40 protein-coding genes, 1 tRNA gene and 7 pseudogenes (1 of these 48 running past the window's edge) are annotated in these 57,671 nt (G+C 70.1%); 19 read left to right on the top strand and 29 right to left on the bottom strand.

What is annotated here, in order from left to right; all coding sequences use genetic code 11:
* The 7 genes from IG99_RS33925 to sucC all read right to left on the bottom strand — a co-directional run.
* On the bottom strand, nt 1–45 hold the 5' end (the start) of the coding sequence (locus tag IG99_RS33925; protein WP_037680889.1) for a DUF742 domain-containing protein. Its footprint begins 333 nt before the window's first position; 45 of the gene's 378 nt are visible here — the first part of the coding sequence; it begins with the start codon at nt 43–45; the stop codon falls past the left edge of the window.
* Nucleotides 42–443, bottom strand: a complete 402-nt coding sequence (locus IG99_RS33920) for a roadblock/LC7 domain-containing protein (RefSeq protein ID WP_037680888.1) — start codon at nt 441–443, stop codon at nt 42–44. Before IG99_RS33920 ends, IG99_RS33925 begins: the two co-directional genes overlap by 4 nt.
* The gene (locus IG99_RS33915; protein WP_037680887.1) at nt 440–1,648 is read right to left on the bottom strand and encodes an ATP-binding protein; all 1,209 of its coding nucleotides are present in this window, start codon (nt 1,646–1,648) and stop codon (nt 440–442) included. Before IG99_RS33915 ends, IG99_RS33920 begins: the two co-directional genes overlap by 4 nt.
* Nucleotides 1,649–2,622: 974 nt before the next feature.
* A tRNA-Leu gene (locus tag IG99_RS33910) sits at nt 2,623–2,710 on the bottom strand.
* Nucleotides 2,711–2,895: 185 nt separating this feature from the next.
* On the bottom strand, nt 2,896–4,437 hold the full coding sequence (locus tag IG99_RS33905) for an aldehyde dehydrogenase family protein (RefSeq protein ID WP_037680934.1): 1,542 nt from the start codon (nt 4,435–4,437) through the stop codon (nt 2,896–2,898).
* Nucleotides 4,438–4,708: 271 nt separating this feature from the next.
* Nucleotides 4,709–5,581 carry a succinate--CoA ligase subunit alpha gene (gene sucD / locus IG99_RS33900; RefSeq protein ID WP_037680886.1) on the bottom strand — a complete coding sequence of 291 codons (873 nt, stop codon included), beginning with the start codon at nt 5,579–5,581 and terminating at the stop codon, nt 4,709–4,711.
* A gap of 10 nt (nt 5,582–5,591) precedes the next feature.
* The gene (gene sucC / locus IG99_RS33895; RefSeq protein WP_037680885.1) at nt 5,592–6,725 is read right to left on the bottom strand and encodes an ADP-forming succinate--CoA ligase subunit beta; all 1,134 of its coding nucleotides are present in this window, start codon (nt 6,723–6,725) and stop codon (nt 5,592–5,594) included.
* A 144-nt stretch (nt 6,726–6,869) separates the two neighbouring features.
* Here sucC and IG99_RS33890 point away from each other — a divergent pair, with 144 nt between their 5' ends.
* From IG99_RS33890 to IG99_RS33870, 5 genes are all read left to right on the top strand, one after another.
* Nucleotides 6,870–8,552, top strand: a complete 1,683-nt coding sequence (locus IG99_RS33890; protein WP_037680884.1) for a thiamine pyrophosphate-binding protein — start codon at nt 6,870–6,872, stop codon at nt 8,550–8,552.
* A gap of 9 nt (nt 8,553–8,561) precedes the next feature.
* Nucleotides 8,562–9,803 carry a formyl-CoA transferase gene (gene frc / locus IG99_RS33885; protein WP_037680881.1) on the top strand — a complete coding sequence of 414 codons (1,242 nt, stop codon included), beginning with the start codon at nt 8,562–8,564 and terminating at the stop codon, nt 9,801–9,803.
* Nucleotides 9,804–9,807: 4 nt separating this feature from the next.
* Nucleotides 9,808–11,952, top strand: a complete 2,145-nt coding sequence (locus tag IG99_RS33880) for an acetate--CoA ligase family protein (protein WP_037680931.1) — start codon at nt 9,808–9,810, stop codon at nt 11,950–11,952.
* 122 nt (nt 11,953–12,074) lie between these two features.
* Entirely contained in the window at nt 12,075–13,463 is a 1,389-nt protein-coding gene (locus IG99_RS33875) for an OFA family MFS transporter (RefSeq protein WP_037680879.1), read from the top strand.
* Nucleotide 13,464: 1 nt separating this feature from the next.
* Nucleotides 13,465–14,883, top strand: coding sequence for an OFA family MFS transporter (locus IG99_RS33870; RefSeq protein ID WP_199815671.1), 1,419 nt, complete (start codon nt 13,465–13,467; stop codon nt 14,881–14,883).
* A gap of 76 nt (nt 14,884–14,959) precedes the next feature.
* Here the strand turns inward: IG99_RS33870 and IG99_RS33865 are convergent, their stop codons facing one another.
* From IG99_RS33865 to IG99_RS33815, 13 genes and pseudogenes are all read right to left on the bottom strand, one after another.
* The gene (locus IG99_RS33865) at nt 14,960–15,979 is read right to left on the bottom strand and encodes a sugar phosphate isomerase/epimerase family protein (RefSeq protein WP_037680878.1); all 1,020 of its coding nucleotides are present in this window, start codon (nt 15,977–15,979) and stop codon (nt 14,960–14,962) included.
* Nucleotides 15,978–16,493 (bottom strand): annotated as a pseudogene (locus IG99_RS52110) (ThuA domain-containing protein); the annotation flags it as partial. The pseudogene IG99_RS52110 and the gene IG99_RS33865, both read right to left, overlap by 2 nt.
* A gap of 12 nt (nt 16,494–16,505) precedes the next feature.
* A pseudogene (locus IG99_RS33860) lies at nt 16,506–19,068 on the bottom strand (carbohydrate-binding protein).
* Between the two features lie 21 nt (nt 19,069–19,089).
* On the bottom strand, nt 19,090–20,088 hold the full coding sequence (locus tag IG99_RS33855; protein ID WP_037680876.1) for a sugar phosphate isomerase/epimerase family protein: 999 nt from the start codon (nt 20,086–20,088) through the stop codon (nt 19,090–19,092).
* Nucleotides 20,089–20,099: 11 nt separating this feature from the next.
* Nucleotides 20,100–21,311: a Gfo/Idh/MocA family protein gene (locus tag IG99_RS33850; RefSeq protein ID WP_037680874.1), complete on the bottom strand. Its 1,212-nt coding sequence runs from the start codon at nt 21,309–21,311 to the stop codon at nt 20,100–20,102.
* A gap of 106 nt (nt 21,312–21,417) precedes the next feature.
* The gene (locus IG99_RS33845; protein ID WP_037680871.1) at nt 21,418–22,455 is read right to left on the bottom strand and encodes a substrate-binding domain-containing protein; all 1,038 of its coding nucleotides are present in this window, start codon (nt 22,453–22,455) and stop codon (nt 21,418–21,420) included.
* A 17-nt stretch (nt 22,456–22,472) separates the two neighbouring features.
* A complete protein-coding gene (locus IG99_RS33840) occupies nt 22,473–23,492 on the bottom strand; it encodes an ABC transporter permease (protein ID WP_037680868.1) in 1,020 nt (339 codons plus the stop codon).
* Nucleotides 23,489–25,012: a sugar ABC transporter ATP-binding protein gene (locus IG99_RS33835; protein WP_037680864.1), complete on the bottom strand. Its 1,524-nt coding sequence runs from the start codon at nt 25,010–25,012 to the stop codon at nt 23,489–23,491. The genes IG99_RS33840 and IG99_RS33835 overlap by 4 nt, the downstream gene beginning before the upstream one ends.
* 133 nt (nt 25,013–25,145) lie before the next feature.
* A complete protein-coding gene (locus IG99_RS33830) occupies nt 25,146–26,327 on the bottom strand; it encodes an ROK family transcriptional regulator (RefSeq protein ID WP_037680861.1) in 1,182 nt (393 codons plus the stop codon).
* A gap of 215 nt (nt 26,328–26,542) precedes the next feature.
* Nucleotides 26,543–27,220: a GntR family transcriptional regulator gene (locus IG99_RS33825; RefSeq protein WP_037680859.1), complete on the bottom strand. Its 678-nt coding sequence runs from the start codon at nt 27,218–27,220 to the stop codon at nt 26,543–26,545.
* Nucleotides 27,221–27,363: 143 nt separating this feature from the next.
* Nucleotides 27,364–28,311 carry a beta-ketoacyl-ACP synthase III gene (locus tag IG99_RS33820; RefSeq protein ID WP_037680856.1) on the bottom strand — a complete coding sequence of 316 codons (948 nt, stop codon included), beginning with the start codon at nt 28,309–28,311 and terminating at the stop codon, nt 27,364–27,366.
* 148 nt (nt 28,312–28,459) lie between these two features.
* On the bottom strand, nt 28,460–28,594 hold the full coding sequence (locus tag IG99_RS51485) for an MFS transporter small subunit (protein ID WP_267882582.1): 135 nt from the start codon (nt 28,592–28,594) through the stop codon (nt 28,460–28,462).
* Nucleotides 28,563–29,894 carry an OFA family MFS transporter gene (locus IG99_RS33815; RefSeq protein ID WP_037680853.1) on the bottom strand — a complete coding sequence of 444 codons (1,332 nt, stop codon included), beginning with the start codon at nt 29,892–29,894 and terminating at the stop codon, nt 28,563–28,565. Before IG99_RS33815 ends, IG99_RS51485 begins: the two co-directional genes overlap by 32 nt.
* 134 nt (nt 29,895–30,028) lie before the next feature.
* Here IG99_RS33815 and IG99_RS50740 point away from each other — a divergent pair.
* Nucleotides 30,029–30,174 (top strand): annotated as a pseudogene (locus IG99_RS50740) (IS630 family transposase); the annotation flags it as partial.
* Nucleotides 30,175–30,203: 29 nt separating this feature from the next.
* Nucleotides 30,204–30,980 (top strand): annotated as a pseudogene (locus IG99_RS46385) (aminoglycoside adenylyltransferase family protein); the annotation flags it as partial.
* 224 nt (nt 30,981–31,204) lie between these two features.
* Here IG99_RS46385 and IG99_RS33805 read toward each other — a convergent pair.
* Together IG99_RS33805 and IG99_RS33800 are read right to left on the bottom strand one after the other, a co-directional pair.
* Nucleotides 31,205–31,951, bottom strand: coding sequence for a phosphotransferase family protein (locus tag IG99_RS33805; protein WP_037680848.1), 747 nt, complete (start codon nt 31,949–31,951; stop codon nt 31,205–31,207).
* A gap of 146 nt (nt 31,952–32,097) precedes the next feature.
* A pseudogene (locus IG99_RS33800) lies at nt 32,098–32,478 on the bottom strand (methyltransferase domain-containing protein); the annotation flags it as partial.
* Between the two features lie 212 nt (nt 32,479–32,690).
* Here IG99_RS33800 and IG99_RS33795 point away from each other — a divergent pair.
* Genes IG99_RS33795 through fdhD form a run of 5 tightly spaced genes read left to right on the top strand, consistent with a single transcriptional unit; the run spans nt 32,691 to nt 39,134 of the window.
* Nucleotides 32,691–33,662: a 2-dehydropantoate 2-reductase gene (locus IG99_RS33795; protein ID WP_037680843.1), complete on the top strand. Its 972-nt coding sequence runs from the start codon at nt 32,691–32,693 to the stop codon at nt 33,660–33,662.
* Nucleotides 33,659–35,584, top strand: a complete 1,926-nt coding sequence (locus IG99_RS33790; protein WP_037680841.1) for a molybdopterin oxidoreductase family protein — start codon at nt 33,659–33,661, stop codon at nt 35,582–35,584. Before IG99_RS33795 ends, IG99_RS33790 begins: the two co-directional genes overlap by 4 nt.
* A 4-nt stretch (nt 35,585–35,588) precedes the next feature.
* Nucleotides 35,589–37,421 (top strand): NADH-ubiquinone oxidoreductase-F iron-sulfur binding region domain-containing protein, encoded by a 1,833-nt coding sequence (locus tag IG99_RS33785; RefSeq protein WP_037680838.1) that lies wholly within the window; start codon nt 35,589–35,591, stop codon nt 37,419–37,421.
* Complete coding sequence (locus IG99_RS33780; RefSeq protein WP_037680835.1) at nt 37,418–38,278, top strand: 2Fe-2S iron-sulfur cluster-binding protein; 861 nt, start codon at nt 37,418–37,420, stop codon at nt 38,276–38,278. Before IG99_RS33785 ends, IG99_RS33780 begins: the two co-directional genes overlap by 4 nt.
* Nucleotides 38,279–38,285: 7 nt before the next feature.
* The gene (gene fdhD, locus IG99_RS33775; RefSeq protein ID WP_037680832.1) at nt 38,286–39,134 is read left to right on the top strand and encodes a formate dehydrogenase accessory sulfurtransferase FdhD; all 849 of its coding nucleotides are present in this window, start codon (nt 38,286–38,288) and stop codon (nt 39,132–39,134) included.
* 78 nt (nt 39,135–39,212) lie between these two features.
* Here the strand turns inward: fdhD and IG99_RS33770 are convergent, their stop codons facing one another.
* On the bottom strand, nt 39,213–39,650 hold the full coding sequence (locus IG99_RS33770; protein WP_037680829.1) for a MarR family winged helix-turn-helix transcriptional regulator: 438 nt from the start codon (nt 39,648–39,650) through the stop codon (nt 39,213–39,215).
* Between the two features lie 113 nt (nt 39,651–39,763).
* Here IG99_RS33770 and IG99_RS33765 point away from each other — a divergent pair, with 113 nt between their 5' ends.
* The gene (locus IG99_RS33765) at nt 39,764–40,681 is read left to right on the top strand and encodes a quinone oxidoreductase family protein (protein ID WP_037680927.1); all 918 of its coding nucleotides are present in this window, start codon (nt 39,764–39,766) and stop codon (nt 40,679–40,681) included.
* A gap of 75 nt (nt 40,682–40,756) precedes the next feature.
* Here IG99_RS33765 and IG99_RS33760 read toward each other — a convergent pair whose 3' ends face one another.
* Nucleotides 40,757–41,815 (bottom strand): bile acid:sodium symporter family protein, encoded by a 1,059-nt coding sequence (locus IG99_RS33760; protein ID WP_037680925.1) that lies wholly within the window; start codon nt 41,813–41,815, stop codon nt 40,757–40,759.
* Nucleotides 41,816–41,985: 170 nt separating this feature from the next.
* Between IG99_RS33760 and IG99_RS33755 the strand changes: the two genes are divergently transcribed.
* From IG99_RS33755 to IG99_RS50735, 4 genes and pseudogenes are all read left to right on the top strand, one after another.
* Nucleotides 41,986–42,873, top strand: coding sequence for a LysR substrate-binding domain-containing protein (locus tag IG99_RS33755; RefSeq protein ID WP_037680923.1), 888 nt, complete (start codon nt 41,986–41,988; stop codon nt 42,871–42,873).
* A 357-nt stretch (nt 42,874–43,230) separates the two neighbouring features.
* Nucleotides 43,231–45,057, top strand: coding sequence for an AMP-dependent synthetase/ligase (locus IG99_RS33750; RefSeq protein ID WP_037680826.1), 1,827 nt, complete (start codon nt 43,231–43,233; stop codon nt 45,055–45,057).
* A gap of 99 nt (nt 45,058–45,156) precedes the next feature.
* Complete coding sequence (locus IG99_RS33745) at nt 45,157–45,993, top strand: aldo/keto reductase (protein ID WP_037680822.1); 837 nt, start codon at nt 45,157–45,159, stop codon at nt 45,991–45,993.
* 85 nt (nt 45,994–46,078) lie between these two features.
* A pseudogene (locus IG99_RS50735) lies at nt 46,079–46,243 on the top strand (short-chain dehydrogenase); the annotation flags it as partial.
* Here IG99_RS50735 and IG99_RS50730 read toward each other — a convergent pair.
* The 4 genes and pseudogenes from IG99_RS50730 to IG99_RS33730 all read right to left on the bottom strand — a co-directional run.
* Nucleotides 46,244–46,452, bottom strand: a pseudogene (locus tag IG99_RS50730) (short-chain dehydrogenase); the annotation flags it as partial. It lies immediately after the preceding pseudogene.
* 60 nt (nt 46,453–46,512) lie between these two features.
* The gene (locus IG99_RS33740; RefSeq protein ID WP_037680820.1) at nt 46,513–47,385 is read right to left on the bottom strand and encodes a class I SAM-dependent methyltransferase; all 873 of its coding nucleotides are present in this window, start codon (nt 47,383–47,385) and stop codon (nt 46,513–46,515) included.
* A 171-nt stretch (nt 47,386–47,556) separates the two neighbouring features.
* Nucleotides 47,557–49,290, bottom strand: coding sequence for a glycoside hydrolase family 6 protein (locus tag IG99_RS33735; protein WP_037680817.1), 1,734 nt, complete (start codon nt 49,288–49,290; stop codon nt 47,557–47,559).
* A 52-nt stretch (nt 49,291–49,342) separates the two neighbouring features.
* Nucleotides 49,343–50,821 carry a cellulase family glycosylhydrolase gene (locus tag IG99_RS33730; protein WP_199815670.1) on the bottom strand — a complete coding sequence of 493 codons (1,479 nt, stop codon included), beginning with the start codon at nt 50,819–50,821 and terminating at the stop codon, nt 49,343–49,345.
* Nucleotides 50,822–51,072: 251 nt separating this feature from the next.
* Between IG99_RS33730 and IG99_RS33725 the strand changes: the two genes are divergently transcribed.
* Nucleotides 51,073–53,988: a glycoside hydrolase family 48 protein gene (locus IG99_RS33725; RefSeq protein WP_037680815.1), complete on the top strand. Its 2,916-nt coding sequence runs from the start codon at nt 51,073–51,075 to the stop codon at nt 53,986–53,988.
* 102 nt (nt 53,989–54,090) lie between these two features.
* The gene (locus IG99_RS33720; RefSeq protein ID WP_037680813.1) at nt 54,091–56,760 is read left to right on the top strand and encodes a cellulose binding domain-containing protein; all 2,670 of its coding nucleotides are present in this window, start codon (nt 54,091–54,093) and stop codon (nt 56,758–56,760) included.
* A gap of 57 nt (nt 56,761–56,817) precedes the next feature.
* Here the strand turns inward: IG99_RS33720 and IG99_RS33715 are convergent.
* Nucleotides 56,818–57,671: rhamnogalacturonan lyase family protein (locus IG99_RS33715; RefSeq protein WP_037680811.1), on the bottom strand; the 854-nt coding region annotated here is incomplete at its 5' end.

The raw sequence follows: 57,671 nt of genomic DNA, 5'->3' as shown, positions 1-57,671 counted from the left end.
CACTAATTCGGCGGCCTCGGGCTCCAGCGCGTCGGGACCGGTCATGAGCGCGCGCCGAGGTTCTCGCGCGGCGGGGTCGTCAGGGCCTTGCCCAGCTGCCCGACGAGCTGCTGCATCCGGAAGGTGATGTCCGCCATGTCGACGTCCGGGGAGGCGGAGACACCGAGGTAGGCGCCCTCTCCGGCGGAGATCAGGAAAACCCAGCCCTCGTCGAACTCGACGAGCGTCTGGCGCCAGTGGTGCCGTGTTCCGCCGATGAAGAACCCGAGCGAGCGGCTGAGCGACTGCACGCCGCTCATACCGGCGGCGACCCGGTCCGCGTCGTCCTTGCCGAAGTCCTGCGTCCGGGCCATCAGCAGACCGTCCGCGGAGATCAGAACCGCGTGCAGGGCGCCGGGGATCTCCAGGGCACTGTCAAGCATCCATGACAGATCGTCGTTCACGAGACCTCATGTCCTTCACTGCTCGCATCACGTGTACTGCTGGTCTGCTCAGCGGTGTCCGCCTGCGTGGCGCGGCCGGACCGCGTGCCCCGCTGGAAGGCCCCCATGATCGCGGCCGTCTCCGCGCCGGAGCGGGCCGACGTGCGCGTGCCCGCGGTGCTGCCCGGCACGATGGCCATCGGCCGCTTGCGACGGCGCTTGGGCAGGCCGTCGACGGTCGAGGAGTCCGTCAACGCGGTTTCGGGCCCGCCGGGGTCCGGCGTGGGAGCGGGGAGGGGGACGGAAGCGGCCGGCGCGGTGGTGGACACGGCGGGGACGGCCGGTGCCGGCGCCTTGTACTCCGGCATACCGGTGAGCAACTCGTGCGGCAGAAGGACGACCGCGCGGACACCGCCGTACGGGGAGCTGGAATCCACGGACACCTCGAATCCGAAGCGTTCGCACAGGACACCGATGACGGCGAAGCCGAACTGCGGCGGATTGCCGAGCCCGGAGACGCCAGAGACGCGCTCGCTGGAAAGGAGTTTCTCGGCCTTGGCCCGCTCCTCGTCGTTCATGCCGACGCCGGCGTCGTCGACGACGATGCAAATGCCCTTGGGCACGGTGCGAATGTTGATTTCAACAACCGTGTCGGGGCTGGAATAGCTGGTGGCGTTGTCCAGGAGTTCCGCGAGGGCCAGCGCCACCGGTTCGACGGCGCGGCTGGTGATACCGAAGTCGACCTGGGAGAGAATTTCGACGCGCCGGTAGTGGCGCACCCTTCCCTGCGCACTGCGGACCACGTCGTAGACCGAGGCGATGTCGCGCTGCCGGCCCAGCCAGCCGTCGCACAGTACGGCGATGGACTGGGCACGTCGGCCGAACTGCGAGTTCGTGTGGTCGATCTCCAAGAGGTCCTGGAGGATCACCGACTCACCGTACTTGTTCTGCAGCCTGGAAACGATCAACTGCTGTTCCGCGGCGAGACCTTGAAGGGTCCGCATGGCGGACTTGAGGACTGTTTTCGTCGCCTCTTCGGCCCGTTCCTGTGCCGCCTCGACGGATTCCGAGTATTGGTTCTCGAGCTCGGAATAATGATTTCTGAGCCCCGCGATCTCCTGCCTCAAAGCCTTTGCCGCGCTGCGTTGGCGAACAATGACCGCGATGGTGGCAAGGATGACGACGAGGAGAGCCCAGAATACCGGGTTCTGTATGTATTGCGTCATAAGACTCTCTTCAGGCGACTGACGGCCAGCTACTGAATTCCCGTCAATAACGGGGGGACCGGCGGACCGCCCATCCGCCCGCTCTACAAACGCGGTGATCGTATCATCGTAGGAACTGGTCTCTGACCGCCAATATGCTGCGTTTGCTGGACCATTGACGGTCAGTCAGCCCAAGTTGGTTGACATCGGCGCAAGCTTCACCGCACCACGGGTCCCGCGTCTTCGAAACTTTCGGGATCCGTTCCGAATCTTCGTCGTACGGGTACCCCTGCAGCCGTCCACGCGTCGCACGATGCACTCCATTAGCCCCCTTGACATCAGCCCAACCGCCTGACCCAGTCATCCGGAAGCAGCATCGAATCTTTCGGGATCGCTGTATCTTTCAAGCATCTACTCCCGACCGGCTCTCCGGTCGGCACCGTCCAGCACCTCGGGAGATCAACCAGCAAAAGGAAACGACATGGTTATGAACGCACCTCGCAACGGCGTTGTCAGACACCCCGGTTGGCGCCAACGCAGCCAAGTGCTGGTGGCCGCGGGGCCGCTGCTTCGGCGCGACCGTCGCGGCGAGCCACCTCGGTGAATCCCCGTATGTCAGCACGCTGGACACCGAGTTGATCAGATCGTCACCCACGCCCAGAGCGAGGGCATGAGGATCCGCGAGCACGCGCTGGTGCGGCACTGCCAACTGCCGGGCCGGGTCGGTGGCTTGGGAACAGCGCCCACTCCCCTGCTGTTCGACGGCAACTACGCCTGCGCTCGGCGGCACCTCGGGCGGCGGGGGCGGCGGAGCGACCTGTACGGCGACGTACAGCAAGGCCGAGGAATGGAGCGACCGCTTCAACGGCGGGTGACGATCACCGCGGGCGCCGCCGCGATCAGAGCGCCGCAACGCCGGTCGTCGGCGGCTGCACCGCTTTTTGATCAAAAAACCTCGGGCGGATCGAGCCTTCGCTCGACCCGCCCGAGGTCGGTGGTGTCCGAGGGGGGACTTGAACCCCCACGCCCGATAAAGGGCACTAGCACCTCAAGCTAGCGCGTCTGCCATTCCGCCACCCGGACAAGGTGTCTGCCGCCTGGCCGGGGGTGTTCCCCGCGGCGACATGGACAACAATACCAAGCTTTCGGAGTGCCCTTCACCTGCGTTTCCGTCCCCACGGACACACGTGGGCGACCTCGGGCGAGCGCCTCACCCGGGGTGACGATTCGGTCACCCCGGAGTGGGCCGCAGGATGTGTTCCGCCTGCTCAGGGCATGAGCTGGTACTCCGGGAAGTTCCCGGGCAGCCGCTCCCCGGCCGGGCCTCGCGTCACCGCGCGCACCAGCAGCTCGCCGCCGACGAAGGCCCCGCGCCAGGACGCGCCGAGGCCGCCGAACAGCTCGTCGCGGTCTCCCCGGGAGCGCGGAGTGCCATGCCCCACCTTGAAGGCGCGGATCTGCGGTGCCAGCCGGTCATAGGTCGCCCGGTCGTCCGTGCACAGCGTGGCGACCAGCGCGCCGTTGGAGGCGTTCATCGCCGCGAGCAGCTCCGCCTCCGTATCCACCAGGACGATCGTGTCGACCGGGCCGAACGGCTCCGCGTGGTGCAGCGGCGAGGACGGCGGCGGGCCGAGGAGGGTGACCGGCTGGACGTACGCCGAGGTGTCCTGACCAGGCAGGAAGTGGGCGTTCGCCGGGTTGCCGCGGTACAGCGGGACGGCACCCCGGTCGATGGCCTCGGCGACCTGGTCGTGCAGTTCCTTGGCCTTGGCCGCGTTGATCACCGGCCCGAAGTCGAGCTGCGGGCAGGGGTCGCCTGCCTCCTCGACCGCCAGCGGGTGTCCGACCCTGAGCGTGCGGACCGCCGGGAGGTACGCCGCCAGGAACGCGTCGAACAACTCACGCTGGACTACGAATCGCGGATAGGCCGTACAGCGCTGCTTGCCGTAGTCGAAGAGCTTGGGGACGACCGCCGTGAGCGCGTCCCAGTCCGAGTGGTTCCAGATGCCCCAGGTGTTGAGTCCCTCCTGTTCGAGGATGTGCCGTTTGCCGAGGTCGGCGACTGCCGTGGCCACCGCGGCGCCGGTGTCGCGGCCGCCGACGAAGGAGACACAGCCGATCTCGGGCGCCCGCACGAGCGCCTCCGACAGCTCGCTTCCGCTGCCGCTGACGAGGGTGATGGGAAGGCCTTCGCGTGCGGCGAGGGCACAGGCCAGGGTCAGACAGGCGACACCGCCGTCCGTCGGGGTCTTGGCGATGACCGCGTTGCCTGCCAGTGCTTGTACCAACACTGCGTGAACGAGCACGCTCATCGGGTAGTTCCAGCTGGCGATGTTGGACACCGGGCCGTCCAGCGGGGCCCGGCCGGCGAGCATCGGCTCGATGCCGTCGACGTACCAGCGCACTCCGTCGACGGCTCGGTCGACATCGGCCTGCGCCGACCTCCAGGGCTTGCCGATCTCCCACACGAGCAGGAGCGCGAGGAGTTCGCGGTGCGCGGTGAGGGCGTCGAGGGCGGCCGCCAGGCGGGCCCGGCGCTCGTCGAGGGGAACGTGCCGCCAGGCGCGGTGCTGGTCGAGGCAGGCGCGTACGGCGTGGTGGGCGGTGGCCCGGTCCAGGCGGGGCGGGCCCGCGACGGGGCGGCCGTCGACAGGGCTGGTGGCGGGCAGCGCACGGCCGTCCGCCCGCCAGCCGGAGTCCCAGAGGTTGAGGACACGGTCGTCCTGGAACGCCTCGGGGGCCGCGGCGAGGCAGCGACGCCAGGCGTCGTCCCAGGAGGCGCCGGATTTCAGGGTGAGGGTAGTAGGCATGGGTGTGGGCGTGGACGTGGTCAGGGGCTTGGTCACGGGGTTGCTCATCGGGGTCGCTCCGCTCTCGGTGCACGGTCGAGAGGACAGGGGCCCCCACGCCGGGCGGGGGTGCGGGAGGGTGTGGGCGCGGACGGTCGGGCCGGGCTGCGCGCGGGCGGGGGTACGGGAGAGTGTGGGCGCGGACGGTCGGGCCGGGCTGCGCGCGGGCGGGGGTGCGGGAGGGTGTGGGCGCGGACGGTCGGGCCGGGCTGTGCGCGGGTGGGGGTGACCTTCAGAGCAGGGCCGACACCAGTCGGGCCGTCTCCGTCGGGGTGTCGCCCACGCGGACGCCGGCCGCTTCCAGGGCCTCCTTCTTCGCGTGGGCCGTTCCCGAGGAACCGGACACGATGGCGCCGGCGTGGCCCATCGTCCTTCCCTCGGGGGCCGTGAAACCGGCGATGTAACCGACGACCGGCTTGGTGACGTGCTCGCGGACGTACGCGGCGGCGCGTTCCTCGGCGTCGCCACCGATCTCCCCGATGAGGACGATCAGCTCGGTGTCGGGATCGTCCTCGAAGGCGGCCAGGCAGTCGATGTGGCTGGTGCCGACGACGGGGTCGCCGCCGATGCCGACACACGTGGAGAACCCGGTGTCCCGCAGCTCGTACATCAGCTGGTACGTGAGCGTGCCGGACTTGGAGACGAGGCCGATGCGGCCCGGCTTGGTGATGTCGGCGGGGATGATGCCGGCGTTGGCCTGGCCGGGGCTGATCAGGCCGGGGCAGTTGGGCCCGACGACACGTGTGCCGCGCCGCTTCGCGTACGCGGTGAACGCGACGGAGTCGTGGACGGGGATGCCCTCGGTGATGACGACCGCGAGTCCGATCCCGGCGTCGGCGGCCTCCATGACCGCCGCCCTGGCGAAGGCGGGCGGCACGAAGACCACGGTGACGTCGGCTCCGGTCGCCCGTATGCCGTCGGTGACCGATCCGAAGACGGGGACGGCCCGCTCGTCGAAGTGCACGGTGCGGCCGGCCTTGCGGGGGTTGACCCCGCCGACGACCTCGGTGCCGGCGGCGAGCATCCGCCGGGTGTGCTTCATGCCCTCGCCACCGGTCATGCCCTGGACGAGGACCTTGCTCTCCTTGGTCAGATAGATGGCCATGTCCCGCTCCTCAAGCTGTCGTGGCGAGTTGGGCGGCACGGCGGGCGGCGCCGTCCATGGTGGTGGCCTGCTGGACCAGTGGGTGCGCGCGGGCGTCCAGGAGGGCGCGGCCGCGCGCGGCGTTGTTGCCGTCGAGGCGGACCACCAGCGGCTTGGTCAGCCGGACGGTGTCCAGGGCCTGGACGATGCCATCCGCGACCGCGTCGCACGCGGTGATACCGCCGAAGACGTTGACGAGGACCGACTTCACGGCCGGGTCGGAGAGGACGACGGACAGACCGTCGGCCATGATCCGCGCCGATGCCCCGCCGCCTATGTCGAGGAAGTTGGCGGGGCGCGCCCCGCGGCCCGCGACCACGTCGAGCGTCGACATCACGAGGCCCGCTCCGTTGCCGATGACGCCGACCTCGCCGTCGAGCCTGACGTAGTTGAGGCCCTTGGCTGCGGCCGCCGCCTCCAACGGGTCGTCGTCCCCCGCCTCGCCGTACGCGCCCCAACGGGACTGCCGCAAGCAGGCGTTGTCGTCGAGGGTGACCTTGCCGTCGAGGGCGACGATCCGGCCCTGGGTCGTGCGGACGAGGGGGTTGACCTCGACGAGGAGGGCGTCCTCGCGGACCAGCACCTCCCACAGCCGTACCAGCACGTCGACGGTCTGCGGGGGCAGTCCGGCCGCCTCGGCGATCTCGGCCGCCTTCGCCGAGGTGACGCCCTCGGCGGGGTCGACGTGTACGCGGGCGACAGCTTCCGGTCGGCTCGCGGCGACCTCCTCGATCTCCATGCCGCCCTCCGCGGACGCGATCGCGAGGAAACGGCCCGCCGCGCGGTCGAGGACGTAGGAGACGTAGAACTCGGCCTGGATGTCGACGGGTTGGGCCAGCATGACCGTGCGCACGGGGTGGCCCTCGATGTCCATGCCCAGGATCTGGCGTGCCGTCAGTTCGGCGGCGGCCGGGTCCGCGGCGAGCCTCACCCCGCCTGCCTTGCCGCGTCCACCGGCCTTGACCTGGGCTTTCACCACGGTCCGGCCACCGAGCCCGCGGGCGATCTCACGGGCCTTCTTCGGTGAGTCCGTCACCTCGGCCCGTGGCACCAAGATGCCGTGTTCCTCGAAGAGTTCCCTTGCCTGGTGTTCGTACAGGTCCATCTCGGCTCCTGTCTGAAAAGTGCCGCACGCCCCCTGGACACCACCCACCGGATGCGGGATAACAAGCTTCATACAGTATTCGTCGACTGTATGCAATGTACCGCGAGAGCCTCACAACCCCCTACGAAGGGACAGGACTTCGCCATGCCCGACGACACCCAGGACGTCATCTCCGGTGGTCATCTCGTTGCCAAGGCGCTGAAGGCCGAGGGGGTCGACCGCATCTACACGCTGTGCGGCGGCCACATCATCGACATCTACGACGGCTGCGTCGACGAGGGCATAGAAGTAGTCGACGTACGCCACGAACAGGTCGCCGCCCACGCCGCCGACGGCTACGCACGCATCACCGGCAAACCCGGTTGCGCGGTCGTCACCGCGGGGCCGGGGACGACCGACGCGGTCACCGGCGTCGCCAACGCCTTCCGCGCGGAGTCCCCGATGCTGCTGATCGGTGGTCAGGGAGCCCTCACCCAGCACAAAATGGGGTCCCTTCAGGACCTTCCGCACGTCGACATGATGACGCCGATCACCAAGTTCGCTGCGGCCGTGCCGGACACGGCCCGCGCCGCGGACATGGTGTCGATGGCGTTCCGCGAGTGCTACCACGGCGCTCCCGGGCCCTCCTTCCTGGAGATCCCGCGTGACGTCCTCGACGCCAAGGTGCCGGTGGCCAAGGCACGCGTGCCGAAGACCGGTGCCTACCGCGCCTCGACGCGCTCCCCCGGCGACCCCGAGGCGATCGAGAAGCTCGCCGACCTCCTCGTCCACGCCGAGAAACCGGCCATCCTGCTGGGCAGTCAGGTCTGGACCACCCGCGGCACCGAGGCGGCCGTCGAGCTGGTGCGCACGCTGAACATCCCGGCGTACATGAACGGCGCCGGCCGTGGCACGCTGCCGCCCGGCGACCCGCACCACTACCAGCTGTCGCGTCGCTACGCGTTCTCCAACGCCGACGTGATCGTCATCGTGGGCACCCCCTTCGACTTCCGGATGGGCTACGGCAAACGGCTCTCCCCGAACGCGACCGTCGTGCAGATCGACCTCGACTACCGGACGGTGGGCAAGAACCGCGACATCGACCTCGGCATCGTCGGTGACGCGGGACTGGTGCTGAAGTCGGTGACCGAGGCCGCCTCCGGACGCCTCAACGGCGGTGCGTCGAAGCGCAAGGAGTGGCTCGACGAGCTGCGCGCCGCCGAGCAGACCGCGATCGAGAAGCGGCTGCCGAGCCTGCGGTCGGACGCCTCGCCGATCCACCCCTACCGTCTGGTCAGCGAGATCAACGACTTCCTCACCGAGGACTCGATCTACATCGGCGACGGAGGCGACATCGTCACCTTCTCCGGTCAGGTCGTGCAGCCCAAGTCGCCCGGGCACTGGATGGACCCCGGGCCGCTCGGCACCCTCGGCGTCGGCGTCCCGTTCGTGCTCGCGGCCAAGCAGGCGCGGCCCGACAAGGAGGTCGTCGCCCTCTTCGGCGACGGGGCGTTCTCCCTCACCGGCTGGGACTTCGAAACCCTCGTCCGCTACGACCTCCCCTTCGTCGGCATCGTCGGCAACAACTCCTCCATGAACCAGATCCGCTACGGCCAGGCCCAGAAGTACGGCCAGGAGCGCCAGCGGGTCGGCAACACCCTCGGTGACGTCCACTACGACAAGTTCGCCCAGATGCTGGGCGGTCATGGCGAGGAGGTCCGCGACCCCGCCGACATCGGCCCCGCGCTGCGACGCGCCCGCGAGTCCGGGAAGCCCTCGCTGATCAACGTCTGGGTCGACCCCGACGCGTACGCCCCCGGAACCATGAACCAGACGATGTACAAGTGAGGTGGCCCCATGACCGGAACGCCCACGAAGGCACTCGACGGGATCCGCGTCCTGGACATGACCCACGTCCAGTCCGGACCGTCCGCGACCCAGCTGCTCGCCTGGCTCGGCGCGGACGTCATCAAGCTGGAGGCGCCGACCGGTGACATCACGCGCCAGCAGCTGCGCGACCTCCCGGACGTCGACTCCCTCTACTTCACGATGCTCAACTGCAACAAGCGGAGCATCACCCTCAACACCAAGACGAGGCGCGGCAAGGAGATCCTCACCGAGCTGATCCGGCGCTCGGACGTCATGGTCGAGAACTTCGGACCGGGCGCGGTCGACCGTATGGGCTTCACCTGGGACCGCATCCAGGAGATCAATCCGCGGATCGTCTATGCCTCCATCAAGGGGTTCGGGGACGGTCCGTACACCGACTTCAAGGCGTACGAGGTCGTCGCTCAGGCCATGGGCGGGTCGATGTCGACCACCGGTTTCGAGGAAGGGCCGCCGCTGGCGACGGGGGCCCAGATCGGGGACTCGGGCACGGGCGTCCACGCCGTGGCGGGCATCCTCGCGGCGCTTTACCAGCGGGAGCACACCGGGCGCGGGCAGCGGGTCAACGTGGCCATGCAGCACGCTGTGCTCAACCTCTGCCGGGTGAAGCTGCGCGACCAGCAGCGCCTGGCACACGGCCCGCTCGCTGAATATCCCAACGACGACTTCGGCGACGAGGTTCCCCGTTCGGGAAACGCGTCCGGTGGCGGTCAGCCCGGCTGGGCGGTCAAGTGCTCGCCGGGCGGCCCCAACGACTACGTGTACGTCATCGTGCAGCCGGTGGGCTGGCGGCCCATCAGCGAGCTCATCGGCCGGCCCGAGCTGGCCGACGACCCCGAGTGGGCCACGCCTCAGGCCCGTCTGCCCAAACTCACCAAGATGTTCCAGCTGATCGAGGAGTGGTCCTCGACGCTGCCCAAGTGGGAGGTGCTGGAGCGGCTCAACGCCCACAACATCCCGTGCGGGCCGATCCTGTCCACCAGGGAGATCATCGAGGACCGGTCGCTGGTCGCCAACGAGATGGTCGTGACCGTGCCCCACCCGCAGCGCGGCGAGTTCGTGACCGTGGGCAGCCCGCTCAAGCTCTCCGACTCCCCCGTCGACGTGACCACGTCACCGCTGCTCGGCGAGCACAACGAGGAGATCTACGTCGGTGAGCTCGGGCTCGGCGACGAGGAGCTGCGCCTGCTGAAGTCGAACGGAGTGATCTGACGTGATGGCCGAAGACCGGGTGCTGAGGGTGCGGTCGCTCCTGGACGCCGTACGAGCCGAGGGGCGGACCGCGCTGACCGCTCCCGAGGGCAAGGTGGTCGCCGACGCGTACGGGATCGCCGTACCGGGCGAGGAGCTGGCGCGGGACGTCGAGGAGGCGGTGGCGTACGCGGCGCGCTTCGGCGGGCCCGTCGTGATGAAGATCGTCTCTCCGGACATCCTGCACAAGACCGACGCCGGCGGTGTGGTCGTCGGTGTCGAGGGGGCGGCGGACGTACGGGCCGCGTTCCACGCGATCATCGAGAACGCGCGCGGGTACGCGCCGCAGGCGCGTATCGAGGGCGTGCAGGTGCAGGAGTTGCTGCCCAAGGGGCAGGAGGTCATCGTCGGCGCGGTCACCGACCCGACGTTCGGGAAGGTCGTGGCCTTCGGGCTCGGCGGGGTGCTCGTCGAGGTGCTCAAGGACGTCACCTTCCGGCTCGCGCCCGTCTCCGCCGACGAGGCCCTGTCGATGCTGGACTCGATCCGGGCTGCCGAGGTCCTGCGGGGGGTGCGCGGGCAGGCCGGCGTGGACCGGTGGGCGGTCGCCGAACAGATCCGGCGCGTGTCCCAACTGGTCGCCGACTTCCCGGAGATCGCCGAGGTGGACCTCAACCCGGTGATCGCCACGGCGGAGGCCGCGGTCGCCGCCGACATCCGCGTGATCCTCTCCGAGACGTCCGTGAAGCCGCGCCGCCGCTACACGCGCGAGGAGATCCTCACCTCCATGCGCCGGCTCATGAAGCCGAACTCGGTCGCCGTGATCGGCGCCTCCAACGAGCAGGGCAAGATCGGCAACTCGGTGATGCGCAACCTCGTCGACGGCGGCTTCGCCGGGGACATCCATCCGGTGAACCCCAAGGCCGATGACATTCTGGGCCGCAAGGCGTACAAGAGTGTCACCGACGTTCCCGGTGAGGTGGATGTGGCGGTCTTCGCGATCCCCGCCAAGTTCGTGGCCTCGGCCCTGGAGGAGGTGGGACGCAAGAAGATCCCGAACGCCGTACTGATTCCCTCGGGGTTCGCGGAGACCGGCGAGCACGAGCTGCAGGCGGAGATCGTGGCCATTGCCGAGCGGCATGGCGTCCGTCTGCTCGGGCCGAACATCTACGGCTACTACTCGACCTGGCAGGACCTGTGCGCCACGTTCTGCACGCCGTACGACGTCAAGGGCGGGGTGGCGCTCACCTCACAGTCCGGCGGCATCGGGATGGCGATCCTGGGCTTCGCACGGACCACCAGGACGGGTGTGTCGGCGATCGTCGGGCTCGGCAACAAGTCGGACCTGGACGAGGACGACCTGCTGACGTGGTTCGGCGAGGACCCGCACACCAAGTGCATCGCGATGCACCTGGAGGACCTCAAGGACGGGCGGGCCTTCGTGGAGGCCGCGCGTGCGACCGTGCCGAAGAAGCCCGTCGTCGTGCTGAAGGCGGGGCGTACTGCGGCGGGCGCCAAGGCCGCCGGTTCTCACACCGGGGCGCTCGCCGGCGACGACGCGGTGTACGACGACATCCTCCGGCAGGCCGGTGTCATCAGGGCGCCGGGCCTGAACGACATGCTGGAGTACGCGCGCGCGTTGCCGGTCCTGCCCACCCCGCGCGGGGACAACGTCGTCATCATCACCGGAGCCGGCGGCAGCGGTGTGCTGCTGTCCGACGCGGTGACCGACAACGGCCTGTCGCTGATGGAGATCCCCGCGGACCTGGACGAGGCGTTCCGCAGGTTCATCCCGCCCTTCGGGGCCGCGGGCAACCCGGTGGACATCACCGGGGGCGAGCCGCCGTCGACGTACGAGGCGACGATCCGGCTGGGTCTGGAGGACCCGCGCGTGCACGCGCTCGTCCTCGGCTACTGGCACACCATCGTGACCCCTCCCATGGTCTTCGCCGAGCTCACCGCGCGCGTGGTGGCCGATTTCCGCGCTCGGGGGATCGACAAGCCCGTGGTGGCGTCGCTCGCGGGTGACGTGGAGGTCGAGGAGGCCTGCCAGTACCTCTTCGAGCGGGGGGTCGTCGCGTACCCGTACACCACGGAGAAGCCGGTGGCCGTGCTCGGCGCGAAGTACCGCTGGGCACGGGCGGCAGGACTGTTGGGGGGCGGTTCATGAGGTGACCGAGCCCGGGGCCGGCGGCGGTGCGCGTCGGCCGGCCCCGGAGCCCGAGCGCGCACGAAAGGCACGGGACAGGGGGCGCTGGCCAGTTCTTTCGACGCAAGGGGTGCTGGAACGACATGACAACCACCGACTGCACCACGTCCGCCACCTACAGGGAGGTGACGGACCGCAACGGCCGCGTGTACCGGATCGGTGAGTCCGACCTGGACATCATGGGCCGTCGACGCAAATGGATGGTCATCCTGCCCTGGGTGGGCATGATGGGCATCAGTTCCGCCGAGTACGCGTTCACGTCGGCGGAGGACACCCTCCACGAGGCTCACCTGTGGAGCAGCGGACACATCTTCTGGCTGATGGGCGTCTGGGTGTTCTTCCAGGCGGCCGTGGCCTTCCCGGCCGGGCAGTTACGGGAGAGCGGCAGGCTGCCGGCCCGTACGGCCATGCTGATCGGCGCGGTCGGCACGCTGCTGGGCTATCTGTCCCTGGCGTACGCGCCGAACGTGCTCGTCGCCTACTTCGGCTTCGGCATGTGCAGCGGCATCGGGGCCGGTCTCGTCTACGCGACCTGCGTGAACATGGTCGGCAAGTGGTATCCGGAGCGCAAGGGCGGCAAGACGGGCTTCGTCAACGGCGGTTTCGCCTACGGATCCGTGCCCTTCGTGTTCCTGTTCACCTCGTACATGGACCTGGGCAACTACCGGGGCGTCCTCGTCACGGTGGGTGTGGGGCTGTGCCTGGTGGTGGCGACGGCGGGCTGGTTCTTCCGGGACCCGCCGAAGAACTGGTGGCCCGCGCACGTGGATCCGCTCCGGGCGGCCGACGACCCGAAGATCCGCCGGGCGCTGGAGAAGAACCCGCCGGCGGCCAAGCAGTACACCCCCAGGGAAGCCGCGCGTACTCCCGTGCTGTGGCTGATGTGGTTCTGTCTCCTGTGCACGGCCGGCATCAACATCTTCGGCATCGCCTTCCAGGTGCCGTTCGGCAAGGACATGGGCTTCGCGGGTGGCATCGTGGCCACGGCGATGTCCCTGAAGGCCATCGTCAACGGCACCGGGCGGGGCGTGATCGGCTGGATCTCGGACCGCGTCGGCCGCCGCCACACGCTGATCATCGTCTGTCTCGTGCTGGGCACCGCACAGTTCGGCGTCCTGGTCTCCGGCCGGATGGGCAGCATGCCGTTCTTCCTGTTCTGCTCGATGGTCTCCGGGTTCGGCGGCGGGGCGATCTTCCCGCTGTTCGCGGCCATGACGGCGGACTACTTCGGTGAGAACAACAACGCCAGCAACTACGGCGTGGTCTACAGCTCGAAACTGATCTCGGGGCTCGTGGGGTCCGGCATGGGCAAGCTCGTGGTCGACGCGTGGGACTACGAAGGCGCGTTCGTCATGGCGGGTTCCATCGGGCTGGCCTCCGCGGTACTGGCGCTCTTCCTGAAGGCTCCGGGCAGGCCGAAGGCCCGGGGTGTCGTACCCAACCCCCAGCCGCTCGGTGAGGAGATGGCGTGACATGACGGCAGACCCCGTCGCACCGAACAGTTCGTCGGCACCTCCCGACGCCGCGAACCGTCCCTTTCGTGAAGTGACCGACTCCCGGGGCCGTGTCTACCGCGTCGGGGAGACCGACCGGGACATCCTCGGGCACTCCCGCAGGCTCATGGTGTACCTGCCATGGATCGCCATGATGGCCATCAGTGTCTTCGAATACGCGTACGGCTCGGCGGAGGACACGCTGTCCCACGCGCACGGCTGGACGCAGAGCAACACCTTCTGGATCCTCAGCGTCTGGGTGTTCTTCCAGGCCGGTGTCGCCTTCCCGGCGGGCTGGCTGCGCGAGCGAGGCATCCTCACCGCCCGCAAGGCGATGTACGCCGGTTCCGTCATGTGCCTCGCCGGGTTCCTCGCCCTGTCGCACCTGGGCGACGTATGGCTGGCGATCTTAGGGTTCGGCGTGGTCGGCGGCATCGGCGCCGGCCTGGTCTACGCGACCTGCATCAACATGGTCGGCAAGTGGTTCCCCGAACGCCGCGGGGCGCGGACCGGCTTCGTCAACGGCGGGTTCGCCTACGGGTCGCTGCCGTTCATCTTCATCTTCAACTACGGCTTCGACACCGCGAACTACCACCGGGTGCTGGACCTCATCGGCTGCTACATCGTGATCGTGGTGTTCGGGTGCGCGTTCTTCTTCAAGGACCCGCCGAAGAACTGGTGGCCGGCGGACATCGACCCGCTGACGTTCGCCGGTGACCGCGCGAACGCCGCCGGCCTGGCCAAGAACCCTCCGGCGGTGAAGCAGTACACGCCGAAGGAGGCGATCAGGACGGGCATGCTGCCGCTGATGTGGCTGTCCGTCGTACTGACCGCGGGTGTGTCGATCTTCGGGATCTCCTTCCAGGTCGACTTCGCCAAGGAGGTCGGCTTCGGCCCGCTGGTCGCTGCGTCCTCGATGGGTGTCATGGCCGTCATCAACGGCATCGGCCGCGGTGTCGTGGGCTGGCTGTCCGACCGCTGGGGCCGCAAACCCACCCTGGTGTTCGTCATCGTGGTGCTGGGACTGGCCCAGTTCGGCGTGATCTGGGCCGGGGACACCGGCAGCGAGGCGCTGTTCCTGTTCTTCGCGTTCCTCTCCGGCTTCGGCGGCGGCGCGTTCTATCCCCTGTTCGCGGCGCTCACGCCCGACTACTTCGGGGAGAACTACAACGCCACCAACTACGGGCTGGTGTACAGCGGCAAGCTGATCAGCGGCCTGTTCGGCGGCGGCCTCGGCTCCGTGGTGGTCGGGGCCTGGGGCTACGACGGCGCGTACGCGCTGGCCGGCGGTGTGTCGATGGTGGCGGCGGTGATCGCGCTGCTGCTACGGCAGCCCGGACGCGACGGGGAGAGTGACGGGGGCGGGGTGCGGGCCCCGCGGCCGCAAGCGGCCGGCTGATTCGATCGCGCTCCTTCGTGAGGCGGCCCTCCCCGGACTCGGACACGGGGAGGGCCGCCTCACGCGCGCGTGCGGCTCAGCACTTCTCGCGCAGCGAGTGCAGATGCGCACTCGAACGCCGCGCGAAGGTGAAGGACTCGGCCGGGTTGTCGTGCTCCGCCTGCCAGTGGTGGGCCAGGCGGTGGCCGCGCAGCCGGGTGACGGCGGAGATGAACCGCTGGTAGTCGATGTCTCCGTCGCCGACGTCGGTCATGCGGTAGCCGTACTGGTTCGCCGGGTCGCTCACACCGTCCTTCACGTGGAAGAGCGGGTAGCGGTGCGGCTGTCCGAGGACGTAGTCCAGCGGTTCGAAGGGCGCGGGCGTGCCGTCGGGGCGCTTGGAGAAGCGGAACTGGCCCGAGTACGCCCAGAAGATGTCCATCTCCAGGAAGACCAGTTCGGGGTCGGTCTCGGCGAGCAGCACGTCGTAGAGGCGGACCTTGGGGTTGTCCGTGGCGAAGGAGAACTCCTCGGAGTGGTTGTGCTGGTAGAACTTCATGCCGCGTGCCTTCGCGGCCGCGCCGTAGGTGTTGAACTCCTCGGCCGCTCGCTTCCACGCCTCGACGGTGGAGCCGTAACGGAACGGTCCCGAGGCGGTGCCGATGTGCTTGAGTCCGAGGGCCTGGGCGTCGTCGAGGACCTTGGTGAGGTTCTGCGCGAAGGTGTAGGCGGCCGGGTCGCTGGAGTAGTAGCCGACGTGGCTGCCGATCGGGTTCAGGCCGTGGTTCCTCGCCAGCCGCTTGAGCTGGGCGAGAGTGATGGGCCCGGCGGAGCCCTGGGTGTAGCCGGCGAACTCGACCTCGTCGTACCCGTACTTCTCCAGTTCGGCGAAGACGGGGGCGAAGCCGAGCGTGGAGACCTTGTCGCGCAGGCTGTAGAGCTGGATGCCGAGCCGGCCGGGCGGCAGTACGGGGCGCCCCCGGCCGGGGGCGGGAGCGGGGGTCGCGGCGGTGGCTGGGCCCGCGGCGGCGCCCAGCAGGGCGGCAGCGGTGGCACCGGCGGCCACGCCGAGCATGCCCCGTCTGCTGAGCCGGTGGGTGAGTTCGGGGTCGGGCATCGGTGCGTTCCCAGGTCCACGGCAGTGCCGAGGTCGCGGGGTGGGCCCGGTCCTCGACGTTCACCCGCGCCTGCTGGATCGCCGGGTGCGACTGGAAGTAGGCGCCCGCCAGGCCGCCGTAGAACTCCCAGTCGTACTCGGTGTCGGCGGCGGCGTGGATGCCGACGTAACCGCCGCCGTGCCGGACGTAGCCCTCGAAGGCGGTCTGCTGGCGGGGGTCGAGGACGTCCCCGGTGGGCGACAGGAACACGACCGCGTCGTAGCGGCGCAGGTTGCCGGAGGTGAAGGCGCCCGCGTCCTCGGTGGCGTCGACGGTGAAGCCGCCGCGTTTGCCGAGTTGCCGCACCGCGGCGATCCCGGCGGAAATCGAGTCGTGGCGGAAGCCTGCCGTCTTGGAGAAGACGAGCACCCGCCTGCCGTCGTGGTCGTTCTGGGAGACGGCCGGGTGCGAGATGCTCCCGAGGAGCAGCACCGCTCCGGTGACCGCGGTGGTCAGTCGGCCTCTTCGGTGCATGGGAACCTCCTCTCAGCCCGTGGTGAAGGTGAAGTCGTCCACGTCGAACAGGGCACCCGAACCGCCCTTGAAGACCAGGTAGAGCGTGGTGGTGCCGCGAGGTGCGCGCGACAGCCCGGCGGTGACGTCCTGGAAGGTGTCCCAGCCGCCGGTCACCGGCACGGCCGCCTTGCCGAGCAGGGTGCCTTTCGGCGATCCGGCGCGGATCTCCAGCGTGCCGCCCGCGCCGCCGGAGGAGACACGTGCCGTGATCTTCTTGGCGTTGCTCAGGACGTACGGCGTGAAGGAGATCCAGTCGCCGTTGTCGATGTCGCCGACGGTCCGTCCGCCGTGCGCGGTGTCCTTGGTGATCACACTGACGCCGGAGGACTTCCCGAAGTGCTCGGCCTGACGGTGGCGGGGCTGGGCGACGTTCTGGTCGTGCGTGGTGAGCGCGGCCTGGCCACCGCCCCCGCCGTCGGTGTACTCGGCGTCGAGGACTCCGAAGATGTTGGCGTCCTCGTCATGGCCGCCGTCGGCGCTGGTCCGGAGGGTGCCGGTGCAGCCCTGGGCGGAGGTCAGCGGGTGGCCGTGGGAGTCGTGGCCGAGGACGAAGGTGACCGTGACCTTGGAGCAGTCGATGCCGCGGTCCTCCGGGTCGGTGACCTTCACCTTGAAGGGGATCGCGTCGCCGAAGCTGAACAGCTGCCCGTCCTTGGGTGTTTCCAGGACGACGCTGGGCGTGGTGTTGCCGGCCACGATCTGCACGCTCGCGCTTCCGGTGCGGCCGGTCGTGTCCCTGGTGGTCAGGGTCGCGGTGTAGGTCCCGTTCTTGCGGTAGGTGTGTGTCGGGTCGGCCCGGGTGGACTTGCCGCCGTCGCCGAAGTCCCAGCCGTAGGTGAGCGCGTCGCCGTCCTGGTCGGTGGTGCCCGCGGAGGAGAAGCGGACCTTCAGCGGAGCCTGACCGGAGGTGCGGCTCGCTGCCGCCCGGGGTACCGGGGAGTGGCCGTCGGTGGCGTTCTCGATGCGGTAGAGGGCCGAGTTTTCGTCGCCGCCGAACCAGGAGACGCCGTAGTCGAGGACGTACAGGGCGCCGTCGGGTCCGAAGGCCATGTCCATGATCTGGGTGCCGGTCCACGGGATGTCGTTGATGGCCTGCACGGTGCCCTTCGTGTCGCTGGTGATCCGCTTGATCCAGCGGCGGCCGAACTCCCCGGCGAAGAAGTCCCCGTCGTAGGCCTCGGGGAACTTCACCGGCGAGTCGAGCGTGGCGTCGTAGTGGTAGACCGGGCCGCCCATCGGGGACTCGGAGCCGCTGCCGAACTCGGGAACGGATGCTCCGTCGTACGGGATCCAGGCGGGCTGGGCCGGAGGCAGGTCGGTGAGGCCGGTGTTGTGGGGCGAGGTGTTCTTGGGGGCGGCGCAGTCGAAGGCGGCGCCCGAGGCCTTGGTGGCGAAGTCGTAGTCGACATAGGCGTCGTTGTCGCCGGTGCAGTAGGGCCAGCCGAAGTTGCCGGGGCGGGTGACCCGGGCGAACTCGACCTGGCCGGCCGGTCCGCGGGCCGGGTCGGCGGCGCCCGCGTCGGGGCCGTAGTCGCCGACGTAGAGGATGCCGGTCTTCTTGTCGACGCTGAAGCGGAAGGGGTTGCGGAAGCCCATCGCGTAGATCTCGGGGCGGGTCTTCTCGGTGCCGGGGGCGAAGAGGTTGCCCTCGGGGACGGTGTAGGAGCCGTCGGCGTTCACCTTGATGCGCAGGATCTTGCCGCGCAGGTCGTTGGTGTTGCCGGCGGAGCGCTGGGCGTCGAAGGCGGGGTTGCGGTCGGCGCGTTCGTCGATCGGGGTGAAGCCGTCGACTGGAAGGGGTTGGTGTCGTCGCCCGTCGAGAGGTAGAGATTGCCGGCCGCGTCGAAGTCGATGTCGCCACCGACGTGGCAGCACAGGCCGCGGGACGCCGGGACGCCGGGACGTCGAGGATCTTGGTCTCGCTGGCGGTGTCGAGCGTGCCGTCCGTCTTCAGGACGAAGCGGGAGAGGCGGTTGACGCCGTCGAAAGGCGCGAAGTCCGCCGCGGTGCCGGTCTCGGGGGCGTCGCCGGCGGGGGTGTTCAGCGGGGGCGCGTAATAGAGGTGAATGAAACGGTTCTGCACGAAGGCCGGGTCGACACCGATGCCCCGCAGGCCTTCCTCGTCGTGGGAGTAGACGTCGAGTCTGCCCGCCATCCGGGCGTTGCCGGCCGCGTCGGTGAGGCGGAGTTCGCCGTCGCGTGAGGTGTGCAGGACGGAGCGGTCCGGGAGGACGGCGAGCGACATGGGCTCACCGACCTCCGCCTCGCCCTTGGCGAGGGTGACCTGCTGGAAGTCCTCGGCCACGGCCGTCTCCCGGCCTGCGACGGCTGCGCCGGCCGGGGGTGCGGTGAGGCCGAGCGACGCGCCCGCCAGTAGCGCGCCGCTGATCAGCGCGGCCGCCCTGCACCAGGACGGGCGTCGTCTGTGGGTCTGCGGTCGGTCGGTGCGGGTGGTGCGGTCGTTCCCGTGACGGGTGCCTCCAGGAAGGGGCCGGTTGTACGGGCGGGTGCGTGCGCCGGAATGCGCCGTCATCCCGGAGAGACCGACGAGAGGTCAGTTGCCGAACGCCGCGTCGAAGGAGGCCGACGGCGGCTCGAAGTCGTACGCCTTGAGGCGGGTCAGGGCCTCGGGTGCGCCCTGGAGCCGGTCCATGCCGGCGTCCTCCCACTCCACGGAGATGGGCCCCCGGTAGTCGATGGAGCGCAGCATCCGGAAGACGTCCTCCCAGGGGACGTCGCCGTGGCCGGCCGAGACGAAGTCCCAGCCGCGTCGCGGGTCGCCCCAGGGCAGGTGGGAGCCGAGGCGGCCGTTGCGGCCGTCGAGCCGCCTGCGGGCCTCCTTGCAGTCCACGTGGTAGACCCGGTCGCGGAAGTCCCACAGGAAGCCGACCGGGTCGAGGTCCTGCCAGACGAAGTGGCTGGGGTCGAAGTTCAGGCCGAAGGCCGGCCGGCGGTCGACCGCTTCCAGTGCGCGTACGGTCGTCCAGTAGTCGTAGGCGATCTCGCTGGGGTGGACCTCGTGCGCGAACCGCACGCCCTGTGCGTCGAAGACGTCGAGGATCGGATTCCAGCGTTCGGCGAAGTCCTCGTAGCCGCGTTCGATCATGGACTCGGGCGCGGGCGGGAACATGGCGACCAGATGCCAGATGGCGGAGCCGGTGAAGCCGACGACGGTGTCGACGCCGAAGGCGGCCGCGGCGCGGGCGGTGTCGGAGATCTCGGCGGCGGCCCGCCGGCGGACCCCCTCCGGCTCGCCGTCGCCCCAGACGCGCTCGGGCAGGATGGCCCGGTGGCGCTCGTCGATGATGGCGTCGCAGACGGCCTGGCCGACGAGATGGTTGGAGATCGCCCAGCACTTCAGGCCGTACTGGTCGAGAAGTTGGTGGCGGGACTTGACGTACCCCGGGTCGGCGAGGGCCTTGTCGACCTCGAAGTGGTCGCCCCAGCAGGCGAGTTCGAGGCCGTCGTAACCGAAGTCGCGGGCGAGGCGGCAGACCTCCTCCAGGGGCAGGTCGGCCCACTGACCGGTGAAGAGCGTGAACGGGCGCGGCATACGGGGCCTCCTCAGACCGCTATCGAGGTGTAGACGGAGTTCTTCTCAGCGCTCTCCTCCACCGCCGCGAGAACACGCTGGACCTGGAGTCCGTCGGCGAAGGAGGGTTCGGGGCGGCTGCCCTCGGCGATGGCGTGGACCAGGTCACGGGCCTGGTGGACGAACGTGTGCTCATAGCCGAGACCGTGGCCCGGGGGCCACCAGGCGTCCAGGTAGGGGTGGTCGGGCTCGGTCACGAGGATGCGTCGGAAACCGGCCTGGGCGGCGGGCTCCGAACCGTCGTGGAACCACAGTTCGTTGAGCCGCTCCAGGTCGAACGCCAACGAGCCGTGCTCACCGTTGAGTTCGATGCGCAGGGCGTTCTTGCGTCCGGTGGCGTAGCGGGTGGCCTCGAAGGAGGCGAGGGCACCGGAGATGAAGCGGCCGGTGAACAGGGCCGCGTCGTCCACGGTGACCGTGCCCGTGCCGGCGCTCGACACGGCGGCCAGTTTGCCGCTCGCTGCCCCGCCGGGCAGCGGCCGCTGCCGTACGAAGGTCTCGGTGAGCGCGGAGACACCGGCCAGCCGCTCCCCCGCCAAGTGCTGCGCGAGGTCGACGATGTGCGCGCCCAGGTCGCCGAGCGAGCCGGATCCGGCCAGTTCCTTGCGCAGCCGCCAGGTCAGCGGGAAGTCCCGGTCCACCAACCAGTCCTGAAGGTACGTCACCCGGACGTGCCGCAGGGCGCCGAGCCTGCCCTCAGCCACCATCCTGCGGGCCAGCGCGGTGGCCGGGACCCGGCGGTAGTTGAAGCCGACCATGGCCAACTGGCCACGAGCGTGAGCCTCTTCGGCAGCCCTCGTCATGATCTCGGCCTCCTCGACGGTGTTCGCCAGGGGCTTCTCGCACAGGACGTGCTTGCCGGCCGCCAGGGCGGCGAGGGCGATCTCGGCGTGGCTGTCCCCCGGGGTGCAGATGTCGACCACGTCGATGTCGTCCCGTGCGATCAGGGCGCGCCAGTCGGTCTCCGCGGACGCCCAGCCGTGCCGGACGGCCGCCGCGCGCACGGCCGTGGCGTCCCGGCCGCAGATCGCGGTGAGGGCCGGGCGGCGGGGCAGGTCGAAGACCCGGCCCGCGGTGCGCCAGCCCTGGGAGTGGGCGGCGCCCATGAAGGCGTAGCCGACCATCCCGACGCGCAGCGGTGGCTTCCCGGCCTCCGGTCCTGCGGGCTGCTGCGGCTGTTCCATGCAGAGGTCCTCCTCGTCGTCATGGCGCGGTGGGCGGTGCGGGGCGGAGCGCCTCACTGGAAGGTGGCGGGCATGTCCCGACGGGGACGGATCCCACGGACACGGCTCAGCGGAAGCCGGTGGACATGTACTGCTCGACGTTGTCCTTGTCGACGACGGCCGAGTAGAGCGTGATCGACGCGGGGATCTCGTGCTCGGCGAGGCCGCCGACGCCCTTGCCCTGGCCGAGGGCGCGGGCGAGGTCGATCGCGGAGGCGGCCATGGTCGGGGGGTAGAGGACGGTCGCCTTCAGGACGCCGTCGTCCTGTTTGATCGCCTGGAAGGCGGAGAGCGCGCCCGCGCCGCCGACCATCAGGAAGTCGTCGCGTCCGGCCTGCTCCACGGCGCGCAGCGCACCCACGCCCTGGTCGTCGTCGTGATTCCACACGGCGTCGAACTTGGGCTGTGCCTGGAGGAGTTGGGCCATCTTGGCCTGCCCGGACTCCACCGTGAAGTCGGCGGCCTGGCGGGCCACTTTGCGGATGTTCGGGTAGTTCTTCAGCGCGTCGTCGAAGCCCTTGGTGCGCTGCTGGGTGAGCTCCAGGTTGTCGAGTCCGGCCAGCTCGATGACCTTGGCGTTCGACCTGCCCTTGAGCTTCTCGCCGATGTAGTGGCCGGCGTTGAGCCCCATGCCGTAGTTGTCGCCGCCGATCCAGCACCGGTAGGCCTGCGGGGTGTTGAAGACGCGGTCGAGGTTGACGACGGGGATGCCCGCCCGCATCGCCTTCAGTCCGACCTGGGTGAGGGCCTTGCCGTCGGCGGGCAGGACGACCAGGACATCGACCTTCTTGTTGATGAGGGTCTCGATCTGGCCGATCTGCGTGGCGGTGTCGTTGGAGCCCTCGGTGATCTCCAGGGTGACGTCCTGGTAGTTCCTGGCCCGGCTCTTGGCGTTGTCGTTGATGGCGTTGAGCCAGCCGTGGTCGGCCTGGGGTCCGGCGAAGCCGATCGTGACCTCCTTGCCACGCTTGTCGTCGGCTGGTTTGTCGTCGGCGGCCGGCTTCTCGTCCTTGGGCTCGTTGCTGGTGCAACCCGTGAGGAGGGCACCGGCGGAGACGGCGGCGGTCCCGAAGAGCAGTCCTCTGCGACTGGTGAGGTGCGACATGGTGGTGAACCCTTTCCTCAGGTCGTGCTCGCCGTACGGCGCTGGACCAGCACGGCGGCGACGATGATCGCGCCCTTGGCGATCTGCTGGACGTCGCTCTGCAGGTTGTTCAGGGCGAAGATGTTGGTGATCGTGGTGAAGATCAGCACGCCGAGCACGGAGCCCGTGATGGTGCCCCGGCCCCCGCTGAGCAGGGTGCCGCCGATGATCGCGGCGGCGATGGCGTCCAGCTCGTAGAGGTTGCCGTTGGTGTTCTGGCCGGAGCCCGACAGCACGATCAGCAGGAAGGCGGCGATGCCGCAGCACAGACCGGACAGCAGGTAGAGGTAGAGCCGCTGGCGGCGGACGTCGATGCCGGCGAGCCGGGCGGCCTCCGGATTGCCGCCGACGGCGACCGTGCGCCGCCCGAAGGTGGTCCGGTTGAGCAGCAGCCAGCCGATGACGGTCACGACCGCGAAGACCAGCACGAGCGGCGGGACGCCGAGCACATAGGAGTCGCGCTCGCCGAGTTCGAGGACGCCGTCGATGGTGACGATCTGCGTCCTGCCGTCGGTGATCTGCAGCGCCAGCCCGCGTGCCGAGGCCAGCATGGCGAGCGTGGCGATGAACGGGACCATCGCGCCGTAGGCGATGAGCAGCCCGTTCACCAGGCCGCAGCCGAGCCCGACGAGCACCGCGGTCAGGAGGATGCCGCCGAAGCCGTACTCCTGGGTGGCGACGGTGGTCGCCCACACCGAGGCCAGGGCGACGATCGCGCCGACGGAGAGGTCGATGCCGCCGGAGGTGATGACGAAGGTCATGCCGACGGTGACGACGCCGATCACCGAGGCCTGGGTGAGGACGAGTTGGAGATTGCGGGTGTCGAGGAACTCGTCGGGCTTGGTGATCCCGCCGATGACGACCAGGACGGCGAGCACTCCGAGGAGGGAGAGGGTGCGGACATCGGCGCGGGCCATCATGTCGCGCCAGGTGAGGTGTTGACCGACCGGCGGCACCTTGTCGGTGCTGTCCCGGGGCGGGGAGACGGGCTGCGTCATGTCGCCGGGCTTCCTTCCATGACGAGGTCGAGTACGCGGTGTTCGTCGAGATCCCGGGCGGGCGCCGTGTGCACGACGTGGCCCTCGCGGAGCACCAGGACGCGGTCGGCGAGACCGAGCACCTCCGGCACCTCGCTGGAGACCAGCAGCACGGCGAGCCCTTCGTCGGCCAGTCGGCGTACGACTGCGTACAGTTCGGCGCGGGCGCCGACGTCGACGCCGCGGGTGGGCTCGTCGAGCAGCAGGACACGGCAGCCGCGTAGCAGCCAGCGGGCCAGGACGGCCTTCTGCTGGTTGCCGCCGGAGAGGGTGCGCACGGGAACCGACGGGTTGTCCGGGCGCAGCGACAGTTCGCGGGTGGCGGCCCGCGCGGCGCCGAACTCGGCACTTCGGTCGATCCAACCTCCGTGCGAGAAGCGGGACATGGAGGAGACGGAGACGTTGCGGGTGACGGACTCCAGCATCAGCAGGGCCTGCGCCTTGCGTTCCTCGGGGGCGAGTCCGAGCCCCGCGCGGACGGCGGCCCGTACGCTGCCGGGCCGCAACGGCCGTCCGTCGACCAGGACCTGACCTGCGCTCGGCTTGCGGGCGCCGTAGACGGTCTCCAGGATCTCCGAGCGCCCGGAGCCGACCAGCCCCGCGAGTCCGACGATCTCCCCCGGGTGCAGATCGAGGTCGAGGGGCGCGAACTCGCCGTCCCGGGCCAGTCCCCGCACCTGGAGGACCGGTGGCCCGGCCGGTACGGACCCCGCCGCCGGCCGCTCGGGGAAGACGTACTCCACGTTCCGGCCGGTCATCAGCGCCACGACCTCACGGGTCGGTGTCGTCTTCGCGGGCAGCCCGCCTGCCACCGCGCGGCCGTCCTTGAGTACGGTCACGCGGTCGCCGATGCGGCGGATCTCCTCCAGGCGGTGCGAGATGTAGACGACGGCGACGCCCTGTGCGGTGAGGTCTTGGACGCTCCGGAAGAGGTTGTCGACCTCGTCGGGGTCGAGGGCCGCCGAGGGTTCGTCCATGACGATGAGCCGCACGTCGTGGGAGAGCGCCCGTGCCATGGAGACGATCTGCTGCTGTGCCGCCGACAGCGCGCCGACCAGCCTGGACGGATCGATCTCCGGATGCCCAAGTCGCGCCAGCAGAGCGGCCGTCGAAGCGCGGGCCGCCCTTCCCCGTACGACGAAGCCCGCGGCCGTGGGTTCATGGCCGAGGTGGACGTTCTCGGCCACGGACAGGTGCTCCACCAGGTCGAGTTCCTGGTAGATGGTGGCGACGCCGAGACGCATGGCGGCGATGGGCGAGCGGAGTGTGACGGGCTCGCCGCGCCAGCGGATCGTGCCGGTGTCGGGCTGGTGAGCGCCGGCCAGGACCTTGATGAGGGTGGACTTCCCGGCGCCGTTCTGGCCGAGCAGGCAGTGCACCTCACCGGCCTGGACGTCGAGGTCGACCCCGTCCAGGGCCCGGACTCCGGGGAACGACTTGGTGATGCCGGACATGGTGAGCAGCGGTGGTTCTGGTGCCATGTGGGTTCCCCTCGGCGGGCGTGCGGGCCGGTTTCAGGGCAGAACGAGGCGTTCCAAGGAGGACAGGGCGGAGCGGGGCGCTGTACTGAGGAACCGCGGCCAGGGCCGGCGAAGGGGCCCGTACGGGCTACGGCTACGCGGGTGAGAACAAGTGGTCGCTGATCAGCCGGGCAGCGCCGATCACACCGGCGGTGGGGCCCAGCTCGCCCAGGACGATGGGCAGGTTTCCGGTCGCCAGCGGCAGCGACTGGCGGTAGACCTGGGTACGGATCGCGGCGAGCAGGGTGTGGCCGAGTCCGATCACGCCGCCGCCGATCAGCACCAGGCCCGGGTTGAAGAACGAGACGAGTCCCGCGATGACCTGGCCGACGCGGGTGCCGCCCTCGCGGATCAGGTCGAGGGAGGTGGCGTCGCCCGCGGCGGCCGCGGCGGCGACGTCGACGGCGGTGAGGACGCCGTTCGTCTCCAGCCGGGTGGCGAGTTCGGCGCTGAGGCCCTGCTGGGCCGCCTCCAGCGCGTCGCGTGCCAGGGCCGCTCCGCTGAAGTGGGCTTCGAGGCAGCCCCGGTTGCCGCAGGCGCAGGGGCGTCCGTCGGGCACGGCCTGGATGTGCCCGATGTCGCCCGCGCTGCCCGTCGTACCACGGTGGACCTCACCGCCGACGACGATGCCGCAGCCGATGCCGGTGCCGATCTTGACGAAGAGGAAGTCGCCCACGGAGCGGGCGACGCCCGCGTGCTGCTCCCCCATCGCCATGAGGTTCACGTCGTTGTCGACCATGACCGGGCAGCCGAGTTCCTGACTGAGCGCCTCCCGTACGGGGAAGCCGTCCCAGCCCGGCATGATCGGCGGCGCGACCGGTACGCCCTCGGGGAAGCGGACCGGTCCCGGGACGCCGATGCCGGCGCCGTCGAAACCCTCCGCGAGCCCGGAGGCGCGCAGTTTGGCCGCCATGGACAGGACCTGCTCGAAGACCGCGACCGGCCCCTCGCGCACGTCCATGGGTTGGTTGATGTGGCCGAGGATCTCCAGTTCGGCGTTGGTGACCGCGACGTCCACGGAGGTGGCGCCGATGTCGATGCCGAGGAAGCGGAGGCCCGGCGCGAGACGGATGTTGTGGGAGCGGCGCCCGCCGCGCGAGGCGGCGAGTCCGTCGGCCACGACCAGTCCCGTCTCCAGCAACCGGTCCACCTCGACGGCCAGCTTGGACCGCGAGAGGTCGACCTGGTCACCGAGTTGGGCACGGGAGTTGGGACCGGAGTCGCGCAACAGCTTGAGCAGCCGGGCCTGGTGCGCGTTGGCGGGACGTGCCGTCATCCGTCTCACGAGCCCCTCCCCGCATCGATTCGGCCACCCGAGTCGGGCTTTCGAGGGGAACGTAGCAGCGACCGCCGGGACTGGGAAGAAGCCGTGCACGGATTGCCGCCAACTTTCTCCACTGACAGGACAAAGAAGGCGGTACGGCGGGATGGCAGAGGGGCAGGCGGCAGCGTTGAGGAAGTGAGACGTCCCGCGTCTGTCGCCGCGTCAGCTCAGGGCTTGGCGCGCTCGTGGTACGACTTCCGCGTGTGCTCCGTGTGTTCGCGCATGAGCCGGGCCGCTTCCTGCTCGTCGCCGGCCACGATCGCGGCGATGAGGTTCCGGTGTTCCGCCCAGGACTGCCGGCCGCGCTGCCGGGCGACCGGTGTGTAGTACCAGCGCACCCTGCGGTCGACCTGCGCGGCGAGTTCCGCGAGGACGGCGTTGCCGGCCAGGTCCATGATCTTCGCGTGGAAGCGGGCGTTGAGGGCGACGGCCGCGTCCACCTCGTCCGAGGCGACGGCCTTCATCCCCTGCGCGCACAGCTCGTTCAGCACCTCGATCCCGGAGCTGTCCGCGTGCGCGGCGGCGAGCCGGGCGGCCTCCGCCTCCAGGAGGGTGCGAACCGTGAGGAGTTGGTCGGCCTCCTCCTCGGTGGGCTCGTGCACGAACGCGCCCTGGGCGGGCCGCAGATCGACCCAGCCCTCGGTGTTCAGCCGCTGCAGCGCCTCGCGCACCGGTTGCCGGGAGACCCCGAGGTGTCCGGCGAGTTCACTCTCGACCAGGTGCTGACCGGGCTGGAGGGCACGGGTGGTGATGAGCTCGAGCAGGGCCTCGTAGACACGGTCGCGCAGGGGGCCGGGCCGTTCGAGTTTGGGCACCGCGCCCTGCGGCAGGCCAGACGACAGCATCGGTCGGTCCCCCTCCTGGACGGCGCGGGCTCACCACGGCCGGACAATCAGTATCGATTGTCTTTCGTCTACAGTCTACGGCCCGCAGTGACCAGACCCGAGCCCAGTCGCCCTCGTCACATACCTCTTGGGACCGGTGCGCCTCACGGACAGCGCACGACCTGCCCCGCGTACGACAGGTTCCCGCCGAAGCCGAACAGCAGGACCGGGTCGCCCGAGGAGAGGGTGCCCTGCTCCAGGAGCTTGGAGAAGGCCAGCGGGATGCTGGCGGCCGAGGTGTTGCCGGACTCGGACACGTCCCGCGCGACCACGGCGTTGACCGCGCCGATCTTCGCCGCGAGGGGTTCGATGATGCGCAGGTTCGCCTGGTGCAGGACCACGGCGGCGAGGTCCGCGGGCGCGAGGCCGGCCCGCTCGCAGGCCTGTCGCGCCAGCGGCGGCAGCTGCTGGGTGGCCCAGCGGTACACGCTCTGCCCCTCCTGCGCGAACCGCGCCGGCTGCCCCTCGATACGCACGGCGTGCCCCATCTCGGGCACCGACCCCCACAGCACGGGCCCGATGCCGGGCTCCTCGCCCGCCCCGCAGGCCTCCACCACGGCGGCGCCGGCTCCGTCGCCGACGAGCACACACGTCGTGCGGTCGGTCCAGTCGGTGACCTCCGACATCTTGTCTGCGCCGATGACGAGTGCGCGGCTCGACGCGCCCGCCCGGACGGTGTGGTCGGCGGTGGCCAGCGCGTGGGTGAATCCGGCGCACACCACGTTGACGTCCATGGCGGCGGGGCCCGGGATGCCGAGGCGGGCGGCGACCCGGGCGGCCATGTTCGGGGAACGGTCGACGGCGGTCGAGGTGGCGACCAGCACCAGGTCGATGTCGCCGGGCGCGAGCCCGGCCGCCGCGAGCGCCTTGGCGGCGGCGTGCGCGGCGAGCTCGTCCACGGGCTCGTCGGGTCCGGCGATGTGGCGCGTACGGATGCCCACCCGGGACCTGATCCACTCGTCGCTGGTGTCGACCAGACCCGCCAGGTCCTCGTTGGTGAGCACCTTGGCGGGCTGATAGTGGCCGACAGCGGCGATGCGCGAGCCGTTCATTGGGTGGTCCCCCTAAGTTGCCTCGGGTACGGGATCCACCAGTCTGATCAGTGACTCACCGGTACGACGGCAGGTGATGCCACAGGAATCCGGCGTCGGGGTTGTCGGCTTCCGTCAGGGCTCGGACGCCCGTGCACCTGCCGGACGGTCACCCGGTGAACAACTGCTTCGCCTTCAGGACGAGCTCGTAGAGGCCGTAGGCGAGGGGTGCGCCCACCCAGAGCCAGGCGAAGGCGATCAGGGGCCGCCGGTCAGGCGGACTCGGGCTGCTGTCGTGCGACATCGGCGGCCTCCCTCGGGGCGGGGACGTGGTGGCGGGCGTTGACGGGCCGGACGAGTTCGTTGGCGACGAAGCCGACGACGAGCAGCCCGATCATGATGCCGAACGACAGGCCGTACAGGGACGAGCCGTGCTTGCCGGCCTCCTCCTGCCGGTCGGCGATCCAGTTCACGATGAGCGGGCCCAGCACGCCGGCCGTCGACCAGGCGGTCAGCAGCCGGCCGTGGATGGCGCCGACCTGGTACGTGCCGAAGAGGTCCTTGAGGTAGGCGGGGACCGTCGCGAAGCCGCCGCCGTAGAAGGAGAGGATCACCAGCGCGCACAAAATGAACAGGGGCTTCGAGGAGTCCCCGAACAGGGTGATCAGCGCGTACATCAGGGCGCCGACGCCCAGGTAGACGCGGTAGATGTTCTTGCGGCCGATCAGGTCGGAGGTGGAGGACCAGCCGATGCGGCCCGCCATGTTGGCCGCGGACAGCAGGGCGACGAAACCGGCGGCGGCCGTCGCGGAGACCGGGGTCGAGGTGTCGGCGAAGAAGTCCGTGATCATCGGGGCGGCCTTCTCGAGGATGCCGATACCGGCGGTCACGTTCATGCACAGCACGACCCACAGGCACCAGAACTGCGGGGTGCGCACGGCGCTGCGCGCCGAGACCTGGGGCCCCGCCAGGACACTCGGCCCGCTGTCGGCCGGCCGCTCGGTGCGCGGCACCCGCACCAGGAGCACGCCGAGGAGCATGAACACCGCGTAGGCGAGCCCGTGGACGAGGAACGCGAGGGCGATCCCGGAGTGGTCGGCGCCGAAGGACTCCAGCATCTGCGCCGACCACGGCGAGGCGATGAGCGCGCCGCCGCCGAAGCCCATGATGGCGATGCCGGTGGCCATGCCGGGACGGTCGGGGAACCACTTGATGAGGGTCGAGACGGGCGAGATGTAGCCGATACCGAGGCCGATCCCGCCGACGAAGCCGTAGCCGAGGACGATCAGCCAGTACTGCTCCGTCGCCGCGCCGAGCGCGGAGATCAGGAAGCCGGTCGAGAAGCACACGAGGGCGACCGTCATCGCCCAGCGCGGCCCGTTGCGTTCCACGAGGGTGCCGCCGAACGCGGCGGACAGGCCGAGCATCACGATGGCGAGCTGGAAGGGGAGCGCGCTCTGCGTGCCGCTGAGGCCGAGCGCGGATTCGAGCGGCGGCTTGAACACGCTCCAGGCGTACGCCTGGCCGATGGAGAGGTGGACGGAGAGAGCGGCGGGCGGAACCAGCCAGCGGCTCCAGCCGGGGGGTGCGACAGGGGGACTCATGATCCCGAACGGTAGGTACCGGTGCGCGCGTTGAGAAGGCGGCGCGTCGACCGTATGCGGTGAACGGTATCCGGGGGGCGGTGAACGGTCGGACCGACCGGTATCCCGAGTGGCTGTGACCACGCACCTGGGTCCGACACGGCCACACGCCGCAGGTGAGGGTGAGCGGGCGGCGCTCGGGACGCTTGTCGGTGGCCGGGCTGACGGCAAGCGCCGCAGCCTGGGCGAGCGCGACTTCGTCGCGTTGTTCGACGGCACCCACCAGTTCCTCGAGGCGCCGACATCGGATAATGCTGTGCGCTCCGCCGGATGGCAGGAGACGCTGATGCAGTGAATCAGGTTCAGGAGATTGTCGGGCTGGTCGGCGACGTGCTGGGCCAGGATGTCATCGGCACCTACCTCCACGGCTCCTCCGTGCTCGGCGGCCTCAGGCCGGCCAGCGACGTGGACGTGCTGGTCGTCTCCCGACGGCGAATGGACGAGCAGGAGCGACGGGCACTCCTCGGTGGACTGCTCCGAACCTCCGGCTCCCGAAACAGGGCCCGCCCCGTCGAGGTCACCGTGGTCGTCCAGTCCGAGGTCCGGCCTTGGCGGTACCCGCCGACCGGCGACTTCCTCTACGGCGAGTGGCTGCGTGCGCAGTACGAGGCCGGGGAGGTCCCCCAGCCGGAGCCGATGCCCGATCTGGCCCTGCTGATCACCATGGCGCTGACCGGCGACCACCCCCTCACCGGCCCGCGCCCGGCGCAGGTCCTCGATCCGGTCCCACAGGCCGACCTGGTCCGGGCGAGCGTGGCGGGTATCCCCGGTCTGCTCGACGACCTGGACAGCGACACCCGCAACGTCCTGCTGACCTTCGCCCGCATCTGGACCACGCTCGCCACTGGCCGGATCAAGTCGAAGGACGCCGCCGCCGACTGGGCCCTCGCCCAACTCCCGCCCGAGCACCGCCCCGCCCTCGAGCACGCCAGGCAGCTCTATCTCAACTGCCCCTACTCCGGGGAAAGCTGGAGCGATACCTTGCAGGCGCAGGTGCGTCCGCATGTGGACCGCGTGCTCGCGGAGATCGACCGGCTGCGCACCCGAACCCCGCGGACGGGCCCTGCCGAGCCCTCCAACGGGAGTGAGTGGCCCGGCAGCGACGACGTTGCACACCGCACGCGACCAGGCTGGTCGAGTCTACCCGTCGCAAGGCGCGCCTCGGCCCGGCCCTCGGCCAGATCAGGGCGGAGTGAACGCCGCGATGCGCCCCAGGGGATGGGCTGCTCGATCCGTCAGAACGCATGCGTGGCAGTCGGGCCCGCACAGCCTCACATCCGGGATCTCAGCACGTCGACCTCACACCCCGGCGCGAACGGGTCGAAGCCGTGCCGGCTCAGCCAGCGAACTGCCAGCAGGCTCCGCAACGACCACCACCCGTGGATCACGTCGAGGTCGATGTCGGTGCCATAGCCGGCGATGACGTCGTCGAGGTGCTCCTCGTGTCCGAGCGTGAAGGTGGCGAGGTCGTACAGGGCATCGCCCTGGCCCGCCTCGGACCAGTCGATGATGCCGGTGACCTCGTCGCCGTCGACGAAGACGTGAGCGATCTGCAGGTCGCCGTGTGTGAACGCCGGAGTCCAGGGTCGGAGCGCGGCCTCGGCGACCTGGCGGTTGCGGGTTACCAGGTCGGCGGGCAGAACGCCGTCCGTCACGAGCAACTCGCACTCGTCGTCGAGTTCCGCCGCCAGCGCGACGATGCTCCGGCCGGCCTGGCCCGGCCGGGACGGCAGCGGCGCGTCGTGCAGCTTCCGGATGGCGGCGCCCGCCGCGGCCCACGCCGCCGGCGACCCGGTCGACGGCCCGCCGAGGCGCCCAAGCGTCGTCCCCGGGAGGGCGGCGGTCGCGAGCACGGACGGCTTGCGCCACAGGACCTCCGGGGTCGGGACCGGCGCGAGGGACATCGCCTCGACCTCGACATTGATGCGCGCCTGATCGGCGTCCACCTTCAGGAACACGTCGCCGACGCGCAGAGTCGCGCGCTCGGAATGGGCGACGACGACTTTGACCTCATCCATGGGCGATCAGTATCCCGGGGGTGTTCGCCGACGTCGCCGGGTTTATCGCGTGCGATCACGCGACCGACCGCGTCCCGCCACCCAGCGCCCTCGCGCACGACATCGGCCTCTGACCAGGTCAAGCCCACCACTTCTGTCAGGAGTCCTCAGGCGGAGGCGGAGGCCACGAAGCACGGAATGGCGGCGAGGAAACGGCCGGCCTCGGCACGTCGGCGCTGTTCGGCGCGCCACTCGTCCGCCTGGTCACGGCCGACGGCGCCACTGGCGCAGGCCGGTTCGGCGAGCCTCGCGAGCAGCGACAGCATCGCGGGGTCGGTGAACACGCTGGTGTGCACCTCGACCGTGACATCGTCGAAACCGTCGGCCAGGAGCAGGCTGCGGTACTGACGGCCGGCCCGGGGCGTGCCCAAAAGGTCGGCGTGGGCTTGCACGCTCGTGCGGGTGAGCGCCGCGTCATCCGAGTCGATCACAATGGCGTCCCAGTCCTGACCGACCAGGACGATCCAGCCGCCCGGACAGAGGACCCGTCATGCCTCCGCCACCGCGCAGCTCCCCCGATCCCCACAAGCCCGTTGACCCATGGCCACCGCACAGTGGCTCCCGACTTGCGCGAACCCTTGCTGGCCCAACCTCCATACTGTAGACAATATTTCGTCGACAGAGTCGGGACAGTCCCCCAACGGTCCCCCAGTTGCTCGGCAGTTCCTCGGTACCCTCGACCGAACGGAGCTCCCTCACCATGAAAGTCGCAGTTCTCGGCGCCGGTGCCATCGGCGCCTACGTCGGCGCCGCGCTCCACCGCGCCGGTGCCGACGTGCATCTCGTCGCCCGTGGACCGCATCTGGCGGCCATGAGGCGGGACGGCGTTCGGGTGCTCAGCCCGCGCGGCGACTTCACCGCCCGCGTGCACGCCACCGACGACCCGGCCGACATCGGCCCCGTCGACTACGTCTTCCTCGGTCTGAAGGCCAACTCGTACGCGGCGTGCGGGCCGCTGATCGAGCCCCTGCTGCACGACACCACGGCGGTCGTCGCCGCCCAGAACGGCATCCCCTGGTGGTACTTCCACCGGCACGGCGGCCCCCACGACGGCCACCGCGTCGAGAGCGTGGACCCGGACGGCGCGGTCAGTGCGGTGCTCGCGCCCGAACGGGCCGTCGGCTGTGTGGTCTACGCGGCGACCGAGCTCGAAGGGCCGGGCGTCGTACGGCACTTGGAAGGCACCCGGTTCTCGGTCGGCGAGCCCGACCGCAGTGTGTCCCCGCGCTGTCTGGAGTTCAGCGGGGCCCTGCGGGCCGGCGGGCTGAAGTGCCCGGTGGAGCCTGACCTGCGCAACGACATCTGGCTCAAGCTGCTCGGCAACATCTCCTTCAACCCGATCAGCGCGCTGGCCCGCGCGACCATGCGGCAGATGTGCCTGCACGGGGGCACCCGCCGGGTCATCGAGATCATGATGGCGGAGACGATCGGCGTCGCCCGGGCCCTCGGCTGCGAGGTCGGCGTCTCCATCGAGCGCCGTCTCGCGGGCGCCGAGCGCGTCGGTGACCACCGCACGTCCACGCTCCAGGACCTGGAGCGCGGCAAGCCGCTCGAACTCGACGTCCTGCTCGCGGCGGTCGTCGAGTTGGCGGAGATCACCGGCGTGGAGGTGCCCACCCTGCGCACCGTCCACGCCATCTCGGACCTGCTCGCATTGAGGACGGCCGCATGAGCAAGAGGAACCGGACCCCGAAGACCTACACCCGGCTCACCCACCCCCTCGTCCGCGACTCCCGCGACGAGCCGTTCCGGCAGGCGAGCTGGGAGGAGGCCCTGGACCGCACGGCCCGGGGCCTGGAGCGCAACCGAGGCGCGTTCGGCATGTTCTCCTGCGCCCGCGCGACCAACGAGATGAACTACGTGGCCCAGAAGTTCGCCCGCGTGGTCATGGGCACCAACAACGTCGACTCCTGCAACCGCACCTGTCACGCCCCGAGTGTCGCGGGCCTGTCGGCCGCGTTCGGCTCCGGCGGCGGCACGTCATCGTACGAGGAGATCGAGCACACGGACGTCATCGTGATGTGGGGCTCCAACGCCCGCTTCGCGCACCCGATCTTCTTCCAGCACGTGCTGCGGGGGATCAGGAACGGCGCCCGGATGTACGCCGTCGACCCGCGCCGCACCTCCACCGCCGAGTGGGCGGAGAGCTGGATGGGGCTGAACGTCGGCACGGACATCCCGATGGCGCACGCCATCGGGCGCGAGATCATCCACGCGGGGCTCGTCAACGAGGCGTTCGTCGAGCGGGCCACGACCGGCTTCGAGGAGTACCGGGCGCTCGTCGAGCCGTGGACGCTGTCCCTCGCCGAGAAGGTGACCGGCGTACCGGCCCGTGCCATACGGGAGTTGGCGCACGCCTACGCCCGCGCCGAGCGTGCCCAGCTGTGCTGGACCCTCGGCATCACCGAGCACCACAACGGCACCGACAATGTCCGCGCGCTGATCAACCTCTCCCTGCTGACCGGCCATGTCGGGCGGTACGGCTCGGGGTTGCAGCCGCTGCGCGGGCAGAACAACGTGCAGGGCGGCGGCGACATGGGTGCCATCCCCAACCGCCTGCCCGGCTTCCAGGACATCCTCGACCCGGAGTCCCGCCTGCGGTTCGAGTCCGCCTGGGACACGGTCATCCAGCCGCACTACGGGATGAACCTGACGGAGATGTTCGAGGCGATGGAGGAGGGCTCGCTCCGGGCGGTGTATTGCATCGGCGAGAACCCGGCGCAGTCGGAGGCCGACAGCGATCAGGCCGTGCGGCGGATGCGGCAGCTGGACTTCCTCGTCGTGCAGGACATCTTCCTGACGAAAACCGCCGAGTTGGCCGACGTCGTCCTGCCCGCGACCGCCGGCTGGGCCGAGACAGAGGGCACGACCACCAACAGCGAGCGACGAGTGCAACGGGTGCGCCGGGCCGTCGCCCCGCCCGGCGAGGCACGTGAGGACATCGACATCCTCTGCGACCTCGCGGCACGGCTCGGCCGCGACTGGAAGTACGCCGACTCGGAGGCGGTCTGGAACGAGCTGCGCTCGGTCTCGCCGGACCACTACGGGATGACGTACGCCCGGCTGGAGGAGCATCAGGGCATCCAGTGGCCCTGTCCGAGCACCGACCGGCTCGAACCGACGTATCTGCATGGCCGGTTGTGGGAGAAGGATCCGGACGCGCGCGGGCTGCCGGCGCCCTTCGGGATCGTCCAGCACGATCCGCCGGTCGACCTCACCGACGAGCGGTATCCGATCCGGCTGACCACCGGCCGGCGCCTCGACTCCTACAACACCGGTGTGCAGAGCGGTGGTTTCGCGTCCCCGCTGCGGCGCGGTGAGTACATCGAGCTGTGCCCGGAGGACGCCGAGCGCTACGGGGTCGTCGTCGGCGAGGAGGTCCAGGTGTCCTCGCGGCGGGGCGCGGTCGTGGCGCCGGTCTGGATCGACACGGCGCTGCGGCCCGGGCTGGCCTTCATGACCATGCACTTTCCCGACGAGGTGGACACCAACCGGCTGACGATCGAGGCGAACTGCCCGATCGCCGGGACGGCGGAGTTCAAGGCGTCGGCGATCCGGATCGACAAGCTTCCCGTCGCGACCATCGTGAGGTGACCTGGTGGATCTGCACTTCGGCGACAGCAAGCCGACGGACGAGGAACGGGCGGCCGTCGACGCCCTGTTGGGGCCTGCGGAGTCCTCCTGGGAGGGCGCCGACCGCGACGCGGCGGGGGCCGACGACCTGAGGTGGGCACGCGGCGGCCGTGAGGCCCGGGACCGCCGCGACCTGCTGTTGCCGGGGCTGCACGCGATCAACGACCGGGTCGGCTGGATCAGCGAAGGCGCACTGGACTACCTGTGCCGGCGGCTGACGGTGCCGCCGGCGGAGGCGTACGGCGTGGCCACGTTCTACGCCATGTTCGCGGTCCGGCCCCGCCCGGCGACCGTGCTCCACGTGTGCACGGACCTCGCCTGCACGGCGGCCGGGGCGTCCGCGCTGTGCGCCGGGGTGGAGTCCCGGCTCGGCCCGGGCAGTGGCGTCCAGGTCGAGCGCAGCCCCTGCCTCGGCCTGTGCGAACGGGCTCCGGCGGCGCTGGCCTTCAGGGCGGGCGATCCGGTGCGTACGGCGGTGTCGGCGCCGGCGACCGTAGCGGAGGCCGTCCTCGCCGCGACCGCGCCCGACTCGGCGCCCGAGGAGCCACCGGCCGCCCTGGCCGTGCCCCAGGCCGGGGACCCGTCCCTGATCCTGCTCAGGCGGGTCGGCGTGGTGGACCCCACGAGTCTCGACGACTACCGCGCCCATGGCGGCTACACCGCACTGCGCCGGGCCTTCGAGCTCGGCCCCGCCGATGTCATCCGCGAGGTCACCGACTCCGGCCTGGTGGGGCGCGGCGGCGCCGCCTTCCCGACCGGCCGCAAGTGGCAGGCCACGGCCGCCCAGCCGGATCACCCGCACTACCTGGTCTGCAACGCCGACGAGTCCGAGCCGGGCACCTTCAAGGACCGCGTGATCATGGAGGGCGACCCGTACGCGCTGGTCGAGGCGATGACGATCGCCGCGTTCGCGACCGGCGCCCACCGGGGCCACCTGTACCTGCGCGGCGAGTACCCGCGCGCCCTGCGTCGCCTGGAGCACGCCGTGGCGCAGGCACGCGCGCGTGGCCTGCTCGGCGATGACGTCCTCGGCCAGGGCTACGCCTTCGACATCGAGATCCGGCGCGGCGCCGGGGCGTACATCTGCGGCGAGGAGACGGCCCTGTTCAACTCCATCGAGGGCTACCGGGGCGAACCGCGCTCGAAGCCGCCGTTCCCCGTGGAGAAGGGCCTGTTCGGCAAGCCGACGGTCGAGAACAACGTCGAGACGCTGGTCAACGTGCTGCCGATCCTGACCATGGGCGCACCGGCGTACGCGGCGATCGGGACGCCGAAGTCCACGGGTCCCAAGCTGTTCTGTGTCTCGGGGAGTGTGGCGCGGCCCGGGATCTACGAGTTGCCGTTCGGTGCGACGTTGGGCGAGCTGCTGGCGCGGGCGGGGGTGCGCGAGCGGCTGCGGGCCGTACTGCTCGGCGGGGCGGCCGGAGGCTTCGTACGGCCCGACGAGCTCGACATCCCACTCACCTTCGAAGGCACCCGGGAGGCGGGCACCACGCTCGGCTCGGGAGTCGTCATGGCCTTCGACGACACCGTTCCCCTGCCCCGACTGCTCCTGCGCATCGCGGAGTTCTTCCGGGACGAGTCGTGCGGGCAGTGTGTGCCGTGCCGGGTCGGGACGGTGCGGCAGGAGGAGGCGCTGCACCGGATCGTGGAGCGCACGGGCGCGGCGGCCGCGGACGACATCGCCCTGCTCAGGGAGGTCGGCCGGGCGATGCGGGACGCCTCGATCTGCGGTCTGGGGCAGACCGCGTGGAACGCCGTGGAATCCGCCATCGACCGTCTGGGGGCGTACGAATGACCGCGATACCGCTCGGAGTGCCGCGTCGGCTGGTCGAGTTCACGATCGACGGCGAGAAGGCCAGGGTCCCGGAGGGGGCGACGATCCTCGACGCCTGCCGGGCCGCCGGGAAGGACGTCCCGACGCTCTGCCACGGCGACACCCTCACCCCGAAGAACGCCTGCCGCCTCTGTGTGGTGGAGGTGGAGGGGGCGAGGACCCTGGTCCCGGCCTGCTCCCGCAAGGCCGAGCCTGGCATGGAGGTGCACACGGACACCGAGCGCGCCCGGCACAGCCGCAGGATCGTCCTGGAGCTCCTCGCCTCCTCGGTCGACCTCTCGACGACCCCGGAGGCCGCCGGCTGGATCAAGGAGTACGAGGCCAAGCCGGACCGCTTCGGCCCGGAAGCGGCGCGCCTGAACGAGGAGCCGAGGGTCGACAACGCACTGTACGTGCGCGACTACGACAAGTGCGTGCTGTGCTACAAGTGCGTCGACGCCTGCGGGGACCAGTGGCAGAACACCTTCGCGATCTCCGTCGCGGGGCGCGGCTTCGACGCCCGGATCGCGGTGGAGCACGACGCCGCGCTGACCGACTCGGCATGCGTGTACTGCGGGAACTGCGTCGAGGTGTGTCCGACGGGCGCGCTGTCGTTCAAGTCGGAGTTCGACATGCGGGCGGCGGGTACCTGGGACGAGTCGGCGCAGACGGAGACGACGACGGTGTGCGCGTACTGCGGCGTGGGCTGCAACCTCACGCTGCACGTGCAGGACAATGAGATCGTGAAGGTCACCTCGCCGCACGACAACCCGGTGACCCACGGCAACCTCTGCATCAAGGGCCGTTTCGGCTACCAGCACGTACAGAACCGGGGCTGATCAGGACATGGGACGAGTCACGGAACGACGCAAGGTCCTGCGCATACGGGACGGGGTGGTCTCCAGCCGCCCGGACACGCTCGTCGCCGAGGAACCCCTGGAGATCAGGCTGAACGGCAAGCCGCTCGCGATCACCATGCGCACGCCCGGTGACGACTTCGCGCTCGCCGCCGGTTTCCTGGTGAGCGAGGGGGTCCTGGCGACCGCCTCCGACCTGCAGAACATCGTCTACTGCGCCGGGGCGACGGCGGACGGCTCGAACACCTACAACGTGGTGGACGTGCGGACCGCCCCGGACGTGGTCGTCCCGGACATCACCCTGGAGCGGAACGTCTACACCACCTCCTCGTGCGGTCTGTGCGGGAAGGCGAGTCTCGACGCGGTGCGCACGTCGACCCGCTGGCCCATCGCCGACACTCCCCCGGTCCGGGTGGAGCCCGAGCTGCTCGCGAGCCTCCCCGACCGGCTCCGGGCGGCCCAGCGCGTCTTCGACCGGACCGGGGGCCTGCACGCGGCCGCCTTGTTCTCCGAGGACGGGGAGCTGCTCGACGTCCGGGAGGACGTGGGCCGGCACAACGCGGTCGACAAGCTGGTCGGCCGCGCCCTGCAGAACGGGGACCTGCCGCTGTCGCGCACGATCCTGCTGGTGAGCGGGCGGGCCTCCTTCGAGCTGGCGCAGAAGGCAGTGATGGCGGGTCTTCCGGTGCTGGCGGCGGTCTCGGCGCCGTCGTCGCTGGCGGTGGACCTGGCCGCCGAGAGCGGTCTGACGCTGGTGGGCTTCCTGCGGGGCAGCTCCATGAACGTGTACGCGGGCGAGGACCGCGTCGCCCTGCGGGCCGAGGCCACCCAGGGCTGACCGGTTCCCCCGCGGACACGGCGGCGGGGCCCCGACCGGCGGGGAGCGCCCCCTGCGCCGCAGGGGCCCCGTCTCGAGTCACTCCGCCGTGCCCGCGATCCGGGTCAACAGGCTCATGAGCTGATCCCGTTCGGCCCGTGAGAGCGGCGCGAGCAGCGCGTCGTTCGCCTCGCGGGCGACCTTCTCGCAGCGGGTCAGCGTCCGGGCACCCTCCTCCGTCAGGGACACGGCGTTCTTGCGCCGGTCCCGGGGGTCCGGTTCGCGCACGACGAGGCCGGCGGACTGGAGGTCGTTGAGGACGCCGACCAGGTCCTTCGGATCGAGCCGCACTCCGCGGCCCAGGTCGGCCTGGGCGACGGGGGCGAGGTCGCGGACGGCGGAGAGCACTACGTGGTGCCACATCTTCAGGCCCTCCGCCGCCAGCTCTTGAGCGACGAGCTCCCGGCCCCGGGCGGCGGCCCTGCCGAGGAGCCAGCTGGGGAGGGAGCGGATTGCGGGGAGCGGTGCTTCGGCCATGTCGGAAAGCCTAACGAATGATTGTTGGACTTCCCAATGATCGTTCGTTACCGTTGGAATTCCCAACGAAATCATGGGTGGGCCCAACGATGCCCGCCACCAACGGAGGTTCGATGCGCCGCGTCCGCTACGACTCACCCGGCGGCCCCCTCTTCCTCGAAGAGGCCCCCGCCCCCGAGCCCGGCCCCGGTGAACTCCTCGTCCGCTGCGAGGCCGTCGGCGTCACCCTCCCCGTCGTCCGCAAGGTCACCGAGGCCGCCGAACCCATCCCCCTCGGGGGCGAGATCGCCGGGGAGGTCGTGGCCGTCGGGGACGGCGTCACCCTCTTCGGCGCCGGAGACCGCGTGACGGGGCTCTGCTTCGGGCACGGCTACGCCGACTTCGCGCTCCTGCGGGAGGCGATGGCCTCCCGCGTGCCCGAACACGCCTCGGCCGTCGACGCGGTCGCCCTCGTCCGCGGTGGCCTGGTCGCACTGGGCGCCCTGGCCGCGGCCCGCCCCGAACCCGGCGAGTCGGCCCTGGTCACGGCCGCCGCGAGCGGTGCCGGACACCTGGCCGTGCAGCTCGCACGGGTCCGCGGCGCCTCCCGGGTCGTCGGCGCCGTCTCCGACCCGGCCAAGGCCGCCTTCGTGCGCTCCCTCGGCGCCGACGAGGTGATCGGCTACGCCTACGAGAGCTGGGGCCGGCCCGTCGACTACGTCCTCGACGCGGTCGGCGGCGACCTCCTCACCCCGGCCGTCGGGGCCGTCGCCCCCGGGGGACGGCTGGTGGCGTACAGCTCGGGCGGCGGGACGGTCCAGGCGTACGACCTCCTGGTGGGCGCCAAGTCCGTGATCGGGTTCCAGATGGCACGGATCGCGCGCGACAAACCGCAGTTGTACGAGCGGTGGCGCCGGGAGCTGTGGCAGCTGTTCGCCGACGGTGCCGTACGGACCGCCGTACACGGGGAGTTCGCCCTGGAGGACGCGGCGAAGGCGCACGAGGCGATCGAGTCGCGGGCCAACACGGGCAAGGTCGTCCTGATCCCGTGACGGACGCCGCCTCGTAGGCGCCGAAACACGACGACAGCGTGACCCGGTCCCGGCCGCGGGCGCCGCCGCAGGGTCTCAGCGCCCGCGGGTTCCCGTACCGGCCGCGGTGCGCGGCCCTTCGGCGGGCTCCCCCGCCTCGGCCGCCGCGGCCCCCGCCGGCTCCGTCGCGCCCGCCGGCTCGTCCTGCGGGTCCGTCGGGTCCTGCGCCCGGCGCTTGGCGATGACCGCGCAGACCATCAGCTGCATCTGGTGGAAGAGCATCAGCGGCAGCACCGCCAGGGACGCGTGCGCGCCGAACAGGACGCTCGCCATGGGCAGCCCGGAGGCGAGGGACTTCTTCGAGCCGGCGAACTGGATCGCGATCCGGTCCTCCCGATCGAAGCGCAGGGCCTTGCCGCCGTACCAGGTCAGCAGCAGCATCACCGCGAGCAGGACGGCCTCGACGACGAGCAGTCCACCGAGCCGGACCGCGCTGACCTGGTGCCAGATGCCCTGGACCATGCCCTCGCTGAACGCGGTGTAGACGACGAGGAGGATGGAGCCGCGGTCTACCAGCCCGAGCACCTTCTTGTGCCGGGTGACGAAGCCGCCGATCCACCGGCGCAGCAGCTGCCCCGCGAGGAACGGTACGAGCAGCTGGAGCACGATCGACACGAGGGAGTCGGCCGAGAACCCGCCGGCGCTGTTGCCGAGCACTGCGGCGGCGAGCAGCGGCGTGACGACGATGCCGACGAGGGAGGAGAAGGAGCCGGCGCAGATCGCCGCGGGCACATTGCCCCGGGCCATGGAGGTGAAGGCGATCGACGACTGGATGGTCGACGGGACCAGGGTGAGGAAGAGCAGGCCCTGGTAGAGCGGCTGGGTCAGCAGGACCGGGACGAGGCCCCGGGCAGCCAGACCCAGCAGCGGGAAGACCACGAAGGTGCAGGCCAGCACGGTGACGTGCAGCCGCCAGTGCTTGAGCCCGTCGAGCGCCTCACGGGTGGACAGGCGGGCCCCGTACAGGAAGAAGAGGAAGGCGATCGCCGCCGTGGAGGCGCCGGAGGCGACGTCGGCGCCCGTGCCGCGCGCCGGGAAGAGGGCCGCGAGGCCCACCGTCGCGAGCAGCAGCAGGATGTACGGGTCGATCGGCAGCCGACTCGGCCGGCGCAGGCGTTTCACGGTGCTCCACTTGCTCGTTCGTTCAGAGTGCGACGGGGCCCGGAAGGCCCCCCTTCATCGTCCTCCTCGACGGCGTGATCGGGAATCCGTCATACCGCACTGACTGTCATCGCATTCCATGATGACCGGGTACCGTGGTACGGGTGTACGACCCCTCTCATCTGCGCAGCTTTCTCGCCGTGGCCCAGACGCTGAGCTTCACGCAGGCCGCCCGACGGCTGGGCCTGCGCCAGTCCACGGTCAGCCAGCATGTGCGCCGCCTCGAGGCCACCACCGGGCGACAGCTGTTCACGCGGGACACCCACTCGGTGGAACTGACCGAGGACGGCGAGGCGATGCTCGGCTTCGCGCGACGGATCCTGGAGGTGCACGAGCAGGCGACGGCCTTCTTCACCGGTACCCGGCTGCGCGGCCGGCTGCGCTTCGGCGCGTCGGAGGACTTCGTGCTGACGCGACTGCCGGAGATCCTCGAGGGGTTCCGCCACGAGCACCCCGAGGTCGACCTGGAGCTGACCGTCGAGCTGTCCGGCACGCTGCACGAGCGGCTCGCGGCCGGGAAGCTGGACCTGGTGCTGGCCAAACGCCGCCCCGAGGACCCCCGCGGAGAACTGGTCTGGCAGGACGAGCTGGTGTGGATCGGCGCGGAGCGGCTGCGCCTGGACCCCGCCCGGCCTGTCCCGCTCATCGTCTATCCGCCGCCGGGCATCACCCGGGCACTCGCATTCGAGGCTCTTCAGCGGCAGGGCCGCGAATGGCGCGTCGCCTGCACGAGCGGCAGCCTGAACGGGCTGGTCGCGGCGGCCCGGGCGGGGCTGGGCGTGATGGCGCACTCGCGGGGCCTGATTCCGCCGGGCCTGGTGCGGATGCGCGAGCGGGCGGGCCTGCCGCAGTTGGGCGGCGTCGACTTCGTCCTGGTCCACGGCCGCCGCCGGGCCTCCGCACAGGGGGCGGCGGACGCGCTGGCCTCGGCGATCCTGGCCGGCGGGAGCCGGCTGGTGACGACGGGGTCGCGGCCTCCCCGAGCTCGGTGAAGCGCTGGACGCGCCGGCGCGCGACGCCTCGGAGGAACGGCATGACTCAACCGCAGTGCGGACGCTGCCGCTCCGACCCGTAACGGAAGGCGCCGTTCCCACGCTGTTGGGAAGAGGAGGCGGCGCCGGGAAGCGGACTCGCACGCCTTGCTCGGGTCGTGCCGATTCGGTGGAGATTACGGCACCGAAACTTACTCAATCGTCAGTTCTCTGTCCGACCCTTCCGTATGTGAGCCCTTTTTCCGGCACTGACCGGCGCATACAAGAGCGTTGCTCGCGTTCACGACCCCTCCCGCCCCCTCACCGGGTGGGGTAGCTTTCACGGCGCTGTGCGGAGCGTCAAGAGCGGGAGCGGGTTTGCGCGAGTTCACCAACCCTCCGTTGACGTTGGCACCGCCGGTGGGCGGTCTGGCCGACGTCGTCTTCCAGCACGCCCAGGAGGACCCGCTGCACATCGCGCTCGGCCGCAAGGACGAGCAGGGCCGGTGGCGGGATGTGACCGCCGCCGAGTTCCGCGACGAGGTGCTCGCCCTGGCCAAGGGCCTGTTGGCCAGGGGCATCCGTTTCGGCGACCGGGTCGCCATCATGTCCCGCACCCGCTACGAGTGGACCCTGTTCGACTACGCGCTGTGGACCATCGGCGCCCAGGTCGTGCCGATCTACCCCACCTCCTCCGCCGAACAGTGTTTCTGGATGCTGTACGACGCCGAGGTCACGGCGGCGGTCGTGGAGCACGAGGACCACGCGATGACCATCGCCACGGTCATCGACCGGCTGCCGCAGCTGCGCGAGCTGTGGCAGCTCGACTCCGGCTGCGTCCAGGAGCTCTACGACGCCGGCGCCCACGTCGGTGACGACGTGGTCCACCGGCACCGGGAGGCGGTCACCCCCGACTCGGTCGCGACGATCATCTACACCTCGGGCACGACCGGCCGCCCCAAGGGCTGTCTGATCTCGCACGGCAACTTCATGTTCGAGGCCGACACGGTCCGCGAGCGCTGGGAGCCCGTCTTCCACTCCCGGCGGGGCGACGAGGCGGCGACCCTGCTGTTCCTGCCGCTCGCACACGTCTTCGGGCGGATGGTGCAGGTGGCCGCGATCCGCGGCAAGGTCCGCTTCGGTCACCAGCCGCAGCTGAACGCGGCGGCCCTGCTGCCCGACCTGGCCGCGTTCCGGCCCACGTTCTTCCTCGCCGTGCCGTACATCTTCGAGAAGGTCTTCAACGCGGCCCGTCGCAAGGCCGAACGGGAGGGCAGGTCCGGACCGTTCGAGAAGGCCGTCGACATCGCCCTGAAGTACGCCGAGGCGATGGAGGCCAAGGCGTGGGGCACCGGCCCCGGCCCGTCGGCCGGTCTGCGCATGCAGCACCAGCTCTTCGACAAGCTCGTCTACTCCAAGGTGCGGGCCGCGATGGGCGGCCGGGTCCGGCACGCCATGTCCGGCGGCTCGGCGATGGACCGCAAGCTCGGACTGTTCTGGGCGGGCGCGGGGGTGCAGATCTTCGAAGGGTACGGCCTCACCGAGTCGACGGCGGCCGCCACCGCCAACCCGCCCGAGCGCACCCGCTACGGCACCGTGGGCCAGGCGATCCCCGGTATGACCGTGCACATCGCGGACGACGGCGAGATCTGGCTGCGCGGCGACAACATCTTCCAGGGCTACCTCAACAACCCCAAGGCCACCGACGAGACCCTGCACGACGGCTGGCTCGCCACCGGCGACCTCGGCGCCCTCGACGAGGACGGCTACCTCACCATCACCGGCCGCAAGAAGGAGATCCTCGTCACGTCCGGCGGCAAGAGTGTGGCCCCCGGACAGCTCGAGGAACGCGTCCGCGACCATCCGCTGGTCAACCAGTGCATCGTCGTCGGCAACGACCGCCCCTACATCGCGGCCCTGGTCACCCTCGACCAGGAAGCCGTCGAGCACTGGCTGCAGATGCGGGACAAACCCCAGCTGACCGCCGCCGAACTGGTGCGCGATCCGGACCTGGAGACGGAGGTCAGACGCGCGGTGGTCGCCGCCAACACGCTCGTCTCGCAGGCCGAGTCCATCCGCACCTTCCGTATCCTCGCCCAGCCGTTCACCGAGGAGCACGGCCTGCTGACCCCGTCGCTGAAGCTGAAACGCAAGGCGATCGAGAATGCCTACGCCAACGAGGTCGAGGCGCTGTACCGAGCCTGAACCCCGGAAGAACGAATTCGGGGGTCAGGAATGCATCACGCCTCGTGATCGTTGACGATGGGAGTATCACCAGACGGACAACCGAAGGATCAAGAGCTCGTGAGCAGCAAGGTCCCCCCGATCATCCTGAACAACGGCGTCGAGATGCCCCAGCTGGGCTTCGGCGTCTGGCAGGTGCCGGACGACGAGGCGGAGCGAGCCGTCGCCACCGCGCTTGAGGCCGGGTACCGCAGCATCGACACAGCGGCGATCTACGGCAACGAGGCGGGCACCGGCAAGGCCATCGCCGCCTCCGGCCTCCCCCGCGAGGACATCTTCGTCACCACCAAGCTCTGGAACACCGACCAGGGGTACGACTCCACCCTCCGCGCCTTCGACACCTCGATGGAGAAGCTCGGACTGGACTACCTGGATCTGTATCTCATCCACTGGCCGGCGGTGGCCAGGGGCAGCTACCTGGACACGTACAGGGCGTTCGAGAAGCTGCACGCCGACGGCCGCGTGCGGGCCATCGGTGTCTCCAACTTCCTGCCGGAGCACCTGGAGCGGCTGATCGGTGAGACGTCGGTCGTCCCGGCGGTCAACCAGATCGAGCTGCACCCGCACCTCCAGCAGCACGCCTCCCGCGAATACCACGCCGAGCAGGGCATCGCCACCGAGGCGTGGTCGCCGCTCGGCCAGGGCAAGGGCCTGCTGGAGGTCCCGGCGATCGTGGCCATCGCCCAGAAGCACGGCCGCACCCCGGCCCAGGTCGTGCTGCGCTGGCACATCCAGCTCGGCAACGTGGTGATCCCGAAGTCCGTGACGCCGTCGCGGATCCAGGAGAACATCGACGTCTTCGGCTTCTCACTGGACACCGAGGACCTGGCGGCGATCAGCGCGCTGAACGAGGACCGCCGCCTGGGCCCCGACCCGGCGACGTTCGACGTGTCCTGAGACCCCTCCACGGCAGCCCTGTGCCCCGGATCCGTACGGGTCCGGGGCACAGGTGTCTCTTCCGGCGCCCTGATCGGGCTGACCGATCGGCGTCACGCTGATCGCCCCGGGCCGGGTGGAGACCCCTTCTGGGACACCTAGGCAGCCTGCCGCCCGGCCACCTTCTCACCACCGGCCAGATCGCCGACTCGGTGGTGTGGGCGATCCGCCGGCCCCGGGCGTCGACGTCAACATCGTCGTCGTACGGCCGGGCCGACTGTACGTCTCCGTACTCGGCCGTGCCGCCGGAAAACCGTCAACAACCCCTCCGGATGGCCGAGTTCCTCGGCGGAGCCGCGCGGCCGCGCCTCACCGCGGCGGGTTACGGTCATCCGCCATCCCGGCCTCCAGCGGTTGCCGCGCGACGGCGGCACCGATGCCGCTGCCGCCGGTGACGAGTGCGGCTCGGGATTCGGTCATTGTTGCGGAGCGCCGGTAAGACCAGGAGCGATCCCGGCACAGCGCAAGGCGAGGAGCATGTCAATGCGCCCGTACCGCCGTGAACACGGTGTGCGCCGCGAGGACGAACACGTCGGAGCGCCGGTGCACGCTCGCCTCGTCGTCCGGGTCCAGGAGCCGGTCGAGGGTGGTGCGGTCGTCGGCGTCGAGATCGTCGGAGAGGACCTCGCGCATCCGGGACAGGGAGGCGGCGGCGTGGGCGCGCGCCCGCTCGGAGGCCGGTGCGGGCAGGTCGAGGAGGAAGCTGCGGGTACGGGTGGGCTTCAGGCCCGCGGCGGTCAGCAGGGCCGGCCAGTCCTCGGTCTCGGCCACGGAGCCCGGCAGGTCGAACCGCATCCGGGTGAACCACTCCTGCTCCACCACGTCCAGCCGGGCCTGGAGGCCGGGGCGGCCGATGCCGATGTCGCGGGGCAGGAACCGTGCCGGGAGGCCGCCCTCCATGATCGCCACGGTGCCGCCGGGCGCCAGGCGCTCGGCGAAGGCGGTGAGGGCGGTGCGTTGGTCGCCGAGGTGGTGCAGACTGCGGCCCGCCCACAGGAGATCCGCAGGGTAGTCCAACTCCCCCAGCACGTCGGGAAGTTCACCGGCGAGAGTGCCGAAGCGGTCGCCGTACCCGAGCCGCTCGGCCCGCGCCCGGGCGCGTTCGAGGAGGGGGGCGGAGCTGTCCACGGCGACCACGCGGGCGCCCTCGAAGACCTCTGCGAACAGACAGGAGACGACGCCGGGGCCGCTGCCGGCGTCGACGATCAGGCCCGGCTCGGTCACCTCCTTGCCCAGCCAGGCCAGGGCCCGTTCGTAGAGGGGTGCGTACAGCTCCGCCTGGGATTCCAGGTGCGGGGCCATCTCGGCCCAGTCGATGTGGGTGTTGTGGTGGTGGTTGTGGTGGTGCGCCATGCCGGTCAGCCTCTCGCTCGGGATGCCGCCAGCCTGCTCCGACGCACCGTGCGGGGGCCACTGCTGTTGCCGAGACGGCAAAACCGTGGGTTGCCCGGCGGTGGAGTGCGTGATCCGCCGGGGCCCGGGTCGGTAGGGGTGACCGGGCCCCGGCGGACCGGGTTCAGCGGATCAGGACAGCGGCGGGTACGCGTTCTGCATCAGCTGCTGGAACTGGGCGGAGAACCACTTCCCGGACAGCGGCGCGTTGGGCAGGGCGCCGGACATGTTGTTGTTGTTACGCGGGTTGCCGGTGTACGTGGGGTCGCACATCCGGTCGAAGCCCTTGCCCTCGTCGTTCGAGATCGCGCTGCTGGCGCCGTCGGACTCCCCCGGCGGCTTCATCCACACGTACGCGTCGATCCCGGCCGCCGGGCTGGCCTTGGGCCGCTCGCCGAGTCCGGCACCTGACTGGTTGCACCAGTTGCCGACGTGGATGCGGCGGTCGTAGCGGCCGCCTTCGACGTAAGTGTCGACGCTGGTCATCGCTCCAGGGCCGGTGGGCCGTGCGGAGCCGCCCCAGCCGTTGCGGGAGGTGTCGATCAGCATGCCGACGCCCGAGGGGAAGCCCTGCCTCACCGCCTCCGCCCGGAAGGCCTGGGCGTAGGAGAGCTCGTCGGTGTAGCGGTTCCAGTCGACCCACTTGGACTCACGGACCGACTTGCCGGCCACGGAGTCGTTGATGGTGAAGTTGTTCTCCTTCAGGGCGCTGTAGTTGGCCGTGTTGGTGATGAAGCCGTGGACGTCGTTGACGGTGGCGCCCTCGGTGGTCGCGGCCTCCTTCATCAGGGCGGCGCTGGGGGCGAAGTTGTCGTCCCACCCGATCCAGCCGTGGTGACCGGCGTCGATGTAGTTGTAGACGTTGGGCACGTCACCGAGCTTGTTCAGGGCGTAGCCGACGCCCTTCTGGTAGTTGCCGTTGGCCTTCATCACGTCGCACTGCGGGGTGGCGGTGGCCCGGCTGCCGGTGTTGGTGACGAGGTTGGGCAGCGAGTCGATCTCGATGGTGGTGACGATCCGCAGGGAGGCGTACTTCGAGTCCGCGAGGATCGTCTTGATCGGGTCGATGTACTGCGTCTTGTACTTGTCGATCTCCGTCGGGCCGAGCTCGCCGTTGGAGGCGAGGGCCGAGCAGTCGCGTCCGGGCAGGTCGTAGATGACGAGCTGGACGACCATCTCGCCCGATCCCTTCTGCCGCAGGGCCTCGTCGAGGTGGGCGCGAAGCCCCATCTTGCCGCCTGTGCCGTTGATCGTGGCGATGCGGTCCAGCCACACGCCGGTGGGCTGGTTGGCGACCCGGCTGCCGCCCGGTTCGGCGGCGGCATTGGCGGACCACTCGGGGTTCACGTACACCTTGGCGCCGGCGTACGGGTTGTCGACCCGGTTGCCGGGGGTGCCGGGGTCCGTCGGGCCCGGGTCGGTGGGGCCCGGGTCGGTCGGGCCGCCGCCATCGACGTTGCAGGTCACGCCGTCGAGCGTGAAGGTGGCCGGGACGGCGTTGCTGCCGCTGTAGGTGCCCTGGAAGCCGAAACTGACCGAACCGCCGGTCCCCAGCGACCCGTTGTAGGTCTCGTTGGCGGCGGTGACCGCGGTCCCGCTCTGGCTGACCTTGGCGTTCCAGAAGTTGGTGACCTTCTGGTTGCCGGCGTACGACCACTTCACCGCCCAACTGGACTTGGCGGCACTGTTGTTGGTGATGGTGACGGCGGCGGTGAAGCCGGTGTCCCACTGGTTCTGCACCTTGTAGTCGACGGTGCAGGGGACGGCGGCGAGACCGCTGCCCGAGGGCGCTACGGCGAGCGCGGTGCCGGAGGCCCCGGCGACCAGCGCGATGGCTGCGAGCAGCGCTGTTCTGGTACGGCTCATGAGTGAGGGTTTCCTTCTTGGTTGCGGGTGTTCGGACGCGGGTGGTGCGGGTTCATCCGTTCAGGGCGCGCAGATGGTCACGCAGCCCGACGCCGAACGACGTGGGGGTTCCGTCGTAGCCGGCGATGAGGGAGGGGCCGGAGGAGCAGTCCCAGGTGTTCCAGGTCCAGCCCAGGTAGGACAGGCCGCGGTCGTCGAACCACTTCATGACCCGGTCGACGAAGGAGTGCGCGCAGGTGTTCTCGCCGATCTCCCCCGCGACCAGGGGGACCTGTGCGGCGACGGGCGCGAGCGTGGAGTTCCAGCAGCTCTCGTTGGAACAGGTGTTGAAGTTGTACACGTGCCAGGCGGCGGCGAGATTGCCCGCCGGGTCGGTGGGCCTGTACGTCAGCCACTGGCTCAGGTCGTTGGAGTACGCGATCCCGCCCGCCAGGATCACGTTCTTGGCGCCGGTGGCCCGTACGGCGTCGACGAGGTCCTGCATCCCGGCTACCTCGTAGCCGATGCCGGGGCAGGTCCCCCCGTCGCGCCAGCACTGCCACGCCTGGGTGGTCGTGGAGGTGGCCCGGTCCGGGTAGGGCTCGTTGAACAGGTCGAACACGACGGCCGGGTCGTTCTTGAAGGTGTTGGCCACCGAGGTCCAGAACGACGGCGTGTACCGCATGTCGGGCATCGGCTTCTGGCAGCTGGCGTGCACGTCGGAGCAGCCCGCCGAGTTGCCGGTGTACTGGCCGTAGGTCCAGTGCAGTTCGACCACGGGGGTCATCCCGTGTGCCTTCACCTTCGCCACCAGGTCGTTGACGGCGTTCACGTAGTTCGCCCCGGCGTACTCGGGCTTGATGTTGGACAGTCCGAGCCAGCACTCCTCGTTCAGCGGGATGCGGACGGTGTTGGCCTTCCAGTCGGCGATCGCCTTGATCGCGGCGTCGTCGACCGGTCCGTCCCAGATGCCGCGCCCCTGCACGCACATGAACTCGCCGCCGGAGCGGTTCACGCCGAGCAGGCGGCGGGTCCTGCCGCCGGCGTCCATGAGTTTGTTGCCCGAGACGTGCAGGGCCGGCGGCTTGTCACCGGGGTCCGGCGGGTCGGTCGGGGGCGTCGTGGGCGGGGGTTCGGTGCCGGCGTTGCAGGTGGTGCCGTTGAGCTTGAACGACGTCGGTACGGCGTTGGCGGCGGACTTGGACGCGATGAACCCGCCGCTGACGCTCGCGCCGGTGCCCAGCGAACCGTTCCAGCTCTCGTTGGACACGGTCACGGTCGCGGCGGACTGGGACCACTTGGCGCCCCAGCCCTGGGTGACCTTCTGCCCGTCGGCGAAGTCGAAGCCGAGGCTCCAACCGTTCAGGGGCGCTGCGTTGTTGGTGATCTTCACGGAGCCCTGGAAGCCGGTGTCCCACTGGCTGGTGACGGCGTACTCCACCGTGCACGCGGGTGTGGCGCCCTGGGCGGTGACCACCGGAACGGTCACGCCTGCGATGAGGGCGGCCGCGCCGGTGACGGCTAAAAGTACTGAACGCGGGGGGTGTCGCATGAGCGACTCCTTGCAGCTCAGCGCGTTGTGCCCAACGCGTCGACTGATGGAATCGCTCCCACTGGTGTCTCGAAGCTAGCGCCAAGCGTCAGTAAAGAACAGGGGCGTCACTGACTTTCCCTCAACTGGTACAGCTCGAATCTTTTCGACTCTTCAAGCATCTTGACCCCTCGCACCCTCGTCCTCACTATGGGAGCGCTCCCACTGGTTCAAGCCTTGACTTCTCCCCCACCGCAAGGAGGAACCAGCACATGCATCCCAAACGCAGACGCCGCACGGCGCGGCGGCTGTGGACCGCCGTGGTGGCGGCCCTGGCCCTCCCGTTGACCATGCTGAGCATGGGATCGACTTCCGCTCAGGCAGCGGCACTTCAGTGCAGTGTCGACTACAAGACCAATGACTGGGGTTCAGGGTTCACCGCGGACCTCACCCTCACCAACCGGGGCACGGATCCGATCAACGGCTGGACGCTGACGTACACGTACGCCGGCAACCAGAAGTTGAGCAACGGCTGGAACGGCACCTGGTCGCAGTCCGGCCAGACGGTCACGGTGAAGAACGCGACCTACAACGCGAACATCGCCGCCGGGGCGGCGGTGAGCACGGGCGGGCAGTTCACCTACAGCGGCACGAACACCGCGCCCAGCTCCTTCTCGGTCAACGGCACGCCCTGCACCGGCGCGCACCAGCCGCCGATCACCGTGCTGACCAGCCCCAGCGCGGGCGCGGTCTACTCGCAGGGCACCGCCGTCCCGCTCGCGGCCACCGCCGCGGCCGCGGACAACGCCACCATCAGCAAGGTCGAGTTCTACGACAACACGACCCTGCTCGGCACGGACACGAGCGCGCCCTACACGCTTTCCGCTACCGGCTTGACCGTGGGCAATCATTCGCTGCTGGCGAAGGCCTACGACAGCCTGGGCGCGTCCGCGGAGTCCACGCCCGTAGGCATCACCGTCGCCTCGGGTCCCGCCGTGGTGGCCTCGCCGACCCAGCTGCCCGTGCAGCAGGGCAAGACGGCCACGTACGACGTGAAGCTGTCGACCCAGCCGTCCGCCAACGTGACCGTCACGACCGCCCGGACGGGCGGCAACACCGGCCTGTCGGTGACGGGTGGCGCCTCGCTGGTCTTCACTCCGCAGAACTGGAGCACCGCGCAGAAGGTCACCCTCACCGCGAGCGCCTCCGGCACCGGCGCGGCGACCTTCGACTCGACGGCCACGGGCCACGCCAAGGCCACGGTGACGGCCACCCAGATCGCCGGGACCAAGGAGTACGACGCCCGGTTCCTGGAGCTCTACGGCAAGATCACCAACCCGGCGAACGGCTACTTCTCACCCGAGGGAATCCCCTACCACTCGGTGGAGACGCTGATCGTCGAGGCTCCCGACCACGGCCACGAGACCACGTCGGAGGCCTACAGCTACCTGCTGTGGCTGCAGGCGATGTACGGCAAGGTGACGGGCGACTGGACCAAGTTCAACGGTGCCTGGGACATCATGGAGAAGTACATGATCCCCACCCACGCCGACCAGCCGACCAACTCCTTCTACAACGCCTCCAAGCCGGCGACCTACGCGCCCGAGCTGGACACCCCGAACGAGTACCCGGCGAAGCTGGACTCCGGGGTCTCGGTGGGCTCGGACCCGATCGCCGGTGAGCTGAAGAGCGCCTACGGCACGGACGACATCTACGGCATGCACTGGCTGCAGGACGTGGACAACGTCTACGGCTACGGCAACTCGCCCGGCAAGTGCGAGGCGGGTCCGTCGGACACCGGGCCGTCGTACATCAACACCTTCCAGCGGGGTGCCGAGGAGTCCGTCTGGGAGACGATCCCGCAGCCGACCTGCGACGCCTTCAAGTACGGCGGCAAGAACGGTTACCTGGATCTGTTCACCGGTGACGCCTCCTACGCCAAGCAGTGGAAGTTCACCAACGCCCCGGACGCCGACGCGCGTGCCGTGCAGGCCGCGTACTGGGCGGACGTCTGGGCCAAGGAGCAGGGCAAGGGCTCCGACGTCTCCGCGGCCGTGGGCAAGGCCGCGAAGATGGGCGACTACCTGCGCTACGCCATGTACGACAAGTACTTCAAGAAGATCGGTAACTGTGTCGGCCCGACCGCCTGCCCGGCCGGCACCGGCAAGGACGCCTCGTTCTACCTGCTGTCCTGGTACTACGCCTGGGGCGGCGCGACCGACACCAACGCGGGCTGGGCCTGGCGCATCGGCTCCAGCCACGCCCACGGCGGCTACCAGAACCCGCTGGCGGCCTACGCACTCAGCAGCTACGCCCCGCTGAAGCCCAAGTCGGCGACCGGGCAGGCGGACTGGGCCAAGTCCCTCCAGCGGCAGATGGAGTTCTACCGCTGGCTGCAGTCCGACGAGGGCGCGATCGCGGGTGGCGCCACCAACAGCTGGGCGGGCCGGTACGCGACACCGCCGGCCGGCAAGTCGACCTTCTACGGCATGTACTACGACCAGCAGCCCGTCTACCACGACCCGCCGTCCAACCAGTGGTTCGGCTTCCAGACGTGGTCGATGGAGCGGGTCGCCGAGTACTACCAGCAGACGGGGAACGCGCAGGCCAAGGCGGTCCTCGACAAGTGGGTCGACTGGGCGCTGTCCAAGACCACGATCAACCCGGACGGCACCTACCGGATCCCCTCGACGCTCCAGTGGTCGGGTCAGCCCGACACCTGGAACGCGTCAAGTCCCAGCTCCAACAGCGGACTTCACGTCACCGTCGCCGACTACACCGACGACGTCGGTGTCGCGGCCTCGTACGCCAAGACCCTGACGTACTACGCCGACCGGTCCGGTGACACGGAGGCGAAGACGACGGCGAAGGCGCTGCTGGACGGCATGTGGAAGAACAACCAGGACGCGCTCGGGATCGCCGTGCCGGAGACCCGCACCGACTACAGCCGCTTCGACGACGGCGTGTACGTCCCGAGTGGCTGGAGCGGCAAGATGCCGAACGGCGACACGATCAACTCCTCCTCGACCTTCACCTCGCTCAGGTCGTTCTACAAGAACGACCCCGCCTGGTCGAAGATCGAGAGCTATCTCGCGGGCGGTGCCGCGCCCTCGTTCACGTACCACCGGTTCTGGGCCCAGGCCGACATCGCCCTGGCCATGGGCTCGTACGCGGAGCTCCTCGAATAAGTCCCCGCTAAGACTCCGCGTACCACGCCGGGCGGCCCTCATCCGCACAGAGGGCCGCCCGGTCGTCGCACGTTCCGCTCCCCCACAGGAAGGACCCCCACCGTGCGAAGAACCCGCGTCCTCACGGCCGTCCTCGCCCTCGCCGCCGGGCTGCTCGCCGGCACCCCGCCCGCACTCGCCTCGGGCACCGAGAAGGTGACGATCGCCGCCGAGTCCTACACCTGGAAGAACGCCCGCATCGACGGGGGCGGCTTCGTGCCCGGGATCGTCTTCAACCGCAAGGAGAAGAACCTCGCCTACGCCCGCACCGACATCGGGGGCGCGTACCGGTGGGTCGAGTCGAGCAGGACGTGGACGCCGATGCTCGACTCGGTCGGCTGGGACAACTGGGGGCACACCGGCGTGGTGAGCCTCGCCTCCGACTCCGTCGACCCGAACAAGGTGTACGCGGCGGTCGGCACGTACACCAACAGCTGGGACCCGGGGAACGGGGCGGTGCTCAGGTCGTCCGACCGGGGCGCGAGCTGGCAGAAGGCGAACCTGCCGTTCAAGCTGGGCGGCAACATGCCGGGACGGGGCATGGGCGAGCGCCTGGCGGTCGACCCGAACAAGAACAGCGTGTTGTACCTGGGCGCGCCCAGCGGCAAGGGGCTGTGGCGGTCGACCGACTCGGGAGCCACCTGGTCGCAGGTGACGAACTTCCCCAACGTCGGCAACTACGTGCAGGATCCGAGCGACACCTCCGGCTACGCCAGCGACAACCAGGGCATCGTCTGGGTCACCTTCGACGAGTCCACGGGCACCTCGGGCAACGCCACGAAGACGGTCTACGTCGGGGTGGCCGACAAGGACAACGCGGTGTACCGCTCGACCGACGCGGGCGCGACCTGGACGCGGCTCGCCGGGCAGCCGACCGGCTACCTCGCGCACAAGGGCGTGCTGGACTCGGTCAACGGCTATCTGTACCTCGCCTACAGCGACAAGGGCGGCCCGTACGACGGCGGCAAGGGCCAGCTGTGGCGGTACGCGACGGCGACGGGCACCTGGACGAACATCAGCCCGGTCGCCGAGGCCGACACGTACTACGGCTTCAGCGGACTGACCGTCGACCGGCAGAAACCGGGCACGGTGATGGCGACGGCGTACAGCTCCTGGTGGCCGGACACGCAGATCTTCCGCTCGAAGGACAGCGGCGGCACCTGGACGAAGGCGTGGGACTACACGTCGTACCCCAACCGCGCGAACCGCTTCACGATGGACGTCTCGTCGTCGCCCTGGCTGACCTGGGGCGCGAACCCGTCGCCGCCCGAGCAGACGCCCAAACTGGGCTGGATGACCGAGGCGTTGGAGATCGACCCGTTCAACTCCGGCCGGATGATGTACGGGACGGGCGCGACGATCTACGGCACCGAGAACCTCACCAACTGGGACAGCGGCAGCCAGTTCACCATCAAGCCGATGGTGCAGGGACTGGAGGAGACGGCGGTCAACGACCTCGCCTCTCCCCCGACGGGCGCCCCGCTGCTCAGCGCGCTCGGTGACGTCGGCGGATTCCGGCACACGGACCTGACGAAGGTCCCGGCGCTGATGTACACCTCACCGAACTTCACCACCACCACGAGCCTGGACTTCGCCGAGACGAACCCCAACACCGTGGTGCGCGTGGGCGATCTGGACTCCGGTCCGCACATCGCGTTCTCGACCGACAACGGCGCCAACTGGTTCGCCGGGACGGACCCTTCGGGGGTCTCGGGCGGCGGAACGGTCGCGGCCTCGTCGGACGGCGGCCGCTTCGTGTGGAGCCCGGCGGGGGCAGGGGTGCAGTACACGACGGGCTTCGGCACGTCGTGGCAGGCGTCGAGCGGCATCCCGGCGGGGGCGATCGTCGAGTCCGACCGGGTCGACGCCAAGACCTTCTACGGCTTCAAGTCCGGCAAGTTCTACGTGAGTACGGACGGCGGCGCCACCTTCACCGCGTCCTCCGCGACCGGCCTGCCCAGCGGTGACAGTGTGCGCTTCAAGGCGCTGCCCGGGACGAAGGGCGACGTGTGGCTGGCGGGTGGCGCGGCGGACGGCGCGTACGGCCTCTGGCACTCGACGAACGGCGGTACGTCCTGGACCAAGCTGTCAGGCGTCGAGCAGGCGGACACGATCGGCTTCGGCAAGGCGGCCGCGGGAGCCTCCTACCAGACCCTCTACACCAGCGCGAAGATCGCCGGCGTCCGGGGCATCTTCCGGTCCACCGACAAGGGCGCGACCTGGACGCGGATCAACGACGACGCCCACCAGTGGGGCTGGACGGGCGGGGCGATCACGGGTGACCCGCGGGTCTACGGCCGTGTCTATGTCTCGACCAACGGCCGCGGTGTCGTCTACGGCGACACGTCGGACACCGGCGGCGGGGGCGGCGGAGGCGGGGGCGGCGGCACCGATCCCGACCCCACTCCGACGGGCGCCTGCGCGGTGACCTACAAGATCACCAACCAGTGGTCCGGCGGCTTCCAGGCGGACGTCCAGCTCGCCAACACGGGCACGGCCCCCTGGTCCGGCTGGTCCCTCACCTGGGCCTTCCCCAACGGCCAGACCATCGCCCAGTCCTGGAACGCCGACGCCACCCAGTCCGGCTCGACGGCCACCGCCAAGAACGTCGGCTGGAACGCCAACGTGGCCGCCGGCTCCTCCGTGAGCTTCGGCTTCACCGGCAACTGGTCGGGCACGAACACGAAACCGACCGCGTTCAAGCTGGGCGACCAGAGCTGCACGGTGAGCTGACCAAGAGGGGCGCGTGCCGTGTGACGGCACGCGCCTTTCACTGCTCCGGGCGGCCGGCTACGGCGTGTACACCGTCGGCCTCGGGGCCGTCGGCATCTTGTCGCCGATGAAGAAGCTGGGGTGCGGGGGCTGGTTGTAGGCGGTGTTCTGCCAGGCGATGCCCGTGCGGTACATCGTGTCGTGGAGCAGGGTGGTGATCCGGGTCGTGGTTTCGATCGGTGTGGAGTAGATGCGCAGGGCCGTGTTGCCCGAGGTGGGCCAGACGACCTCCTCGCGCCAGTCGCCGAGGATGTCGCCGGAGAGGGACGGGGTGGCCTTGGTGCTGTTGTTGGAGTGCACGGAGGAGCCGGTCAGCAGGCGGGTGTCGGAGGAGGTGCCGTACTTGTCGATGTGGGTGCCGTCGAGGAGTTCGCGGACGGGGTCGGCGTCCCACCAGGAGAGGAAGTTGACGGAGGACGGCTCGCGGCCCTTGGTGGCGCCGGACTCGTCACGGACGGAGCTGTCGGAGGCGGACCACACCTCCGCGCCGTCGTTGCCCGCCCAGATGTCCCCGGCGACTCCGCGGCCGTTGTCGCAGCAGGCGGCCAGCTTCCAGTTCACGGTGCCGTTCGCGGGGTTGATGTACAGCTCCGCCGGCTGCGAGGACGACTCGGAGACCTTGAAGTACTCCAGACCCGCGTGCCCGGGGTCGAGGTCACCGAGGTGCTGGGCGTCGCCGTGTCCGGTCTTCGTCGTCCACAGGCCGTTGCCGTTGTCGTCGACCGTCATCGCGCCGTAGACGATCTCGTCCTTGCCGTCGTTGTCGACGTCTCCGACGGAAAGGCTGTGGTTGCCCTGACCGTCGTAGCCCTTGCCGGAGTTGGCGGAGGAGTTGGTGTCGAAGGTCCAGCGGCGGGTGAAGGCACCGCCAC

The sequence above is a fragment of the Streptomyces griseus subsp. griseus genome (genome assembly GCF_000720255.1).
Taxonomy (GTDB): domain Bacteria; phylum Actinomycetota; class Actinomycetes; order Streptomycetales; family Streptomycetaceae; genus Streptomyces; species Streptomyces griseus_I.
This window is presented reverse-complemented; position numbering and strand designations above follow the sequence as displayed.

Coding starts and splice junctions, on each gene's coding strand:
- IG99_RS33825 (WP_037680859.1), bottom strand. CDS start 27,220: ATGCTGTCGTCTGGCCTGCCGCAGGGCGCGGTGCCCAAACTCGAACGG.
- IG99_RS33730 (WP_199815670.1), bottom strand. CDS start 50,821: ATGCGACACCCCCCGCGTTCAGTACTTTTAGCCGTCACCGGCGCGGCC.
- sucC (WP_037680885.1), bottom strand. CDS start 6,725: ATGGACCTGTACGAACACCAGGCAAGGGAACTCTTCGAGGAACACGGC.
- IG99_RS33725 (WP_037680815.1), top strand. CDS start 51,073: ATGCATCCCAAACGCAGACGCCGCACGGCGCGGCGGCTGTGGACCGCC.
- IG99_RS33880 (WP_037680931.1), top strand. CDS start 9,808: ATGGCCGAAGACCGGGTGCTGAGGGTGCGGTCGCTCCTGGACGCCGTA.
- fdhD (WP_037680832.1), top strand. CDS start 38,286: ATGGGACGAGTCACGGAACGACGCAAGGTCCTGCGCATACGGGACGGG.
- IG99_RS33770 (WP_037680829.1), bottom strand. CDS start 39,650: ATGGCCGAAGCACCGCTCCCCGCAATCCGCTCCCTCCCCAGCTGGCTC.
- IG99_RS33820 (WP_037680856.1), bottom strand. CDS start 28,311: ATGAACGGCTCGCGCATCGCCGCTGTCGGCCACTATCAGCCCGCCAAG.
- IG99_RS33790 (WP_037680841.1), top strand. CDS start 33,659: ATGAGCAAGAGGAACCGGACCCCGAAGACCTACACCCGGCTCACCCAC.
- IG99_RS33835 (WP_037680864.1), bottom strand. CDS start 25,012: ATGGCACCAGAACCACCGCTGCTCACCATGTCCGGCATCACCAAGTCG.
- IG99_RS33875 (WP_037680879.1), top strand. CDS start 12,075: ATGACAACCACCGACTGCACCACGTCCGCCACCTACAGGGAGGTGACG.
- IG99_RS33850 (WP_037680874.1), bottom strand. CDS start 21,311: ATGGAACAGCCGCAGCAGCCCGCAGGACCGGAGGCCGGGAAGCCACCG.
- IG99_RS33845 (WP_037680871.1), bottom strand. CDS start 22,455: ATGTCGCACCTCACCAGTCGCAGAGGACTGCTCTTCGGGACCGCCGCC.
- IG99_RS33815 (WP_037680853.1), bottom strand. CDS start 29,894: ATGAGTCCCCCTGTCGCACCCCCCGGCTGGAGCCGCTGGCTGGTTCCG.
- IG99_RS33765 (WP_037680927.1), top strand. CDS start 39,764: ATGCGCCGCGTCCGCTACGACTCACCCGGCGGCCCCCTCTTCCTCGAA.
- IG99_RS33830 (WP_037680861.1), bottom strand. CDS start 26,327: ATGACGGCACGTCCCGCCAACGCGCACCAGGCCCGGCTGCTCAAGCTG.
- IG99_RS33915 (WP_037680887.1), bottom strand. CDS start 1,648: ATGACGCAATACATACAGAACCCGGTATTCTGGGCTCTCCTCGTCGTC.
- IG99_RS33805 (WP_037680848.1), bottom strand. CDS start 31,951: ATGGATGAGGTCAAAGTCGTCGTCGCCCATTCCGAGCGCGCGACTCTG.
- IG99_RS33795 (WP_037680843.1), top strand. CDS start 32,691: ATGAAAGTCGCAGTTCTCGGCGCCGGTGCCATCGGCGCCTACGTCGGC.
- IG99_RS33780 (WP_037680835.1), top strand. CDS start 37,418: ATGACCGCGATACCGCTCGGAGTGCCGCGTCGGCTGGTCGAGTTCACG.
- IG99_RS33740 (WP_037680820.1), bottom strand. CDS start 47,385: ATGGCGCACCACCACAACCACCACCACAACACCCACATCGACTGGGCC.
- IG99_RS33735 (WP_037680817.1), bottom strand. CDS start 49,290: ATGAGCCGTACCAGAACAGCGCTGCTCGCAGCCATCGCGCTGGTCGCC.
- IG99_RS51485 (WP_267882582.1), bottom strand. CDS start 28,594: ATGTCGCACGACAGCAGCCCGAGTCCGCCTGACCGGCGGCCCCTGATC.
- IG99_RS33865 (WP_037680878.1), bottom strand. CDS start 15,979: ATGCCCGACCCCGAACTCACCCACCGGCTCAGCAGACGGGGCATGCTC.
- IG99_RS33890 (WP_037680884.1), top strand. CDS start 6,870: ATGCCCGACGACACCCAGGACGTCATCTCCGGTGGTCATCTCGTTGCC.
- IG99_RS33905 (WP_037680934.1), bottom strand. CDS start 4,437: ATGCCTACTACCCTCACCCTGAAATCCGGCGCCTCCTGGGACGACGCC.
- IG99_RS33870 (WP_199815671.1), top strand. CDS start 13,465: ATGACGGCAGACCCCGTCGCACCGAACAGTTCGTCGGCACCTCCCGAC.
- sucD (WP_037680886.1), bottom strand. CDS start 5,581: ATGGCCATCTATCTGACCAAGGAGAGCAAGGTCCTCGTCCAGGGCATG.
- IG99_RS33840 (WP_037680868.1), bottom strand. CDS start 23,492: ATGACGCAGCCCGTCTCCCCGCCCCGGGACAGCACCGACAAGGTGCCG.
- IG99_RS33855 (WP_037680876.1), bottom strand. CDS start 20,088: ATGCCGCGCCCGTTCACGCTCTTCACCGGTCAGTGGGCCGACCTGCCC.
- frc (WP_037680881.1), top strand. CDS start 8,562: ATGACCGGAACGCCCACGAAGGCACTCGACGGGATCCGCGTCCTGGAC.